This is a genomic window from Weizmannia sp. CD-2023 (assembly GCF_036225245.1).
GTDB lineage: Bacteria > Bacillota > Bacilli > Bacillales > Bacillaceae_C > Weizmannia > Weizmannia faecalis.
Map to the genome: position 1 here is coordinate 1 of NZ_JARTJQ010000096.1, position 56,632 is coordinate 56,632.

The window sequence follows — 56,632 nt, forward strand, 5'->3', positions numbered from 1 at the left end:
AGCGAGCACCACCCCGGACCGGCGCGCCGGATCCCCCGATACGATTACGGGTTTATCCCTGTACGCCGGATGATCGGCTTTTTCCACACTTGCATAAAAAGACTGCATATCGACGAGAAAAATCACACGCTGGCTCATCTTTCAACCCCTCTTACCTTAGAAACTAAGCAAACAACACGAACTATAGTTCTTATTCTATTCCTCATTATAAACGAATATACGTTCTTTCGCCAATTGTTTTTTTAGGCAGAGGGGTTATATTTTTCCAAAACGCGCATCACACCGGCTGCTATTTTTTAAAGAAAGCCTGCCGTCCGAGCCTTTCCACAAGCCCGGGGAAAAGCGCATGGATGGTAGCGGATGCATTCATCCATTTTGGCGCATTGATTTCACGCCGATTTACAAGCATCGTATCCGTTATTTTTTCTGCAAGTTTTTCGGGATCCAGCATCCATTTTTCAATATTTTTCCGGTAGGTGCCGGACCGGTCGGCGATGTCGAAAAAACCGGTTGCAACCGGGCCGGGATGAACGGCTGTCACATAGACGCCAAAGCGCGCCATTTCCATGCGGAGGCTGTCCGTAAAGCCGCGCACTGCAAACTTGCTGGCCGCATAGACGCTTGATTTTGGGGTCGCCATTTTGGCCGCCTGGGAAGCGATATTGATAATATGGCCGGCACGGTTTTTTTGCATATGCGGGACGACCGCTTTGGTGCAGGCAATGAGCCCGATGACATTGACATCAAACATCCCCCTGACATCCTCCATGCGGATATCCTGCACTTCATCAAAAACGCCGAAACCGGCATTGTTCACGAGCACATCAATCTGGCCACAGCGGTTGTAAATCGATTCAAAAACAGCAGGAATTTTGCCGTGCTCCGCTACATCGCAGCGAACGGTCAGACACGAAACCTGGTAAGCTGCTTCGATCTCCGCCTTGATTTTTTCAAGCTTGCCGAGGCTTCTGGCGAGCAGAACAAGGTTAGCCTCGTTTTTGGCGGCGGCAAAGGCGATTTTTTCCCCGAGGCCGCCGGAAGCGCCGGTAATCACGATCGTTTTCTTCCGGATCCGTTTATTTGCCATGTTTCCATCTTCTCCCTCTATCTTGAAAATTTTCATTCCTCCACTGGTGCCATTTGCCGCGGCATGGATGCCTATTCTGAAAAATGGTGCCGGCCGATTTTCATGCTTCCTCCCGTGCCGCGTTCATTGCGGCAGCACGCCTGGTACCATTTTAAAATGGCCGGGCACGGATTTTTTATCTGAAAATTCACGGAATCACTCTTGACAACTCCCCGATTTTTCTTCATAATAAGTAATACCATTTTGATAAGCGACCGGCTGTGACCAGGACCAGTAAGCCGGGCATGATGCAAGAGAGCGGGGTTCTCAGGCTGGAAAACTCCGCCATCCGCTGCCCGGCCGAACCTGCCTGTGAGCTGTTTGGCAAAACCAAACCGGATGAAAACCGTTAACCAAATGAGGTGTAGGATCGAATTCCTGCAATAAAGGTGGTACCGCGGAACATGCCCTTTCGTCCTTTACGGATGAAGGGGTTTTTTACTTTGAAGGGAGGCATTTGCATGAAAATATCATTTATTGGCGCCGGGTCCATGGCTGAAGCGATGATCATTGGCATGCTTGAAAAAAGAATCGTAAAAGCCTGGGACATCCGCGCCCATAACCGCACGAACAAGAAAAGGCTCCGCACATTGGAACAGAAATACGGCATCCGGGCTGCAGACGGCCTCGACCAGCTTTTCGAAGGCCCGGACGCGGTCATCTTAGCCGTAAAACCGAAAGATGCCCCAGATGTGCTCGAATCGGTCCGTCCGCTCATATCTCCGGACACCCTGCTCGTTTCGGTAGCGGCCGGCATCACCATTCCGTTTATCGAAAACAAGATTGGCCGGCATATTCCCGTTGCGCGCGCAATGCCGAACACATCGGCGAAAGTCGGGCTGTCGGCAACCGGCATTGCCTTTAACGCCGCTGCGACAAAACAGCACCGGCACCGGGCGTTTGCCATATTTTCGGCTGTCGGCATGACTACGGCCGTAAAAGAAGAACAGCTCGATGCTGTAACAGGGCTTTCGGGAAGCGGACCGGCGTATATTTATTATATCGCCGAAGCGCTCCAGCAGTCAGCTGCAGAAATCGGGCTCGACGCACAAACGGCAAAACAATTTATCCTCCAGACGATCATCGGCGCAGCAGAAATGCTGAAAACTTCAGCCGAACCGCCGGAAGCGCTCCGGAAAGCTGTCACAAGCCCGAACGGCACCACAGAAGCCGCGATCCGCGTCCTTGACGAACGCGAGGTCAAACAAGCTTTCATTGACTGTGTAAAAGCAGCTGCAAAGCGAGCAAATGAGTTATCGAACGCAGGGAAAGAACCCGCAAGAGAATAACCGGCAATAAAAAAGCGGCAGGCAAGCCGCTTTTTTTGCTTTACAAAACAGGCACTTCCATCAAATCATGGACAAGCAGACTGTCCGGGAATAAAGCTTGCGCTTCCTGCTCAAGCGCCGGCCAGTCTTCTTTTCCGTACCTGGCACTAATATGGGTAAGAAGCAGCCGTTTTGCCCCCGCCTGCTTTGCCGTTTGCGCCGCGTCCGCCGTTGTCGAATGAAAATAATCATGCGCCATTTGCCCGCTCTCCTTGTTAAACGTTGCTTCGTGAACGAGAAGATCGGCATTGGCTGCGAGCCGGATTTCCGCCTCATTCGGCCTTGTATCGCCAAGGATGGCAATGATCTTCCCCTTTTTCGCCGGGCCGAGATAATCTTTTCCGCTGATCACGCGACCGTCTTCCAATGTTACCGTCCGGCCTTCTTTCAGCAGCCGGTAAACCGGGCCCGGGCGGATCCCTTCTTTTTTCAATCGATCCGCATCCAGCGCGCCCGGTTTGTCTTTTTCGGTAATCCGGTAGCCGAAGCTTTCGATCCCATGATCAAGCCGCAGCGCACAAACCGTAAAGCGGTCGTCTTCAAATACCGTTCCTTCTTCAATTTCGATGATCTCCAAAGGATATTTCAGACGGGTTTCGCTCACTTTCAGGGAAACTTCCACAAACGCTTTTATGCCTTTCGGGCCGTAAACGGTAAGCGGGCCATCCCCGCCCTGGAACGACCGGCTCCCAAGAAAGCCGGGAAGCCCGAAAATATGGTCGCCGTGCAAGTGGGTGATAAAAATTTTTTCAACTTTGCGCGGTTTGATCGCAGTGTGCAAAATCTGGTGCTGTGTCGCTTCCCCACAGTCAAAAAGCCAGATGGCATTTCGTTCTTCCAGCAATTTGAGCGCAATGGACGTGACGTTTCTTGCTTTGGCAGGTACGCCCGCGCCAGTTCCCAAAAATAAAATTTCCAAATGATGTTCCCCCCTTTCCTGCCGGATCCCGGCCGCACATATAGAACTATCTTATCATAATTTTACGGAAAGGAAACTATTGCATATCATTTGCGTATTTGCCCGTGAAAGTCTAGAATATAGTGACAATGAAATGGGGCCGGAAAGCGGAAAAAAATGATTTTTCCCTGCTTTTGAAATGAAATGGCTGCAACAAGGCAAACTATAACCGTATCATGAGACAGGCCGGCCTTAAATCGTGATTTTTTGAACAAAGAGAGGTAAGAAAGATGCAGACAACTGAGACACCGAAATCGTTATTTATGCTTTTTGGCGCAACAGGTGATCTGGCGAAGCGTAAGCTGTTTCCTTCCCTGTACAATTTGTACCGGAAAGGCAGGCTGTCAGAGCATTTCGCTGTGATCGGCACGGCAAGAAGGGAATGGACGGACGAAATCTTCCGTGCGCATATAAAAGATTCCGTTCTGAGCGCGAGAGAACATGCGGAACAGCTTGAAGCGTTTGCCGCTCATTTTTACTATCAGCCGCATGATGTGACAGACAGCAACTCGTACATACAGTTGAAGCAATTAGCGGATGAACTGGATGAAAAGTACCAGCTGGAAGGCAACCGGATCTTCTATTTGGCGATGGCCCCGGAATATTTCGGGACGATTTCGGACCATCTGAAAAGTGACGGGCTTACCGCTACAAACGGGTTTAAACGGCTTGTCATCGAAAAACCTTTCGGGCATAGCCTCGAATCAGCGAAACAGCTGAACAGCCAGATCCGGAAATCTTTTTCAGAAGACCAGATTTACCGAATCGACCATTATTTAGGTAAAGCGATGGTACAAAATATCGAGGTCATCCGGTTTGCCAACGCCCTGTTCGAGCCGCTTTGGAACAATCGTTATATTTCCAACATCCAGATTACATCAAGCGAGATGCTTGGCGTGGAAGAACGGGCGCGGTATTACGAAGCGAGCGGGGCGCTCAGGGATATGGTGCAAAACCATATGCTGCAAATGGTGGCGCTCCTTGCAATGGAACCGCCGATCAGCCTGACAACAAACGAAATCCGGAGCGAAAAAGTGCGGGTGCTGCGTGCCTTGCGCACCATTGAAGGAAAAGATGTGCCGGCATACTTCGTGCGCGGCCAGTACGGTCCGGGCGAAATTGGCGGCAAAAAAGTCCAGGGTTACCGGGAAGAGCTGAATGTAGCGCCGGATTCCAGGACCGAAACGTTTGTCGCCGGGAAACTGATGATTGATAATTTCAGATGGGCGGGCGTGCCGTTTTACATCCGCACCGGCAAACGGATGGCGGCGAAATCGACGAAAATTGTCGTGCAGTTTAAAGATATCCCGATGAATTTGTACTACAATACAAATCATGAACTGAACCCGAATCTGCTTGTCATCCATATCCAGCCGGAAGAAGGGATTTCGCTTCATCTGAACGCCAAAAAACCGGGCCAGCATATGGAAACCACCCCTGTGCAGCTCAGCTTTGCAAGCAGCAGCAAAAACGGCATTAATACGCCCGAAGCTTATGAAAAATTGATTCATGACTGTTTGATGGGCGACGCAACCAACTTTACCCATTGGGATGAAGTCGCCTTATCGTGGAGCTTTGTCGATAATATTTCAAAAGTGTGGGAAAACAAGCCGATTACATTCCCAAATTACAAATCCGGTTCGATGGGACCGAAAGCAGCCGATGAACTGCTGGAAAAAGACGGCTTCTTCTGGTGGCCGGTGGAAGATCTGGAAGTTGGGAACTGCTGAACCTGTTAAAAAAGGAACACGCCATCTTTGCGCGTGTTCCTTTTTTATGGGACGTGCCGGAAGCCGGTAATTAACCGCGGGGATCCGGCGGCCGCTTTCCCGCTTCTCTCCCGGTTTGGATAATCTGCTCCCCAAATTTCTTGCGGAGCCGGCTGATTGCCTCATACAGCGGCTCTTTTTTGGCTGCTTCTTCATATGAAAACAGACTCAGCTGTTCTGCTTCCGCCTTCCGGTCCGTTAAACCGGAGGCGGTAATGCCCAAAAGGCGTACGGGCTGCCCGTTCCAGTTCCGGATAAAAAGCGTGCGGGCGGCTTGAAACAACGCATCGCCGCTTTCAACCGGCCCTCCGCTTTTTTTGCTCCTCGTCACCGTTTTCCGGTCCGCGTAACGGATCATGATGCCCACATTGGTTGCCGCAACCTCCTTTTTTCTCATCCGTTCCGCCGTTTCATCCGCAAGCTTTTTCAGCACGGCATCGATCCGGTGTTCATCCTCCGTATCCTCAGATAGCGTCACCATCCGCCCAACGCTTTTGGTGACGTTTACGGATTCGGGATCAACAGGACGCGGGTCTCTTCCATTCGCCCTTTCTTTCAAACGGATGCCACGGATGCCGAGAAGCTGCTTTAAAAGAAAATCATCCGCATGCGCCAGATCGCCGATCGTAAAAAGACCACAGCCGTTAAGCTTTTCCGCCGTTTTGCCGCCTACACCGTGCATCTCGATCAACGGCCGCGGCCATAATAAACGGGGAATATCCCGCTTTCTTAAAATGGTGATGCCCATCGGCTTTTTCATATCCGACGCTGTTTTCGCCAAAAATTTATTCGGGGCGATCCCGATGCTTGACGGCAAATCGAGTTCCGCAAGAATTTGCTGCTGGATCGATTCGGCAATGGCAGGCGGCGTCCCCAGTTCCTCGAGGCCGGTAATGTCCACATAACCTTCATCGATCGAAACCGGTTCGACCAAAGGCGAATACGCGCGGAGGATTGAAAACATTTTGGCGGATGCTTTTTTATATAGATCAAAACGGGGTGGCACGATTAAAAGATCCGGGCAGCGTTTTTTTGCTTCCCAGACCGGCATGGTCGTTTTTACACCGAATTTTCTCGCTTCATAACTGCACGTCACAATGATGCCTTTCCGTTCTTTCGGATTCCCGGCAACGGCCAGCGGCTTCCCTTTAAGCGCAGGGTTTTCCGCCATTTCAACCGAAGCGAAAAAACTGTTCATATCGACATGCAAAATGACACGGCCTTTTTTCGGATAAAATGCTTTCATCTTCACCCACTCCGGCGCTCACGAATTTCCGGCCGCTTCTTTCATATAAGCGGCAATGTCTGCAATCCCTTCAAGCGACGCCGTAAACAAATCGACATCCATAATGGTAATCAGCCTGTCCTTCAAACTGGCGACAGCCGTAAAATAATTTGTCCGCCCGTAGCCGGCAAGGCCGATCTGTTTTTTCTCTTCTTCCTGTATTTCCACAATGTCGTTTGCCTCTTTGACGAGCAGGCCGACCGGAATGGCTTCTGTCCGGACGACGATCATGCGGGCGTCCTCTATGGAGGAAAGCGGTGTCTGGTAAAAACAATGTTCGACGTCAATAATCGGGATCAGTTCATCCCTCACCTTCATGATGCCCCGTACAAATGCAGGCAGTTTTGGGACGGGATTGGCTGCTTGCGCCTTTTCAACAGAAATGACCGATCCAATATGAATGCCGTACTCCTCTTCCCTCGTTTTAAAAATGATATATTTATTGAGCGCTTCCAACTGATCGCTTCCTTTCTTAAAAAGGAAGCGGTTATCCCGCTTCCGCCTCAAATCCTGTTACTCCCCGCCGGCCACTTCCGCAATGGCAACCGCCATCTCAGCCAGTTTGACCAGTTCTTTAACCGGAATTCTTTCTTTTGTCGTATGGATTTCTTCATACCCTGTGCCGAGATTGACCGTCGGGATGTTAAATCCTGCAATGACGTTGGCGTCGCTTCCGCCCCCGCTTTGCTCCAGCTTGCTCTCGCGGCCGATTTTTGCTGCTGCTTTTTTGGCCACTTCCACCACTTGGTCGCCGTCTGAGAATTTAAATCCCGGGTACACGACGTTCACTTCGACTTCCGCTTTTCCGCCCATTTCCAGTGCCGTCTGTTCAAAAGCGGTTTTCATTTTGGCAACCTGTGTTTCCATTTTTTCCGGAACGAGTGAACGGGCTTCCGCCAGAATATCGACGCGGTCGCAAACGATATTGGTTGCCTGACCGCCTTCAAAGCGCCCGATATTCGCGGTCGTTTCACTGTCAATGCGGCCGAGCGGCATTTTTGCGATCGCTTTTGCGGCAATGGTGATCGCGGAGACCCCTTTTTCCGGCGCCACACCGGCATGGGCGGTTTTGCCTAAAATGGTTGCTTTGATTTTGGCCTGCGTCGGGGCAGCCGTCACAATCGTGCCAACCGGGCCGTCGCTGTCAAGGGCAAAGCCGTATTTTGCTTTTAACAGCGACGGATCGAGCGCGCGCGAACCGACCAGACCGGACTCTTCGCCGACAGTAATGACAAACTGGATATCCCCGTGGCGGATCTGGTCTTCTTTCAATACCCGGATCATTTCCAACATCGCGGAGAGCCCGGCTTTGTCGTCAGATCCGAGGATTGTCGTGCCGTCTGATTGGATCCAGCCGTCTTTGATGGACGGTTTGATGCCTTTCCCCGGAACGACGGTATCCATATGGGAAGTAAAATAAATCGGCGTCGCTTCAGGAACATTGCCTTTCAATGTGCAGATCAGATTGCCAAAGCCGTGCCCCGTTTTTGCTTTTGTATCATCCTCATATACTTCAAGGCCAAGGCCTTCAAATTTTTGTTTTAAGACCTTGCCAATTTCTTCTTCATGTCCGGTTTCCGAATCCACCTGAACCAGTTCAAAAAATTCTTTTACTAACCGTTCTTCATTCACCATGGAAAAACCTCCAATATGTATATGTACTTTAATAGTATAACGCGAATGATTTTACTTGTACAACCGGCGGCTTCAGGCTAGAATAAAAATGATTACCGTCCGTTTAAGAGGTGAAGTCTGCTTTGTCGAAAAAAACGCAGAAAATTGTCGTGTACTTAATGCTCATTGCCATGCTGGCAGGAACAGTTCTTTCCGGCCTTTCAATGCTGTTTTAAAAAAGGAACGGGAAAGTCCGCGTTCCTTTTTTAAATGGCGCCTTTTGCTTTTGCCAGTTCGGTCATCGGCCGGGTTGACCGAGTGATGTAAATTTTTGTTCCGACCGGCACTTCATCGTACAGCTTTTCGAGCGCCGCTTTCGGCAGGCGGATGCAACCGTTTGAAATATACCGGCCAATTGAAGAAGGATTGTTTGTGCCGTGCAGGCCGTAAATCCGGCCGTCCGTGCCGCGCGCATCAAAACCGATCCAGCGCGAGCCGAGCGGATTGCGCGGGTCGCCGCCGGGAATATTCTTTTTCCGGTAATAAGGATTTTTCGCCTTGACTTTGACCGTAAAAAAACCTTCCGGCGTCAGGTCATTTGTTTTCCCAGTCGCAACCGGCGTTTCGAGCCGGATTTTCCCGCCGCGGATCCAGGCAAGCCGGTTTGTTGTTTTATTGACAATAATGAGCGGGTCTCCCGGGGCAACGTGCCCGTCCGCCGGCCATACCGATAACCCGAAAACAAGCATCCATGCCACCCATATATGCATAAGCCATTCACCTGCTAGTTGTGTTTTTCTTTAGTATGCATCCCGCATACCGGTTCATGCATACGGAAAGTGCGCTTTACACCCGGGACACCGCCCCTGTTAAAAAAAGCCTTCCCCTTTCCAGAACGGAAGGAGAAGGCTTCCCGCATTACAGTTCTTCACAGTATTCTTCAAACATTGCCTGCAGCTCAGCCACGACAGCCGCTGGGTCATGCCCTTCGATCTGGTGCCGTTCAATCATTTTCACAATTTTGCCGTCTTTTAAAAGTGCGAAAGATGGGGAGGACGGCGGATAACCGGTGAAATAGCTGCGTGCCCTTGCCGTTGCTTCTTTATCCTGGCCAGCAAAGACGGTTACAAGCTGGTCCGGGCGCTTATCATAATGGATGGCGTGCGCCGCAGCCGGCCGTGCAATGCCCCCTGCGCAGCCGCACACAGAGTTGACCAAAACAAGTGTCGTCCCTTTTTTGGAAAACGCTTCGTCCACTTCTTCCGGCGTCCTCAGTTCCTGGTAGCCGGCTTCTACTGCCTCTTCACGGGACATGCGCACGACATCGTTCATATAAAGATTAAAATTGACAGACATGCCACTCATCCTTTCATTCTGCTTTAAAGCTAATCATAGCAGGTTTTCACGCTGCTTTTCAAACATTCTGTTTGCAGCCGCCACTTTTCTCTTATTTTACGCATGAAAACGAAAAAAATAGCCGGAAAGCGTTTATTTTTCCAAAAAACCGGGTAAAATGACAGTACATCTAGATCCATACCCCTAAACTCCCTAGATGCTTTGGATGGCGCCTCATGCGCTGTCCCTTTTTTATGCAAAAAAACCGGGGCATCCCGGTTTCCGTTTTATAAAGATTGGACATGGACCTGTCCGAGAAGCGATTCTGCTTCTTGCTTTGTGCAAAGTTCCATGGAAAATGCCGTCGCAGAACCGCAGGCAACCCCAAGCGCAAACGATTCTTTGTACGATTTCCCTTTTGCCATCCCGCTTATAAACCCGGCCACAACCGAATCGCCGGCGCCGGCAGAATTTTTTACCTTCCCTTTCGGCGCTTGCGCAAAATAGGATACTTCCTTGTTCAAAAAGAGCGCGCCTTTTTCCGCCATCGAAACGATCACATTTTCAACGCCCATGTCAAGCAGGCGGCTGCCGTATTGTTTCGCTTCTTCGGGCGTTTCGACTTTCACGCCGAAAATTTCGCCGATTTCATGATGGTTCGGTTTGATCAAAAACGGGCCCGTTTTGATGACATGGCCGAGCGATTCGCCGGAAACATCTGCAATCACGCGGATTTGCTTTTCACGGCATTTTTGAATGAGGCCGGCATAAATGGATGGCGGGAGGGAACTTGGGATGCTGCCGGAAAACAAAATGGCATCCTCTTTGTCCAGGCTGTCGATTTTGGCAAGCAGCCGGTCCAGCTCAGCTTCCGAAATAGAGGGCCCCATTCCGTTGATTTCCGTTTCCACACCGGATTTTAATTTTATATTGATCCGCGTGTCGCCTGAAACTTGGACAAAATCTGTTAAAATACCTTCCGCTTTAAGAAAATTTTCAATGTAGCTGCCGGTAAAACCGCCGAGAAAACCGAGTGCCGTGGAATCAACGCCCAGCCTTTTCATGACGCGCGAGACGTTGATGCCTTTTCCGCCCGGAAACTTAGTGTCCATCACGGAACGGTTCAATCCGCCAAGCTCAAAATGTTCCACCTGTACGATGTAGTCAACAGACGGATTCAGTGTTACCGTATAAATCATTTTTTACACAACCTTTGCTTTGGAGATCAGTTTTAGTATTCCCCTTTTTGATGGCAATCGTTCCCCGCCTGCACGATTGCAAGCGGTGCATCCGGTCGTTATTTTACCTTCAAAAACAGTAAAAATCAATTAAAATCGTTCAAAAACAATCAGTTTTGATAAATCGCCACATTTTCCAACATAGAAAAACCCGCTTCATCAGCGGGCATTTCATTAATAGAGCGGTGCCGTTTCCGGTGTGACCGCCTCTAAAATCTCTTTGACGCGCTTTAAGAAGCGGCCGGAGACGAGTCCGTCCAAAATGCGGTGGTCAATCGACAGGCAAAGGTTCACGATATCGCGCGCCGCAAACATTCCCTCTTCCATGATGACAGGGCGTTTGACAATCGACTCGACCTGGAGGATGGCAGCCTGCGGATAGTTGATAATCCCCATCGACTGCACCGAACCGAATGACCCGGTATTATTGACGGTAAAGGTGCCGCCTTCCATGTCTTCCGGGGCAAGTTTCCCGGCGCGGGCTTTTTGCGCCAGCACAGCAATTTCATGGGCAATGCCTTTGATCGATTTTTCATCGGCATGCTTTATGACCGGCACGTACAACCTGTCTTCGGCGGCAACGGCGATCGAGATGTTGACATCATGTTTTTGGATAATGGCATCCCCAGCCCATCTGGAATTGAGCGCAGGATACTCTTTCAGCGCCCGGGCAACGGCTTTGACAAAAAAGGCAAAGTATGTCAGGTTAAAGCCTTCGCGCCGCTTAAACTCTTCTTTTACGGCATCCCGGTAGCGGACAAGGTTCGTAACGTCCGCTTCGACCATCATCCACGCATGCGGAATTTCCTGTTTGCTGCGTGCCATATTGTTCGCGATCGCTTTACGCACGCCGGTAACCGGAATCACCATATCTTCTTCTGCAGCTTCCCGTACAGGCTGAGGCCGGGAAGCAGGCGGCGTATGCCGGGCAGGTTCCGGTTTTGAAGGTGCGGGTTTTGCCGGTTCCGGTTTTGAAGGTGCCGGTTCTGCCTCATTCCCCCTGCTTTCAATGATTTTCAACAGGTCTTTGCGCGTAATCCGGCCTTCCCTTCCCGTTCCTTTGACCCGGTTCAAGTCAATGCCGTATTCCTGGGACAGTTTTAAAACGGCCGGGGAATAGCGGACTTTTTTCCCTTTTTCCGCTTCCGGCTCCGGCACCGCAGCATCCGGATCCAGGCCCGGTTCCGCTTCAGGCCGGGCAATTGTTTCACTTGATCCGGTTTTGACCGTGCAAATGACTTCCCCGACAGCAACGGTTTCGTCTTCCGAAGCGATCAGTTCCACGATTTCCCCTTCAAACGAAGAAGGCACTTCGGCATTGACTTTGTCTGTTAATACTTCACAAAGCGGATCGTATTTATGGACATGATCACCCGGGGATACAAGCCACTTGCTGATGGTTCCTTCCGTCACACTTTCCCCGAGCTGCGGCATCGTAATGTTTTCTATCGCCAATTGGCACCCTCCTATCCTGCAATTCTAAAATTCGGCCAGTTCCCGCATTGCTTTTTCGACTTTTTCGGGATTGACCATAAAATATTTTTCCATCGTCGGCGCATACGGCATTGCCGGAACATCCGGCCCGGCCAGGCGCATGATCGGGGCGTCCAGGTCAAACAGGCAGTTTTCCGCAATGATCGCGGCAACTTCGCCGATAATGCTTCCTTCTTTATTGTCTTCCGTGACCAGCAGCACTTTCCCGGTTTTGGCAGCTGCCTCGATGATTGCCTCTTTGTCGAGCGGATAAACGGTGCGCAAATCGAGAATATGTGCTTCGATCCCGTCCTCTCTAAGCTTTTCCGCAGCCTGGAGGGCAAAATGGACGCAAAGCCCGTACGTGATCACCGTAATATCCGTTCCTTCCCTTTTTACTTCGGCCTTGCCGATCGGGAGCACATAATCGTCATCTGGCACTTCGCCTTTAATCAGGCGGTACGCGCGCTTATGTTCGAAAAAGAGAACCGGATCATCGTCCCGGATTGCGGCTTTCAGCAACCCTTTTACATCATAAGGCGTGGACGGCATGACAATTTTCAGCCCCGGCTGGTTTGCAAACACCGATTCAAGCGACTGGGAGTGATACAGTGCCCCGTGGACACCACCTCCGTACGGTGCACGCACGACAAGCGGGCATTGCCAGTCATTATTGGTACGGTAGCGGATTTTCGCCGCTTCCGAAATAATCTGATTGACAGCCGGCAAAATAAAATCGGCAAACTGGATCTCGGCAACCGGCCGCATCCCGTACATCGCAGCCCCTACGCCGACCCCGGCAATCGCCGATTCAGCGAGCGGCGTATCGATGACTCTTTCAGCGCCGAACTGCTCGTATAATCCGGCCGTCGCCTTAAATACCCCGCCTTTTTTTCCAACATCTTCGCCGAGCACAAATACTTTTTCGTCCCGTTCCATTTCTTCCCGCAATGCTTTTGTAATTGCGTCAATATATGAAATGACAGCCATCGTTCTCCTCCTTACTCCCCGTAAACAAACCGGAGCGTATCTTCCGGTTTGGCATACGGCGCTTTTTCGGCGTAATCGGTTGCCTCATTGACGGTTTGCATGACGCGCGCATCGATTTCTTTTTCTTTTTCCCCGTCAAGAAGGCCCGCCTCTTTTAAGTACCGGCTAAATAAAACAACCGGATCTTTTTCTTTTGCCGTCTTCACTTCTTCCTGCGCACGGTAGCGGTCATCATCATCGGAAGAGTGCGGTGTAAAGCGGTAAACAAGCGTTTCGATTAAAGTCGGCCCTTCCCCGCGCCGGGCACGGTCCGCCGCTTCTTTAACCACTTCATAAACAGCGAGCGGATCGTTTCCGTCAACCGTCACACCCGGCATGCCATAACCGATCGCACGGTCGGAAACGCGCGGGTTCCCGAGCTGCTTTTCAATCGGGACACTGATGGCATACAGGTTATTTTCACACATGAAAATGACCGGCAGCTTGTGGACCGCGGCAAAATTCGCCCCTTCATGGAAATCGCCCTGGTTGGATGATCCTTCCCCGAAAGTGACAAACGTAACAAAATCCTTTTTCTCCATTTTGCCTGCGAGCGCAATTCCGGCCGCATGCGGTACCTGTGTCGTTACAGGGGAGGACTGGGTGACGATTCTGTTTTTCTTCTGCCCGTAATGGCCCGGCATTTGCCGGCCGCCCGAATTCGGGTCTTCCGCTTTGGCAAACCCGGAAAGCATAATGTCGCGCGCGGTCATGCCGAAAGCGAGCACAACCCCGAGATCGCGGTAATACGGCAATACATAATCTTTTGTCCTGTCAAGTGCAAAAGCAGCGCCGACCTGGGCTGCTTCCTGTCCCTGGCAGGATACGACAAACGGAATTTTGCCGGACCGGTTTAAAAGCCACATCCGTTCATCCACCTTGCGCGCAAGCAGCATCGTTTCGTACATTTCCAATACTTCCTGGTCGCTTAAACCTAAACTTTTATGCCGATTTTCATTCATTGTCTTCACTCCTTATCCAAAAGCTACGCATGGATTTCAAGCCCGTCTACTGCGAGTGCCGCCTCCCCGATCGCTTCGCTTAGCGTCGGGTGCGGATGGATACTCATTGCCACCTCCCACGGCGCCGCATCCAAAACGCGTGCAAGCCCGGCTTCTGAAATCATGTCTGTTGCATGCGGCCCGATGATATGTACGCCTAACAGATCGTCGGTTTTTGCGTCTGCCACGATTTTGACAAAGCCGTCTGTTTCCCCGTAGACAAGCGCTTTGCCGACTGCCTGGAACGAAAACCGGCCGATTTTTACATCATATCCTTCTTCTTTTGCTTTCTCTTCCGTCAGGCCAACGCTGGCAATTTCAGGATTGGAATACACACATTTCGGCACCATGGTGTCATCGAGCGGATCCACGCTTTTTTCGGCGATGCGGTCCGCCGCAATGATGCCTTCCCTTGCTGCTGCATGGGCAAGCTGCAACCCGCCGATGCAGTCCCCGATCGCATAAATATGGGATTCTTTTGTCTGGTAAACTTCATTGACCTTAATGACGCCGCTTTTGATTTCAATATCCGTATTTTCAAGGCCGATATTTTCCGTGTTGGCCAGCCGGCCGACCGATAATAAAAGCTTATCTGCTTCAAACGTCTTTCCGTCTTCCGTACCGACCCGCACCTTTCCGCCCCCTGTCTGGAGGGAGGATGCGTTGAACGCGGTACCGGTGAAAACGGCAACCCCTTTTTTCTTCAAAAGGCGCGTAATTTCTTTTGAAATGTCGCTGTCCTCTCCCGGCAAAAGGCGCGGGGAAGCTTCAATGACCGTCACCTTTACGCCAAAATCGGCAAGCATCGATGCCCATTCCACACCGATCGCCCCGCCGCCTGCAATCAGGATCGACGCGGGGAGTTCTTCCATTTCAAGCGCTTCGTCAGACGTCATCACATATTCCCCGTCGACGGCAAACCCGGGAAGAACCCGCGGGCGCGAGCCGGTCGCAATGATTAAATTTTTCGGGAGGAGCATCTCATTATCCGCACCCGCGCCCTCTATTGAAACCGTTCCTGCTACCGGCGAAAAAATGGAGGGGCCAAGGATTCTCCCGGTGCCTTCATACACATCAATTTTCCCTTTTTTCATCAAGGATTGGACGCCGCGGTGCAATTGCGCCACAACTGCGTTTTTCCGTTCCCGGATTTTTGCAAAATTCAAGGCGGCATCGCGGACATCCACGCCGAAATCGGCGCTTTTTCGGACCAGCCGGTATACTTCCGCGCTTCTTAACAGGGTTTTTGTCGGAATGCAGCCTTTATGGAGGCAGGTGCCACCAAGTTTTGATTTTTCTACAATTGCTGTTTTCAGCCCGTTTTTTGCTGCGCGGATGGCGGCCACATAGCCGCCTGTTCCGCCGCCCAAAACAACGACATCGTATTCTTTTGCCAATGTTGTTCCTCCTTCACTTGCATTACCGCGGAAGCCTTTTTTCGAGCACGTGTTTATTGTGCGGCAAAAACTGTGAACGTGCGCGGGAAACTTTTGCAATCCGTTCTTCCGCCATCCGGTCTGCCGCCAAATAGGACGGGATCCCGTCGCGTTTTGAAATGTCGATGACTTTCTGTACATTATAGTAGACTTGCTCGACTTTTTTCATCGCTCTTTCCCGGTTGTAACCGTACAGTTCGTCAGCTACATTGATCACCCCGCCGGCATTGATGACATAATCGGGCGCATAAAGAATACCCATTTCATGCAGCCGGTCGCCGTGCTTCGGTTCTTTCAACTGATTATTTGCAGACCCCGCAATCACTTTTGCTTTCAGCTGCGGAAGCGTTTCATCATTCAAAATGGCCCCGAGCGCGCATGGGGCAAAAATATCACAGTCCTGGGCGTAAATGTCAGCCGGGTCCACTGCTTTTGCCCCGAAAGCCTCAACAGCCCGTTTTACCGCCTCCGTTGAAATATCGGTCACAATAAGGCGGGCGCCTTCTTCGTGCAAATAGCGGCACAGTTCAAATGCAACATGGCCGACACCCTGGACGGCTACGGTTTTCCCCTCAAGCGAATCACTTCCGAATGCTTCTTTTGCCGCGGCTTTCATGCCGACATAGCAGCCGTACGCCGTGACAGGCGAAGGATTCCCGGATGAACCGTACGTTTGTGAAACGCCTGTCACAAAATCGGTTTCCTCATGGATGACATCCATATCTTCAACAGTGGTGCCGACATCTTCAGCTGTAATATAGCGTCCCCCGAGCCCCTGGATGAACCGGCCGAACGCCCGGAACATTTCTTCATTTTTGTCTTTGCGCGGATCACCGATGATGACGGCTTTCCCTCCGCCAAGATTGAGCCCGGCGGCAGCGTTTTTATACGTCATCCCCCGTGCAAGCCGCAATGCATCTTCAATGGCGGCTTCTTCCGTTGCGTAAGTCCACATTCTCGTGCCCCCGAGCGCCGGCCCGAGCGTTGTATCGTGTATGGCGATCACCGCTTTTAATCCGGATGCGTCATCATGGCAAAACAGCAGTTGTTCATAATCGTATTTTCGCATATAATCAAAAATTTCCAATGGATTTCCTCCTTTTCCGCAAGCAAAGCTGTCAGAAGGCTGAACCGGCATTTTTGCGGCTGTAAAACGGACATCCCGATGCCTCTTTTTAAAACGGCACACCGCTTTTTCCGGGATCACGGGCCAGCCTTCACTGTTGAAAATGCAAAAAGAATGCCACTTTCGCATTGTTTTCCTGTTTCCGCTTTTCATGCAGAAATGGCGAAAAGAGCGGGGCTTAAAAAAATAAACTTCCGTTTACCAGTTTGCTACTTTTTGCACGAATATGCAAATTATTGCATGCTGATTTTTGCAAGCCGGTATTTTTCCAATTTATAGTACAGGCTTCTCAGTGAAATGCCAAGCTGCTTTGCCGTATTCGTTTTGTTTCCGGCATTTTCTTCGAGCGCTTTTTGGATCAGCTGCTTTTCAAAAGCGGACAGCATTTCATCGAGGCTGCCTTTTTCGGGTATGTCGGCCGCTCCTTGCTTTTCCTCGCGTTTTCCCGGGGATAAACCAAGCCCGTCAAGATGGACTGCATCAATCGATTTTTCATGGAAGCCCATAAAAATGATGGCGCGCCCGAGCACATTTTCCAATTCACGGACGTTTCCCGGCCAGTCGTAGCGGTGCAGGATGGAAAGCGCTCTGCTTGTGATGCCTTCTACATTCCGGCCGTAATCCTGATTGATTTTTTGGATGAGGCGCCTGGCCAGTAACGGAATCTCCTGTTTTCTCGACCTGAGCGGCGGAATCCGGATCGGCATCCGGTCGAGCCGGTAATATAAGTCTTCCCGGAATTTTCCTTCTGCAACAGCTTTTTCAAGATCGGCATGCGTGGCACAAATAATCCGGACATCCACCGGAACCGGCTTTGTGCCGCCGACTTTCACAATCTCTTTTTCCTGCAGGACGCGCAAAAGTTTTGCCTGCATATGGGCGCTCAGTTCGCCGATTTCGTCCAAAAACAGGCTGCCACGGTCGGCTTCTTCAAACAACCCCTTTTTGCCGCCTTTTTTCGCCCCTGAAAAAGCGCCTTCCTCATAGCCGAACAGTTCGCTCTCAAGCAGCGATTCGGCAATGGCCGCACAGTTGACGCGGACAAATTTATGGTTTTTCCGGCTGGATGCCTGGTGGATGGCATGCGCAAACAGCTCTTTGCCGGTGCCGGATTCGCCGCGCAGCAAAATCGTCACAGGCGTCTGTGCCGCCAGTTTGGCCTGTTCCACGGCGATGCTCATTTCATCGGAAGCATGGATAATGTCCTCAAATGTATATTTTGCCGCAGCAGCCTGCATCATTTGCCTTCTCGCACGGCGCAATTCCGTTGTCAATGTCTCAATTTCTGAGACGTCATGGATCACGCCGACGCTTCCCTTTAGCATGCCGTTGACGATGACCGGCGCAACATTGACAATCACTTCTTTTTTTAACGGGCCAACCCGCATTTTCACGCCGCGTACCGGTTTTTTCGTCTGCAGCACTTTAAAATGCATGCTTTCGCCTTCGGAAATATCCGCTGTTGCCGGTTTGCCGATGACTTCCTCTTCGCTCAATCCGGTAATTCTTGTATAAGCCGGATTGATGAGGATGCCGCGCCCTTTTTCATCGACAACGGAAATCGCATCATCGCTTGAATGGATAATGGCCTGCAGCATCATCTTGATTTCTTTTAAATTCGTAATCTCCTCAGCCTGTTTCACAGCTTCCGTAATATCCCGGAAAACGGAAATGGCCCCGGCGACTTCCCCGCCATCAAACATCGGAATGTGGGAGGCGAGTATTTTGACCCCGTTTTGCAGTTCAATTTCCACGTTTGTTTCCCTTTTCTTTGTTTCAAGGACACGGGCAAGCCGGCTTTTCGGGATCACGCTTGAGATCGGCTTGCCGAGCACTTCCCGGGCCGAAACGCCGTTGATCTTTTCCGCGGCCCTGTTCATAAAGATGATCCTGCCGTTTTTGTCAATCACCGTCATGCCTTCTGCCGTCGACTGAAGAATGAGCGCATGTTTTTTTGTTTCGCTTTCCAGCTTTCGGATTAAGGCTTCTTTTTCCTCCAGCAATTTCGCAATCAAATAGGCGACACTGCCGGGAATAACAATCCGGCCCGTGCACGCTGCAACGATTTCATGAAAAACTTGCTCATCCCCGGTTACCTCAATGATAATATCGACATGGGGGCCTGAAAAAACGTGCCAGTTGTTTCCGGTTTGAACGCCCATGTTTTTGGCAAGCCGGATCCCCTCCGCCTGCGGATTGATATCAACGATGCCGGCCACACGGAACCGTGCGCTCTCGGACAATATTTTTAAAATCGCTTTTCCGCCTTTCCCCCCGCCAACGATTAAAACATTTTGCATCGCTGCTCCCCCTTTTCGTGCTGATCTCCGCTATTTTATTTTATTTGAAAGGGCTTACATTTACAATGGGCTGCATTGCCTGCGTCCAATCCCGGGTGTTATAATGGTGGAAACGGTTTAAAGGGGGGCCGGAATGGGCAGGCTGGTGGCACTTTTTGTATTGGCGGTGCCGGTCATCGCCGCCGCTTACGGGATCAAATGGATGCGGGATATGGTTTTCGGGATTCCGGACCGCCCGTTTTCCTCGCTGACGCTCCAGTTTCTGGCCGGGCTTTTGTTCTCTGCCGGCGGCATTGCCTTTACCGCCGGATTTATTCTGCACCGAGACAGAAAGCGCCAAAAGGTACAGAAACGTTTCAGCAAACCATCAAAATAAAGCATCCGGCTATTGCCCGGATGCTTTTTCCCGTTCTGCTTTTCTTTCCTGTACCGCGATTTCCGGGAAATCCGTGATGATTGCCGTGCAACCGATTTTAAACAGCCTTCTCATATCTTTCGCTTTATTCACTGTATACGGCCTGACTGCAATACCGTGGTTCATGGTGGCGCGGATGATCCAGTCGGCCGTTGTCAAAAGACGCGGATGGATCGCTTTTGCCCGGATCGATTTCGCGTAGACCCATGGCATAAACATCACCTCCGAATACAGCGGGGCAATCTCCACTTCAGGTGCCAGACGGTGGCATTGAATGATGGAATAGTGGTTAAAGGAAGAAAAAATGACCCTTTCTTCCAAATGGTATGCCCGGATTAACGAAACAGCTTTTTCCTCGATCAGCGGATAATCCACTTTTGCCGTCTTCAGTTCAATATTGCAGAGAAGCTGGTTTTGGGCGAGCCATTCAAAAACTTCTTCAAGTGCCGGGATGCTTAGCGGCTTGCCGGTTTCGAACCGGTCAATCACATCCAGCGACTGCAGTTCAGCAAACGTTAAATCTTTCACATACCCTTTGCCTTTTGTCGTGCGATTGACCGTTTCATCATGAATGACGACCAGTTCGCCGTCTTTTGACAACTGAATATCCAGTTCAATCCCGTCCGCTCCGGCCTTTTCCGCTTCAAAAAAAGCTTCCATTGTGTTCTCCGGACGTGTGCCTGCCGATCCCCGGTGGGCAAAAATAAACGTCACTCGATACACATCCTTTGTTTATTTCGTTCATCATTATATATTCCCCGAACAAGAAAAGCGTAACCTTTTGCGCACGGGATCCGGCCGGTACAACTCACTGCACCGGCCCCTTTCCCTTTCAGGAAGCTTTGTGTTCGAGGCGGAGTTTATCAGCGACCATGGCAATGAACTCGGAGTTTGTCGGCTTTGCTTTGGTCATGGAAACCGTATAACCGAATAAGGTGGAAATGGATTCGATATTTCCCCTGCTCCATGCCACTTCTATCGCATGGCGGATGGCGCGCTCAACACGGCTGGCAGTGGTATTGTATTTCTTTGCAATTTCGGGGTATAACACTTTTGTAATCGAGCCGAGCAATTCAATATCATTGTACACCATTGCAATCGCTTCGCGTAAATACATATAGCCTTTAATATGGGCCGGCACGCCGATTTCATGGATAATGCTCGTAATGCTTGCATCGAGATTGACAGGCTTTGATTCCGGTTTGGAAGCTGCCATGCCGGGCGATGATTTCAGCACGGAGCCTTTTTTGCTTGTCTGCCGGATTTGCGAAACAAGCATGTCCATATCAAACGGTTTCAGCACAAAATAGGATGCGCCCAGTTCCACCGCTTTTTTCGTCACATCTTCCTGGCCGAAAGCCGTCAGCATGATGACGTTCGGCATCCGGGAATAAGCCGATTCTTTCAGTTTCTCGAGCACGCCGAGCCCGTCCAGATGTGGCATAATAATATCCAAAAGCAAAATATCGGGGTCCGCCTCTTTTAACCGTTCAAGGCATTCCGTCCCGCTGTAGGCCGTTCCGCAAATTTCCATGTCTTCCTGCTGGGATATATAATCTTCTAACAATCGAACAAGTTCACGGTTGTCGTCTACAATAAACACTCTGATTTTTTTCACTGCCACTGTCCTCCTCAAAAAAATAGCCATATCTCTGTACAAGAATAAGTTTCGACAATGGCGGAAAATTTCCTGCTTTTTTATTTATTATTTTTTGTTGAAAACCGGGATGCCGTAAATCGCCCGGACAAAACGTCCTCACGCATTATAATGATAGATAAGTGCATTATTCTTTAAAAGCGGAAGGGGACCTGCCCCCTCCGTAAATGCCTGCCTCATGGAGCATCCATTCGATATGGACGCCGTATCCGGATGTCGGGTCGTTGACAAACACATGCGTTACTGCACCGACAAGCCGCCCGTTCTGGATGATCGGGCTCCCGCTCATTCCCTGGACAATGCCGCCCGTTTTTTTCAGCAATTCCGGGTCGGTAATTTTGATGACCATCCCTTTTGTTGCCGGAAATTTTTGCGGAATGGTGCTGACAATTTTAATCGAATAGGCTTCCACTTTTTTCCCGTCCACAACCGTTAAAATTTTTGCCGGACCTGTCTTTACCTGGTCTGACAGTGCGATCGGCATCGGTTTTGCGTATGTGCTGTCTTTTGCGTCCGGATCCAGCTGTCCAAAAATGCCGAACGGGCTGTTTTTCGTTATATTGCCGATTTGACCTTCTTCGGTAAAACGCGCCAATTTTTCTCCCGGGCTTCCGTTTTTGCCTTTTTCAATCGACGTTACGACTGAATTGACAATCCTGCCTTTTTCGACGACGATCGGTTTTTTTGTATCCATGTCGGATATGACATGTCCGAGGGCGCCATATTTTTTCGTTTTCGGATCGATAAACGTCATCGTGCCGATTCCCGCAGCCGAATCCCGTATATAAAGCCCGAGTTTATACGACTGCCCGTTTTTATCTTTTAACGGCTTTATCGTTTTCCGGATGGTTTGTCCATCCCTTTTAATGACGGCATCCAGCGGGTTTCCTTTTTCCCCTGCCTGCTGGACAATCGGTGCAATATCGGACATATTTTCGATTTTTTTCCCGTTCAATTCAAGGATCATGTCCCCAACTTCGATTCCGGCCTGTTCACCGGGAGAAAACTTCCCTTTGTCCGTCTGCACAAGGTGATGGCCGACGATAAGGACGCCGAGCGTATTCAGCTTTACGCCGATCGACTGGCCGCCGGGAATCATCTTAATATTTGGATGCACTTCTACTTCCGTCTTTTTGACCGGGATGCCTGCCAGTTCAAGAAACATTTCTTCTTTGCCGGCTGACTTCCCTTTTATAGAAACCGTATGTTGATGCGCATGAATTTCCGCGCTGTTTCCGCTTGCCATTACGGCGGCAGCAGCGGATTTAGAAAACTCGATTTGCTGGCCTTCCAGTAAGCGAACTTGCTTCGGAAAGTGAAGATATTGTTGAAAAGGCTGCGAAAAAACGCATAATAAAAGTGAAACAAGGAGAAATCCGCCTGTCAGCTTCCTTATTTTTTCAAAGTTCAAACATTCCACTCTCCTCGCTTCCGGTTCACCCTGTTGTTTAGCCTTTGTTTGTTTTGGCTATGATTTTAATTTAGCCTTGAAGCGTTTTAAATATAACAGCGCCTGCGGGAAAAATGCTGCCCAATCTGGATAGAAAGGGTCCGGCTCCACCATTTTTCCAAATAGGCGGACCGGACCCTTATTTTATCGCTTCGGCCAGTTCGAGAAGCTCTTTCGCATGCTGTCTTGTCAGCTCTGTCATTTCGACGCCTGAAATCATGCGGCCGATTTCTTTAATTTTTTCTTCCTGCCCCAAAGGCTTGACTTTTGTCCGCGTTCTCCCCTTTTCGGTTTCTTTCATGATCAGCAGATGCGTGTCCGCCATGGCGGCAACCTGCGGCAGATGGGTAATGCAAAGGACTTGCGAATGGACCGAGATATGGTAAATTTTTTCCGCAATCGCCTGTGCTACGCGGCCGCTTACGCCGGTATCCACTTCGTCGAAAATGACGGAAGTGATCCCCTGGTGCCGGGAAAAAATCGTTTTTAATGCCAGCATAATCCGCGACAATTCCCCGCCTGAAGCAGTTTTTGCGAGCGGTTTTAGCGGTTCGCCCGGGTTGGTGGAAATGTAAAATTCAACCTGATCGAGCCCGTCGCGCCGGAACGGAATGTCATCCGCCTCATAATAATCATCAGCAGTGGCAAGAAAACGGACTTCAAACTTTGTTTTATCCATATACAGCTGCTTTAATTCGGAATGGATATTTTCAGTCAGCTTTCCCGCCCATTTTTTGCGCAAATCGCTGAGCTGCTTGGCTTCCAAATAAAGATCGCGTTTTACCGTCTGCAGTTCTTTTTGCAAAAGCTCTACATGATGGTCGCGGTTTACGATCGATTCAATTTCTTCTTCAATTTTGGACCCGTATTCCAGAATTTCTTCGATCGTGCTGCCGTATTTTCGTTTTAACTGGTTAATCTCATTCAGCCGCGCTTCAATCACGTTAAGCCGTTCCGGGTCAAATTCAAGCCCGTCAAGCCGGGAACGGATCGAGCGGGACATGTCTTCGAGCGTATAAAAACAACTTTGGACGGATTCCAAAATGTCAGAGAGCCCGCCATCCACTTCGGCCGCGGTTTCAAGATGGCTCATGGCAAGGCTGAGCCAGTCGAGGCCGTGCTGTTCCCCGGCAAGCGCTTCATACCCCGTGTTCAATGATTCAAACAGCCGTTCAAAATTGACGAGTTTTCGTTTTTCTTCCGCTAATTCCTCGTCTTCATGCAGCCTCAGCCCTGCGTTTTGGATTTCCTCATGCTGGAACTGGATGAGGTCAAGGCGCTGGGCAAGCTGCTGGTCGTTTTCATTCATTCTTTTTAACCGCCCGTAAACGGCTTCGTATTTTTTATATAATTTTTCGTAATCAAGGAGGGCCGTTTCGATCTCGCTTTGCCCGTACTGGTCAAGCAGCGGCAGATGGTACGTTTCGTTCAGCAGTTCCTGCGTTTCGTGCTGGCTGTGGATATCAATTAAAGTCGACCCGATTTCGCGCAGCACCGAAATCGTCACAAGTTTTCCGTTGATGCGGCAGACGCTTTTCCCTGTTTTCGATATATCGCGCCGCAAAATCACCATGCCTTCCTCAATCTCAATGCCGAATTCGCGGGCGCGCTCCATACACGGATGGCCGTCTTCGACCAGAAATAAACCCTCAATCTCAGCACGGTTTTCCCCGTGCCGGACAAACTCCGATGACCCTCTCCCGCCTGTTAAAAGCTGGATCGCATCGATAATAATCGATTTGCCGGCACCGGTCTCCCCTGTCAGGACAGTCAGCCCGGCTTCAAATGAGAGGGTTAGCGCATCAATAATGGCAAAATTTTTAATCGATAATTCCTGCAGCAATCAAACATCACCACTTTCTACAGCAAGTCCAAAAAACGTTGCGAAACCGTTTCGGTCTCATCGTGATTTTTGCAAATGATCAAACATGTATCATCCCCGCACAAGGTGCCGATAATTTCTTCCCAATCCAGAATATCAATCAAAGCGCCGATTGCATGCGCGTTGCCGGGCAACGTTTTCAACACGATCAGGTGCCCGGCTGTATCAATGCTGACGAACGCATCCGTCAGCGCCCGTTTCAGTTTCTGCATCGGGTTAAAGCGCTGGTCGGCAGGCAGGCTGTATTTGTACCTGCCGTTATTGAGCGGCACTTTGACAAGATGAAGTTCTTTTATATCCCTTGAAATGGTGGCCTGTGTCACATTAAAGCCGGCATTCCGCAAATGCTCGACAAGCTCGTCCTGTGTTTCGATATCATAATTGGTAATCATTTCCCTGATTTTGATCAAGCGCTGTCCTTTATTCATATCCTCACCTCAAGGATGCTCTTTTGTAAATATGCATCTACTTGTATGTTAGCGCATTTACGGTCAAATGTACAAGCAGCTTTTATCCGTAAACGGGCTTTTTTCCGGGTGCGAAACGCCTTTATTATAAAACAGCCTACCGGTTATCCAATAGGCTGCCAAATCTTTGTCTATCCCTTCCTGAGCGTGGCATGGGCTTCTTCCACCACGTCATTTACGGTTACGCGCAACCGGTTGGCGCCGCCTTCTGTTTCGCTGGCGGGCTTTACGAGGTGGATTAAAAATTCAATATTTCCTTCCCCGCCTGTAATCGGCGAGAAGGAGAGGTTTTCCACCGAAAAGTTTTCACGCAAGGCAAGCTGGATGATTTTTTCGATCACTTCGCGATGGACATTTTTATCTTTTACAATCCCCTTTTTGCCCACCTGCTCGCGCCCCGCTTCAAACTGCGGCTTAATCAGGGCGACCACATCGCTTAAAGGTGCAAGGAGCGTTTTTAATACCGGGAGGATCAAGGACAGGGAAATAAAGGACACGTCAATCGAGGCAAATTCCGGAATGCCCTTTGTGAAATCCTGCGGGGTAACATAGCGGAAATTTGTCCTTTCCATAACAACAACCCGCTCGTCCTGGCGCAGCTTCCATGCAAGCTGGTTATAACCGACATCGAGGGCATAAGACATTTTGGCACCGTGCTGGAGGGCACAGTCGGTAAATCCACCGGTCGAAGCGCCAATATCGAGAACAATTTTGTCTTTTACATTAAGTCCAAATACTTTCAACGCTTTTTCCAGTTTCAGTCCGCCCCGGGAAACGTACGGAAGGGGATCCCCTTTTACGATGAGCGGGGCATCAGCAGCAATTTTTTCACCCGGTTTATCAAGGCGGGTCTCATTTGAAAAGACAAGCCCCGCCATGACCGCCCTTTTTGCTTTTTCTCTTGTTTCGATTAATCCGCGTTCTACGAGGAGAACGTCCACCCGTTCTTTTTTCATTTAAAATGAAGCCTTTCTTTGCTGTTTTTGAGGCAATATCTGCCGGACTTCCCGGATCAGCCGGTCCTTTGTCAGCCCGATTTCCTGCCATAATTCTTTTACGCTGCCGTGCTCGACAAAGCGGTCGGGAATGCCAATACGGCGAATGATCCGATCAGAGAAGCCACGATCACCCGCAAATTCCAACACTGCGCTGCCAAACCCGCCTGCAAGCACGGCCTCTTCCACGGTTAATACCGGCATTCCGGTGCGGAAAACGGCTTCGAGCATTGCTTCATCAAGCGGTTTGATAAAGCGCGCATTGACCACTTTAACCGATATCCCTTGCTTTTGCAAAAATTTCGCTGCTTCCATGGCCATCGGAATCGTCGTCCCAAAGGTAAGGATGCACACGTCATTTCCTTCTTTCAAGACTTCCCAGGTGCCAAGCGGGATTTCTTTTAATTCTTCATCAAGCGCTACGCCGAGGCCATTGCCGCGCGGAAACCGCATCGCGATCGGCCCGCCGTCATATTTTAAAGCCGTGTATACCATATGCTGGCCTTCATTTTCGTCTTTTGGCATCATTAACACCATATTGGGCAGGCTGCGTAAAAAAGCAATATCAAATACGCCCTGATGGGTTTCGCCGTCCGCGCCGACAAGGCCCGCCCTGTCGATCCCGATGAAAACATTTAAGTTTTGCCGGCAAATGTCGTGGACAACCTGGTCATACGCCCGCTGCAGGAATGTCGAATAAATGGCCAAAAACGGTTTCATGCCCTGGGTGGCAAGCCCTGCAGCAAAAGTGGCGGCATGCTGCTCGGCAATCCCGACATCATATACCCTTTCCGGAAGCTCCTGCTGGAACCGTTCCAGCTTCGAACCAACTGTCATTGCCGGCGTAATCGCGACAATGCGCGCATCTTCCTTTGCAAGGCTGAGGACGGTATCGCTAACAAGTTTGCTCCAGGCAGGAGGGGCATCCGCCGGTTTGATAAAATCGCCGGTTTCAATTTTATACTGCCCGGTGCCGTGCCAGGCGCCTTTCGTATCGTTTTCGGCCGGTTCATATCCTTTTCCTTTTTTGGTAACGACATGCAAAAGAACCGGGCCTTTCGTCTTTTTGGCATACTGAATATTTTCGAGCAATGCATCAAAATGATGGCCGTCAACAGGGCCTAAATAAGTGAAACCGAGTTCTTCAAAAAAAATCCCGGAGACAAGCAAATATTTCAATGAGTCTTTCAGCCGTTCTGCAGTGGCCGCAAGCTTTCCGCCGACAGCCGGAATTTTTTTCAGCAGGAATTCCAGTTCATCTTTTGCGCGCCGGTATTTATTCGCCGTTCGCAGTTTGCCGAGCACCTGGTGAAGCGCGCCGACGTTCGGGGCAATCGACATCTCATTGTCATTCAGCACAACGATGATATCCCGTTTTTCATGGCCGATATGGTTGAGCGCTTCAAATGCCATGCCGCCGGTCAGCGCGCCGTCTCCGATCACCGGGACAATATACGATTTTTCTCCTTTTAAATCGCGGGCGACCGCCATGCCCATCGCGGCGGACAAGGAAGTGGAACTGTGCCCGGTTTCCCAGACATCATGAATGCTTTCATTCCGTTTCGGAAACCCTGAAAGCCCGTGGTATTGGCGCAGTGAGCCGAACTCTCCAGCCCGGCCGGTTAAAATTTTATGCACATATGACTGGTGTCCCACGTCCCAAAGAATTTTATCATTCGGGCTGTCAAAGCATTTATGCAGGGCAAGCGTCAATTCCACGACACCAAGATTCGGCCCGATATGCCCGCCGGTCTTCGACAATGTTTCAATCAAAAAGCGGCGGATTTCCGCGCTCAGTTGTTTCAAAGCGGGGATGTCCATTTGTTTCAAAAAGGACGGGTCCTTGATCGATTCAAGATCCAATGCGGATCACTCGCTTTCCTCATCAATATACGGCATCACTTACATCTATTATAAACAATCAACGCGTTTAGACAAGAAATACCTCATTTAAACAAACGCCGCCGGTTTTGCTGTTCCGGCCGTTCGGTTTGCGCCAAATGAACGGCCGTTAATGGTCCCGCGTTTCGATCATCCCCGTCAGTTCCATTAAGGCGCCGGTTTCAGCGCCGGTTTCAGCGAGGCACTGCTTTGCAAGGCGAGTATGGCGCCTGAGTTCTTGTTTGGCACCCTCAAGCGTTAAAAGAGCCGGATATGTACTTTTATGGCGGGATTCATCGCTGCCGACCCGCTTGCCGATTTTTTCCTGTTCCCCCTCGATATCCAATATGTCATCCCGGATTTGAAAAGCGAGGCCGAGATGATCGGCAAATTGCCCGAATTTTTCCAGCTGCTCTGTTGACGCGCCGCCAATCATCGCGCCGGCAAGCACGCTGAAACGAAGCAGTTTGCCGGTTTTGTGGGCATGGATATATTGTAGTTCCTCGAGGGTCAGTGTTTTATTTTCGCCTTCCATATCCGCCACCTGCCCGGCGACCATGCCTTCCGGACCCGCAGATTTTGCAAGGAGCGCAATCAGTTTTACCTTCAAAGCGTCATCCAACCCCGGATCTTCGGCAATCAGTCCGAAACTGTGCGTCAAAAGGCCGTCGCCGGCAAGAATCGCCACCGCTTCGCCAAATACTTTATGGTTGGTCGGCTTTCCTCTCCGCAAATCATCATCGTCCATTGCCGGGAGGTCATCATGGATCAAAGAATAAGTGTGGAGCATCTCGACTGCACACGCGGTCTGCATGCCCCGACCAGCCGGTTTACCGAGCGCGGATACGGTTGACAACAAAAGAAGGGGGCGGATCCTTTTCCCCCCGGCCTGGAGGGAATAATGCATCGCGTCTTTTAATACAGCAGGCGCACGAAGATCCGCGATATATTGTGCCAGGTGTTTTTCAATTTCTTTCACATCATACGCAGGCTTCTGCACGGTTATTCCTCCTCCCGGATCTCAAAATCCTGCTCTTCGCCATCCTCCGACATGATTTTTGCCAGCTGTTCCTCTACATTTTTCAGTTTTCCGTGGAGTAATTTGGACAGCTCCATTCCCTGTTTGTAAATGGAAATGGCTTCTTCGAGGGGCACATCCCCTTCTTCCAGTTTCCGCACAATGTCTTCCAGTTGCACCATCGCTTCTTCAAAAGTTAATGAATCGGCCATCTTTTTTCCCCCTTTCAATTTTATCTACCGTGCACAAAAGGCCGCCGTCCGTCAACCGGACCCGGATCGTTTCACCCGTTTTGGCCTGGCTTGTTTTTTTCAGGATCGTTCCGTCTTCCGCCATAGCCAGACTGTAGCCCCTTTCCATTACTTTCAACGGGCTCAGCGCTTCAAGGGCGGAAATATTTTTGGCAAAACGATGCTGCTTCTCCCGCAAGACCGCTTGCATTTGCTTCACGAGGTTTGCTTCAAGGCTCGTGAAATTCCGCCGCGCCTGCAGCAGTTTCTGTTCAGGACGGTTGCGCAAAAGCCGGCCGTGCAGATTGCGGGTTTGTTCCTCCGCTGTACCGATTAAGCGCCCCGCTTCCCTGTGCAGGCGATCTGTAAGGCGATCAGCCTGCTCGATTTGCTGGCGGATGAGCCGGTAAGGATTTGTCAAAACGGGCGACCGTTCAAGGTAAGCAAGCCGGCTTTTTTCATAGCGTACTTTCTCCCGCATGTTTCGTATAAGCCGCGTCTTTAAATGCAAGATTTTTTCCCGTACGTCATCAATATGGGGAACAGCAAGTTCAGCTGCAGCAGTCGGCGTCGGTGCCCGTAAGTCTGCCGCAAAATCGGCGATCGTAAAATCCGTCTCATGGCCGACAGCAGAAATCACCGGAATATTTGACGCAAAGATCGCCCGGGCCGTTATTTCTTCATTAAAAGCCCACAGCTCTTCGATGGAACCGCCGCCCCTTCCGACGATCAGCACATCCGCTTTGCCGATCCGGTTTGCCTGTTCAATTGCCTTTACAATCGAAGGGGCTGCATTTTCCCCTTGGACAAGGGCCGGATGTAAAATGATTTCAGCAACCGGATATCTTCTCCTGATGGTGGTGATGATATCGCGGACAGCAGCCCCTGTCGGCGATGTGATCACCCCGATCACTTTCGGATAAGCCGGGATGGGCCGGCGGTTTTGAAACAGGCCCTCTTTCTCCAGTTTTTCTTTTAGCTGTTCAAAAGCAAGATAAAGTGCGCCGATTCCGTCAGGCTGCATGCTTTTCACATACAGCTGGTAACTGCCGCCTGCTTCATAAACAGATACGGAACCCGTAACGAGCACTTTCATACCGTTTTCCGGCATAAACTTCAACGTCCGGTTTGCAGAAGCAAACATGACCGAAAGCAGTCTCGCTTTTTCATCTTTTAATGTAAAGTACATATGGCCGCTTGAATGCCGTTTGAAATTGGAAATTTCCCCTTTTACATGGATATCGTTTAAATAAGGGTCCGCGTCAAATTTCCGTTTGATATATTTTGTCAGCGTGTGTACGGATAAATATTGCATCGCTTTCCACCACCTTTCTCATGCATGAAGAAAGCTGCCTTCCCGCCGGAAGTCAGCTTTCTTTTAATGCCGCCCGCTCCCAGCACAAATGTCTCCCGGCACACTTCCGGACGAAAAGCGGTTTTCCAGAAAAAATGCCATAGCGGCAGGGCAGCCTGTTTAACGGCGCAAGCGTTTTGCGGCTTTTACTGTATTGGAAAGCAGCATGGTAATCGTCATTGGCCCTACGCCGCCCGGGACAGGGGTAATATAGGAAGCTTTTTCCTTTACTTCATCAAAGTCCACATCCCCGCACAGCTTCCCGGACTCGTCACGGTTCATCCCGACATCAATAACGACAGCACCCGCTTTGACAAAATCCGCTTTGATGAATTTCGCTTTGCCGACAGCGCTGACCAAAATATCCGCCTGGCGGGTGAAAGATTTTAAATCCGCCGTTTTGGAATGGCAGTATGTGACGGTCGCATTTTCATTGAGGAACAGCTGGCCGCATGGTTTGCCGACAATATTGCTGCGGCCGATCACGACAACATGTTTCCCTTCGATCCGGATGTCCTTTGACTTCACCATCTTTAAAATCCCGTGGGGGGTGCAAGGCAAAAAAGCGTCCTGGCCCGTCATCATCCTTCCGATATTTACCGGATGGAAACCGTCCACATCTTTCTCTGGGCTGATCGCTTCCACGATCTTTTGCGCATTGATATGGGGCGGCAAAGGAAGCTGGACGAGAATGCCGTGAATGTCAGGATCTTCATTTAAGGTTGCAATATGTCCGAGCAATGCCTGTTCCGGCACGTCCCCGGGAAGCTCGATTAAAACGGATTTCATCCCGAGCGCGCGGCACGCTTTTTCTTTGTTTTTGACGTATGTACGTGAAGCCGGATCGTTCCCGACTAATATGACGGCAAGCCCCGGGGTAATCCCCTGTTGCGTTAGCTGCTCCACTTCCGCCTTTATCTCTTTTCTGAGTGCTTCGGCCAGTTGTTTTCCGTCAATGATTTCCGCTCCCATTATCCATCCCCCGTTATTCAGATTCAATCGAGTCTTTCATTTGGTTCAAAACGCCGTTAATAAATTTGGCGGATTTTTCATCTGCAAACCGTTTGGCAATCTCGAGCGCTTCGTTGATCGCCACATTGGCGGGCACATCCTCCGCGTACATCAGTTCGTAAGCGGCAAGGCGCAAAATATTGAGGTCCACTTTTGCAAGCCTGTCAAGCGTCCAATTTTCAAGATGCCGGCTGATTACGGCGTCGATTTCCGCGAGGTGTGTAGCCGTTCCGTTTACCAATTTCTCCAGATAATCATCACTTTCCTGCCCGTCCAGCGCATTCCGGATCGCATCCTCCGGGCTCGCTTCATTCATATCCATCTGGAATAAAGCCTGAAGCGCTTTTTCGCGGGCGGTTCTTCTTTTCATCATTCGGCAGTAACTCCTTTAAAAAGCTCAAATTCGCATGCTTTTATTGTAACAGAAAGGCAGGACCAAAAAAAGGCCAGGACGCTTTGCCCGGACCCTTTTTCTCTTACTCTTCCGCCTGAAATTCAGGCTCCGCTTTCTGCGTATCAAATTGAATGCCGACAATATGGATATTCACTTCCGACGCTTCCAGGGCGGTCATATTGAGCAAAGCCTGACGGATATTATCCTGGACTTCCTGGGCAACCGCCGGAATCGAAACGCCAAAATTCATGGTGCAATAGACATCGACTTTAATGCCGTCATCATTCAGTTCCACTTTTACGCCTTTCCCGTGGTTTTTCCTGCCGAGGCGTTCCACGACGCCGCTTGCGAAATTGCCGCGCATTTGGGCAACCCCTTCGACTTCGGAAGCGGCAATGCCCGCAATGACTTCAATCACTTCAGGGGCAATTTCCACTTTGCCCAGGCCGTCTTCATCATGATGCATCTCCAACATTTGGTTGTCTTCTGCCATCTTCAACACCTCCTCTATTTACACGTTATTTCATTACATCATATTTTTCAAGAAATTTCGTGTTGAAATCCCCTTCGACAAAAACTTCATGTTCGAGGAGGCGCTGATGGAACGGAATCGTTGTGTGGACACCTTCCACGGCAAATTCGCTGAGCGCGCGCCTCATGCGGGCAATCGCCTCATCGCGCGTCGCCCCGTAGGCAATGAGCTTGGCAATCATGGAATCATAATACGGCGGAATGCTGTAACCCGGGTATACGGCCGATTCCACGCGGATGCCGATCCCGCCCGGCGGCAGATAAAAATTAATTTTGCCCGCAGACGGCATAAAATTCTTTTCAGGATTTTCGGCATTGATTCGGCATTCGATTGCCCAGCCGTTCCATGTGACCTCATCCTGCTTTAAGGATAACGGTTCACCGGATGCCACAAGGATCTGTTCTTTGACGAGATCCACGCCGGTGACCATTTCTGTAACCGGGTGTTCCACCTGGATGCGGGTATTCATTTCCATAAAGTAAAACTTCTGGTTGCGGTGGTCGAAAATAAACTCGATTGTGCCGGCCCCCGTATAGTCAACAGCTTTTGCCGCTTTCACGGCAGCCTGCCCCATTTCTTCGCGCATTTCGCTCGATAGCGCCGGGGACGGGGATTCTTCAAGCAGTTTTTGCAGCCGCCGCTGGATGGTGCAATCCCGTTCGCCCAGGTGGATCACATTGCCGAATTTGTCAGCCATGACCTGGATTTCAACATGGCGGAAGTCTTCAATATATTTTTCAAGGTAAACACCCGGGTTGCCGAAAGCAGTCGCGGCTTCCTGCTGGGTGATGTGGATGCCTTTTACAAGCTCTTCTTCATTCAAGGCCACGCGGATCCCTTTGCCGCCGCCGCCGGCCGTTGCCTTAATAATCACCGGATAGCCGATTCTTTGTGCGACTACTTTTGCTTCTTCTGCATCTTTTACAAGCCCGTCCGAACCCGGGACAATCGGCACGCCCGCTTTTTTCATGGTTTCGCGTGCCACATCTTTCGCGCCCATTTTCGCAATGGCTTCCGGGCTTGGCCCGATAAACTCAATATTGCATTCGCGGCAAAGCTCGGCAAAATCGGCATTTTCGGCAAGGAATCCGTAACCGGGATGGATCGCGTCACAGCCTGTCAAAGTTGCTGCGCTGATGATGTTGGCAAAATTTAAATAACTGTCTTTCGATGCTTTCGGGCCGATGCAGTACGCTTCATCGGCAAGCTGGACATGCAGCGCATTTTTGTCCGCTTCCGAATAAACGGCAACGGCTTCGATCCCGAGGTCGCGGCAGGCACGGATAATCCGGACCGCAATTTCGCCCCGGTTTGCAATCAAAACTTTTTTAATCATGAAAGTCCGCTCCTTACTTTGTCTTTACCAAAAATAACGGCTGGCCAAATTCAACAAGCTGCCCGTCTTTGACGAGGATATCTACAATTTTCCCTTCCACTTCCGCTTCGATTTCGTTAAACAGCTTCATCGCTTCAATCATGCATACAACCGTATTCGGGCTGACTTTGGAGCCGATTTGCACATACGGTTCTTCTTCCGGGGAACCCGCCTGGTAAAAGGTGCCGACCATCGGCGACACGATTTTATGCAGATTTTCGTCGGCTGCTTGCGCCGGAGCTTCAGGCTGCGGGTTTTCTGCAAGCTGGCGGGGCTGCGCAGGCATTTGCGGGGGTGCGGAAACCTGAGCCACTTCACGCACCGGGCGTTCAATGACTTGGACGCCGGTGTTTTTCTTCATTTTGATGACGGTCCCGTCGTTTTCAAATTCAAATTCATCGAGGTTTGAACGGTCCACAAGCTCGATCAAAGCCTGGATTTCCTCTACTTTCAGCATATATGACACTCCTTCGTTTTTTCAGCTTCTAAAATTGTTAACAATTTATGAATAAATAACTATCCATATCATACGATAACCGGAGGCGAAAATTCAATCATTTGTATAAAAAACGGATTCCCGGCACATTGCAAAAATGCCCTTCCCCGCTTGGCGCAAAAAGGAGGAAGCGTTTTACGGAAATTTAAAATCACGCGCAAATCTATTTTTCAATCATTTTTCAATCATTTTTTAAATATAGAAAAAAAGCCCGGCAAAAAAGCAATCTCCCTTGTTTTCCGCACAGAAAAAAGGGCTGTAACCGCCCCCTATTCTGGCTTTCCTTAATTTGTCTGGAATTCCACGGCCAGTTTTGGCGTATTGCCCAATTCCTGGTTCACAAGCTTGACGATTTCATTTGCAGCCGCTTTATCGTGCTTTTTCGATTTGACGGTCACGACCACTTCATCGCCGTCTGCCTGAACGAGCGCATCCTCATATCCTTTTGCTTTGATCAGGCTTTCTAAAACCTGTTCTTTATTCGCCGTCTCCGTTAATTTTTTCATTTCATCCATTGCCTTGCTTTTTTCATCCGGCGTCAGGTCGGTCGATGCGAGTTTATTGGTCAGTTCTTCCTGCTTTTTGCTCATTTCATCCTGCCGCTCAAGGCGGAGCGTCTCAAACACTTCATCACTGGCAGACTTTGTTGTCAATTTGATTTTTTGCGAACCGGAAGCCTTTTCCTTCGTTGCCGCAGATTCCTTTTCTTTTTCTTGCCGGGTAACCTGATTCGTCGTTTTTGGTTCCGCCGTCACATAGTACACGGACAAAACCACAACAAGGCTTAACATGGTCAACAGCCAGACCGTTTGTTTTTTCAAAAGCATACCCATTCCTCCTCATTCTTTTTTTGGCATGACGGAAACACGGTAACTTGCGATATCAAGGGCGCTTGCAACAGCTTCTTTTACCGATTTTTGGATGGAGACGTCGCCGCCACCCTCGCAAACGACTAACACCCCTGTGATCTCCGGCTTCCTGGTTTCCGTTACAAGCGGCACTTCCTTGTCCCCGTTTTGGACGATGACGACTTTATCATCTTTTGAAATGCTGTCAATTTTCCGTTCCCCGCCGTTTTTATCTGTTTCGGTTGTCGTTTCATTCCGGATGGTGGCGTTTTTTTCGTACACTTTGCTTTCTGATGTGGCCACATTCACTTGGACGTTTACGGAACCGACGCCCTTGATTTGTTCCAGAATGCTTTTCAGTTCTTTCTCATATTGGTTTTCGTACGTGGAGATCGATTTTGATTTTTTGGAAGTGCCTGCACCGAATGCGGCTGTCCCTTTTCCGCCTGCCGTTTTTACGGGTGAAGATGCAGTCAGCGCTTCGTTTTTTTCGCTTGAAGTCCCGAAAAGGTCGTTGATAAACATCATCCCGAGACCGGAGATCAATAGTACGGTTAACAACACAAGCTTTTTCTTTTTATCCGGCGGGCCGGATGGCAGCCATTTTTCTTTCAGTTTTTTGAACGGTCCCTGGTTACGATCCATTTTCGTTTTCAAGCCCCCCTTCGAAACGGAGATCAATTTTTTCTTTATTGATTTTCCAGCGATTTGACAACATGGCAATGATCGATTGCTGCTCCCGTGTGCTTTGTTTTTCTGTTTGTTTATCCGTCCCGATTTCAACCGGTTTAATGGCAGCAACAGTCTCTTTTTCGTTTTGCGCTTCCAGATAGACGTGGATTTTTTTTACGTTTGACGCTTTTAAAGCGGTAAGATCCCCGCTTTTGGCCCCGTCTTTCCACTCGACCGTGATTTTTGAAATCGATTTTCCAAACGCTTCCTCTACCTCCCCTTCCACATCCTGCTTCAGTTGGACAGCCATTTGTTGTAATGTATATTCCTGCTGCATGTCATTTATTTCTTTTTTCTTCGTTTCAAGCGCATTTTCTTCCGCAGACGGGCTTGAAGTACTGGAATCCCCGAATTTTTCTATCCATATGGCAGGATCTGTGGAAAAGAGCCGGAATACGGGTGTGACGATGATGGCAATGAGCAAAAGCCCGGTCACAAGCTTTGTATATTTCCGCATCCCGGAGTCAGGCAGAAGCATGTCCGTTATGGTCGCCAAAAGGATAAAAATGATGATATTCAGCACCCATTTTGTCAAAACGTCCACAGGTCTCCCCCCTTAACGCATCATCATCGTAAGATTGCCCGCCGTAACGATGATCGTAATGCTGAGAAAAAACATGATGGTCACAATCGCGAGGGCGGCAAATACGTACAGCATGTTTTTGCTGATGATATCAAGACAGCTGATGACCGGCCCCCCGCCGAGCGGCTGCAAAAGGGCGGAAGCGAGCTTGAACATGAACGACATGGCGAAAATTTTGATAGCCGGAAACGCCGCAATGAGCAGCACAATGGCGACACCTGCAATGCCGAGCGTATTTTTCAAAAGGACGGAAGCGCTGATCACCGTATCGGCGGCATCCGTCAGCATCCGCCCGACAACCGGGACAAAATTGCCGGTCACAAATTTTGCGGTCCTGACCGCAAGCCCATCCATCACCGCCGTTGCCGTCCCCTGAACGGACAAGACGCCTAAAAACACAGCCATAAAAGCGCCGAGTATGCCGATCCCGAGATTGCGCAACAGACCGGCCATCTGTGTTGCTTTGTGCTGTTCCGAGAGGGTGCTGACGACACCTAAGAGCGTTGAAAGCAGCAGAAGCGGCAGCACGATGATCTCGACCAGCATGCCGCTTGTGCCGGAGAGAAAAATAATGACCGGGTGAAAAAAGGCTGCCGATCCGGCACCGCCCGATGTGGAAAGCAGCGCCAGCAAGAGCGGCATCAGCGCCAGGATAAAACCTTTCATTGTCCGGATCGCCTCAAGCGCATATTGAAGGGCGACATGAAAACTGTTCAGGGCAATAATGACGAGCACCATGAAAACAACCGCATACGCAATTTTGCTGATCGTCCCTTGCTGGAACGAATGATGCAGGTTTTCCAGCAGGATGCTCAGAATCGTAAGAATGATGAGGGAGCCTAATAGTTTTGCATTGATCAGCAGCTCCTGAAAAATATACGAAAGCAGCCCTTTCAGCCAGGCTTGCAAAGAAAAATGCTTTTCGCCTTTCATAAAATCCATAAGGCTCCCTTTCTGGCTTTCCGGCAAGTATCCGCCGTATTTGCTGACAATTTCATCCCAGTAGTTTTTCAGTTCTGATAAGTCCAATTGATTCAGTTGTTCATCGACCATTTTTTCCGGAATGTTCTCCTGTTTATCCGTATTTTCCGAAGCGGCGGATGCCGGCTGTGCGAAGAAACAGAAGGCAAACAGAATGAAAAGCGCGATGCACATTTTTTTACGCCCCATATTCTCAACTCCCTGCACGCGGAACGAGATTGACAATCGTTTCAATCAGCACGGTAAGAATGGGGATGGCCATTGTTAAAATTATGATTTTGCCGGCCAGCTCCACCTTTGCCGCAAGTGCCCCCTGCCCGGCATCTTTTGTAATATTGGATGCAAAATCGGCGATATAAGCGACGCCGATAATTTTCAGGATCGTTTCGATATACATCGTGTCGACATTCCCTTTTTGGGCAATTTTTTGCAGCAGGCGGATGATCTCATATATCTTGTCCACCAGAAATAGAAAGATAAAACAGCCGGCAAAAAGCGTCAGCAAAAAGGCAAAATTCGGTTTCTGCTCTTTTAATATGAGCGCAAGGAAAGTCGTGATGAGCGCCACACCCGCAATTTGCAAAATTTCAATGGGAAATCCCCCCTTTTTTCCCGGCTTACTGAAAAAGAAAGACCGTTTTGATTTTGGAAAACAAATCCCCTACGATGGATGCCACTAAAAACAAAATGTAAAGAAAACCGAGAAGCGTAACCCATTGCGCATATTCTTTTTTGCCAACCTGGTCAAGAATCGTGTGGAGAAATGCGACGACAATCCCGACCCCGGCAATTTTAAAAATGATATCCACATCAATGCCCATTGCTTTTCCCCCAATATGATCCGTGCATCTCTCAGATCAGTAAAATAGCGATCAGTAAACCCGTGAGGACGCCAAGGCTTTTTGCCATTTTTTCATAGCGGAGCTGCCTTTCGTGCGCTTCTTTTTCTTCCCGTTCCAAATGTGAAAGGGCCAGGAGCAGCTGCTTTTGCTCGGTATAGCGGTCATGTTTGCCCAGGTTTTCCCCGAGTTGCCGCAATACTTCATACTCATTTTCTTTCAGGGCCGTCATTTCCCAAATCCCGTCAAGGCTTTTTTCCCATGCTTCTTTTACCGTTGTTTCCAATGTTGTCAACTGGCCGGCAAAGGAACGGAAGAAGGCGGCAGCCGGATCCGGAAGCTGGTCTGACAGTTTTCTTGCCGCTTCATGCAGCGGGGTATGCCCGTACATGATTTCCACCTCCAGTGCTTGAAGCGCGCTTTGAAAAATTCTTAGCTGGCGGGGGCGTTCGCTTAACCGTTTCGCTGCCTCAAAGCCGATGAAACTGGTGGCGAACACAATCAGTGCTGCTCCAAAAAGTTTAAGCACGGGAAACACCTTCACCGGTACGAATGATGTTCCCTTCCGCATCCCGGACTGCTGTTACCCTTCCCGGCCGGCTCCCCCGCGACAGTTCGAGAAAACGGTCAAACGCATACAATTCGAGGATTTTCTTTAAAATCGGGCGCTTATTTATATCCCGGAAGTTTTCCCCGTGCGTTGTCATGACGAGCGAAATGCCCGCATTTACCGCCTCCATAATTGCCGCCGCATCTTCTTCGCGGCCGATCTCATCCACGATGATGACATCCGGGCTCATCGACCGGATCAGCATCATCATCCCTTCCGCTTTCGGGCAGGCATCCAGCACATCGACCCTTGGCCCGAAATGGAGTTGCGGGATGCCGTGGACGCAGCCGGCAATTTCAGACCGTTCGTCGACAATTCCCACTTTGGCGGGCGAAATGCCGCGTTCCGGGATCCCGGTTGAAATCAGCCGTGCGATATCCCTTAAAAATGTCGTTTTCCCGGTCTGTGGCGCCCCGATGATCATCGCGGACAACCAGTGCCCGTTGTGAAGGGCAGAAAGATAAGGATCTGCAGTTCCGATTTTTTCCCGGGCAATCCGGATATTAAAAGATGAAAAATAGCGGATCGCCTTTACTTGTCCATTTTCAAGAATGACTTTCCCCGCGAATCCGACACGGTGCCCGCCGCTGATCGTGACATATCCCTTTTTCAGCTCTTCTTCAAGGGCGTAAAAGGAGAAATTCGCAAGCCGGCTGATCAGCTGCTCGGCATCGCTCTCCGTTGGCATGTAGCGCAAAAAATGCGGGATTCCTTTTGAAGTAATTTCAAGCGGGCGGTTTACGCGGATGCGGATTTCTTCCACATCTTCGAGTATATCCCCCAACTTTTCCAGCTGGTTGGATAAGGATTTCGGCAAAATGCCCAGCAAATCTTCCATTCTTCATCCCTGCTTTCAAAACATACAGTTTGGTTCATGGATAGTACAATCTATTCGCCAGGTTTGAAAACTATGACAAGGAAGCAGTGGCAGGCTCCGAAAGTTTAAGTTGTTTATAATATGATTATGTAAACTTATTTTTTCCTATCTTGCCGGAAAAGCAAAAAAGCTTGACGCCGTTTGGGACGCCAAGCTTATTTCAAAGCAATCAGGCACGGGACACGTATGAACCGTCCGTTGTATTGATGATCAATTTATCGCCTTCATTTACAAAGAAAGGCACCTGTACCGTCAGGCCGGTTTCAAGCGTGGCCGGTTTGGACCCGCCTGTTGCCGTATCGCCCTTTACCCCCGGTTCCGTATGGGTAACTGTCAGCGTGACCGTATTCGGGAGTTCAATGCCGAGCGTTTCTCCTTGGTACATGATCATTTGCACTTCCATGTTTTCCAGCAAGTATTGCAGCTCGTCTTTAATTTGGGCGCTGCTCAGCTCGATTTGTTCATACGTTTCCGTATCCATAAATACGTGCTGGTCGCCGTTTGCATATAAATACTGCATTCTCCGGTTGTCGATCTGTGCCCTTTCGACTTTTTCGCCGGCACGGAACGTTTTTTCCTGGATGGCGCCGGTACGCAAATTGCGAAGCTTCGAGCGCACAAAAGCGGCGCCCTTTCCCGGTTTAACATGCTGGAAATCGAGGACGCGCCAGATGCCGCCATCCACTTCAATCGTTAAGCCGGTGCGAAAATCGTTTACTGAAATCATATTTTTCCTCCTACATGTTCATTCGATCCCCTGTTAAGGGCTGTAACTATTATAATATAATCAGTTCTTTTGCGGAATGCGTCAGCAATTCATTCGAATTTTCGGTCATCACCGTATCGTCTTCAATCCGGACGCCGCCGACACCCGGCACATAAATACCCGGTTCGATGGTGACAACCATGCCCGGTTCCAAAGTATAAGCCGAGCGCATGGAAAGATTCGGGCCTTCGTGGATTTCAAGGCCGATCCCGTGCCCGAGGGAGTGGCCGAACGCTTCACCATAACCTTTCTGAGCAATATAATCGCGGGAAATGGCGTCTGCTTCAACACCGGACATGCCCGGTTTAATGTTTTCGACGGCAAGCAGCTGCGATTCCAGCACAATATTGTAAATTTCCTTCAATTGCTCGGAAGGCTCCCCGACGGCAACCGTCCTTGTTATATCCGAACAATAGCCTTTATAGAGCGCACCGTAATCCATCGTGACCAAATCGCCTTTTTCGATCACTTTGTCCGTCGCCACCCCGTGCGGCATGGCAGAGCGGAGGCCGGATGCGACGATGGTATCAAATGAAGAAGCGGTCGCGCCGCATTTCCTCATGAAAAATTCGAGTTCATTGGAAACTTCCAATTCCGTGACGCCCGGTTTTAAGAAGTCAAGGATATGTTTAAAAGCAGCATCTGCAATATCCGCAGCTTCTTTTAATATCTTAATTTCCGCATCTGTTTTGATCAAGCGCAAATTTTCAACAAGTCCGGAAACCGGGACCAGTTCTGCATCGAGTAGCCCTTCATACGTTTTAAAAAGCGCATAGCTCATATGGTCCTGCTCAAACCCAAGCCGTTTGATTCCCATTGCTTCTACCTGTTTGGCCACTTCCTGTTCCACCGGTCCCTGATGCTGGACGATCTCGTAGCCTTCGCACTCTTTTGATGCCTGCTCGACATAACGGAAATCCGTAATAAATTTTGCCGCTTCCCCGGATATAAGGACAATCCCGGTCGTTCCCGTAAAATTGGACATATAGCGGCGGTTATACGGACTTGTAATGAGCAAGCCGTCAATAGCGGCCTGCGGAAATGTTTCTCTTAATTTCTCCAGTTTTAACATCTTTCTTCCTCTCCCTTTTCTGCCTCAAGCAAAGCCATGAGGGCAAGCTCATAGCCGTACAGCCCAAGGCCCGCAATTTGCCCGCGCGCAACAGCCGCCGTTACAGAATGGTGGCGGAATTCCTCGCGAGCATGGATATTCGAAATATGTACTTCAATCACCGGTAGACGGATGGCACTGATCGCGTCCCGCAAAGCATAGCTGTAATGCGTGAACGCGCCTGGATTGAAAATAATCCCGGCAAAGCCTTCATCCCCGGCAGCATGGAGCTTGTCAATCAGGGCGCCTTCATGGTTGGATTGGAAAAAACCGATGGCAACGCCGTACTTTCGGGCCGCCGCTTCCATGTGCGCCATCAAGGTTTTTAGCGAATCTTTCCCGTAAATGCCGGGTTCCCTTTGCCCGAGCAAATTCAGATTTGGGCCGTTTAATACGAGGTATTTTTTCATTTCAAGCACCTTTTTCCCATATTTAACGTGCCCATTTTACCACAAATTGAAGAAAATTTCTATTTTTTACTTTCCGCCTGCTTGTATCTGCCTGAATCCTGGGCGTTCCTCCCGCCCGGATCGATTTACGGGAGCGGGTTCGACTGTCTCTCCAGTTTTCTCTTAAAAACCCGGCTTCTTTCATACTCAAACGAAATCGAATAACCGATAAACACCCCATAGAGAATGTAAATGCAACAGCAAGTGATAATCGTATTGGCATCGAGTTTTAAAAAAGGCTTCATGCCGGGAAAAATCGGATTCAGCACAATCAGGACGACCGCGCACAGGCAAAGCCCGTAGATCGCGCCCACCCACATCGATTTCAATTTTTTAAAGAAAAGATAATAGACAAGGGCACAGCCGGTAGAGAACAATCCGTATACCAGTATGGAAATGGTTTTTCCGATCCACATTTTGCGCCAGGATCCTACCGTAAATGGTTCAAGCAGGACATTCGGTTCAATCGCCGTAAAATGAAAAGAAAAGCATAAATAGGCAACCAGGCTCCAAATGATCCCGCCCGCAAATCCGGTCACAAGCACCATTTGAAAAAAGGTCATGGAATGCTCCTGGTTTTTCATTGCTTTGCTGTTATTTTCCATATTTTCCACCCCTTCACATGGACGGCGCGCATCTTTTCTTTCTTATCTTTCCCATAAGTCTTTCCCCTAGTCGTATTTAAAATGATTTAGTAAAATAAGCGTAAGTAACGTTTCGGAAATCCATTCCGTCTTAAACGGGAAAGAAACATTCGAAGTTTAGGTTTGGGGGAGAAGAAATTGACAAAACCAGCTTATGGCGGCCAGGCAGTCGTGGAAGGGGTCATGTTCGGCGGAAAGCGGCATTCGGTCACTGCCATCCGCCGCAAAAACAACCGGATCGACTTCTTTTATCTGCCGAAAGAGACGCGCCCGTTCATTCAAAAATTAAAAAAAATCCCGTTTTTGCGCGGGATCATTGCCATCATTGAATCATCCGCAAACGGGGCAAAGCATTTGAATTTTGCAAGCGAGCGGTATGATGTTGACCCGGAAGAAGACGAAAAAAGGAAGGAAGCAGCCCCGGCAAAAACAACGGTGGTGCTCGGCGTGGCTGCTGCCGGCGTCTTGTCCTTTTTGTTTGCCAAATTTTTCATGACGCTGATTCCCGTTTTTCTGGCAGAACTGACAAGGCCGTTTTTTTCCGGAGATACCGCGCAAATTCTCATTGAAGGCGCGTTTAAACTGCTGCTCGTGCTTTCGTATATTTATTTGATTTCTTTAACGCCGTTTATCAAGCGGGTATTCCAATACCACGGGGCTGAACATAAAGTCATCAATACATTTGAAAACGGGCTTGCCCTGACCGTTGAAAACGTCCGCTCGCAATCGAGGCTGCATTACCGGTGCGGCAGCAGTTTTATTCTGTTTACCGTGATTGTGAGCGTCCTGATTTATACGCTTGTCCCGACAGATCCGCTCTGGCTTCGCATCATCGACCGGATTTTGCTGATTCCGGTCGTGCTCGGCACGTCGTTTGAAGTTCTTCAGCTGACCAATAAAGTCCGCCATATTCCGGTTCTGAAATATCTTGGCTATCCGGGCCTGTGGCTTCAGCTGTTAACGACAAAAGAGCCGGATGACAAGCAAATTGAAGTTGCGATTTCCTCCTTTCAGGCGCTGCTTGAACTGGAATCGGGTGATATGGCTTCTGCCGCCCGTTAAAAACGGCGTTTGAAGTTTCCAGTGCATGGGAATACATTTACTATCACAAGCTTGTTTGTGCGACGGGGTACCAACCTCAAAATAAAAACGGCCGGAACCGTATAAACTGATAGAATGATGGAAAAAATGGTTAGGAAAACATGAGGAGGTGGCTTTTGTTGAAGACGCGTCAATGGATCATCGCCGGCATTTTTCTTTTGGCCCTGCTTGGCCTGGGTTCCTCTTTGTTTCATGAGCCGGTTGTATTCTTAAAAAGGGTTTTGATAGCCTTCATTTTTGCGGCAGTGCTTTTGGCTGGCATGCGTTTCTTACTCAAGAGAAGCACAAATGTTTCCAACCAGGAACAAAAAGCATTTTTAAAAGCCGCCCGCAAATCCAGAAAAAGAATGAAAAAACGGAATATGAAGGTCCATACTGTCCACACGGTTAAATTTTCAAAACGGCCGCTGCGCAAAAAATCCAATGTCCAGTTAACCGTGATTGAAGGCAAAAAGGGCAAAAAGAAAAATCGAGCTGTCTACTAAGCTCGATTCTTTTTTAATTAATAGGACCACGTTTTCAGAAACGTTTCTGTTTTTTTCCGGCCCGCCTCGATTAAGGCTGCTTTTTGTTCGGCGGAAAGCTGAAAATCTGTGGCAGGTACGCCATCTGCAGCGATAAAAATAATGTCCTTTTCCAGTTTTCTTGAAATATAGCGGGCATCATGGGCGTCTTTCATCGTCTTGAACAAGGCATCGAACAGCTGGATCGCATTTTTTATCTCCGCATTTGGCTCTTCTGATTGTTTTGGGCTAAGCGTGATGCCGAGCACCGGCCGCGCCTTTTTTTCTTCCGGTTTGACAAACAGCCACATCGGAAAATTGCTTAAAACGCCACCGTCTGCAATAAGGCTCGTGCCTTCCAGCGAGCGCAGCCGTACCGGTTCGAAAAAATACGGGATGCTCGCGCTCATCCGGATGGCCTTTGCCACCGGAAAGGTTTGCCATGGCACCCCGTAACGCTCTAGGTCATCTGGCAATACAACAAGCCGGTTATGGGTAAGATCGGATGCCGTGAAATAAAGGGAGCCTTTTGGAACATCTTTGAACGTGTACACGCCTTTAGATGCGAGTTTTTCCCCGATCCATTCCTCAAACGCGGCGCCTCTGTACAGCCCGAGCCGCCAATACAGCAGCAGCCATTTCGCAAACGGCACCGGCAGCAGCGTTTTCCGCTCGTCAAGGAACGCGGCCGTGTCTGTTTCCGCAAGCATTTGCTTCATTTCGCCGCTTGTATACCCTGCAGCCAACAGCCCTGCAAAAACGGAACCGACGCTTGTGCCGGCCAGCCGTTTAAACGTAAATCCCCTTTTTTCCAATACTTCCAATGCCCCGATGAGCGCAAGGCCTTTTATGCCTCCACCGGAAAAAACCGCATCAATTTCCATGGAAACCCACCCTTGGATTCGCATCGGGCGTTTCGGTTTGTTGGTCAGAAAAGATACGGAATGTTGGCAGGATGCCCTGCTTAAGCGAAAGATGAAAAATGCTTTTTTATTATTTTAGCGCACAAGGAGAGGAATTAGAACAAAGCGTTCATACGGGACTATAACCGTGCCATGCTCCTGGTTAGCACAGCCTGCGCTTCCTTTACCATTTCTTCTAATAATTGGGCAACAGACGGGCAGTCCTCAATAAGGCCGGCAATTTGGCCCCCGTTTATAAAACCGTGCTCCATATCGCCTTGAAGCGCTCCCCTTTCATGATGGACTTCGCTTGTCAGCGCTTTAAAGCGGCCCGGATCCGCGCCGCTTTCTTCCAGTTCGCGGAGATAGACCGCGTACGCATTTTTGAACACTCTGCGCACCATTTGGTATCGTCTGCCGATGATCATCGTCGCTTCATCTGTTGCTTCCATTACAGCCTTCTTATATACAGGGTGAAACTGCGCTTCTTTTGTTGCGATGAATCTCGTCCCCATTTGCACGCCGTATGCCCCGAGCGAAAGCGCCGCCGCCAAACCTTTGCCGTCCGCAATCCCTCCCGCTGCGACAACCGGAATGTTGACCGCTTTTACAATCTGCGGAACGAGCACCATTGTCGTGCTTTCATTGGCAGCATTGATTCCTGCTGCTTCGTATCCTTCGCATACAAGGATATCAGCCCCCGCTGCTTCCGCTTTTTTCGCCTGGCGGACAGTGGAGGAGACACAAATCACTTTTATGCCGTTTTGATGCAGAACCGGGATATATTTCGAAGGGTTGCCGGCAGATAGGGAAACAACCGGAATCTTTTTTTCAATGGCTAACCGGATGACTTCGTCCGCGTTTGGATGAACCGAAATGGCAATATTGACGCAGCAGGGGGAAGCGGCCAGGCTGCGCATTTTATCCATTCTTTTTTCGATTTCCGCTACGGGCAGCGTCCCGGCGCCAATCGTTCCCAGCCCGCCGGCGTTGGAAACACTTGCAGCAAGGGCAGGATCACTGATATTTCCCATCCCGCCTTGAAAAACCGGAAATTTGATGCCCAACATTTCAGTTACCGGATTTGCCACTTGATCGCTCCTTTCTGCGCTCGGATCTCGTCATGCTTTTTCAGTTATAAGCGGATGGTCAAACACATCATAATGTTTGCTTTTCTGAAAAGTGTCGTATCCTTCAGAAAAAATGTCTTCGAAAAAATCATTTGCCGGTTTGGCAAGGATTCGGTAATAGTCCCGGAAAAGCGCGGCTGCTTCCTCCCCCTTCCATTTTTCCGGCAGCAGTTCTTCCGGCAAACCGGGATCCACAAACAATAGTTTCCGGTAATTATGGACAAGCATCGTCCGTTCGACAAAGCAGTCCTGATTCGTCATTTCCCCTCTTTTCATCTTTTCTTTGACGCTTTCATATTTTTCCCGGTAATGGGCCATAAAATCTTCATACCGGTCGTTCATATAATCAATATCCCATAATTCCTGTACAAGTTCTTTATCGGATTTGCCCCATACATTTTCGGCAGTGAAGATTTTGACATATTCATTGATCCCGTACTTGTCGATGATTCCTTTCATTTCATCCAGCAAATCATTCGGCGTAAGCCAGACACTGTTTAACAGGAGGCCGAAGCCGCTCCACATCAGTTCTTTTCTCAGTTCATCCCTGATGTTCCGCTTTTTTTCGGGTATCGTATACAGAAAAAACCGCCATTTGCCGTCCCATTTGCCCGGGTTCAGTTTAAAAATCCGCCCGGCAGCCTCATTCATCCGTTTTACACCGCGTTCAGTCAAAGAATAGTAACTGTTGTTTCCTTCTTTGCGGCTTTCCACCCAGCCTTGTTTGCTCATGCGGGAAATGGCAGCACGGACAGATTGCTCATGGTGGCCGAACGCTTCCAGCAATTTGATTAAACTGCCAATCCAAATTTCGCTTCCGTAATGGCGGATGTAATCGCCATAAAGCGTAAAAATCATCGAACGCGTATTTAACGTTTTTTCCATTTATAAACTCCTTGTCTCTGCCAAAGATCTCTTTCCCCCATTTTAAATTTTTTCGATAACGGTTGCAATCCCCTGGCCCACCCCGATGCACATCGTAGCGAGCCCCCGTTTTGCCTTTCGCTTTTGCATCTCGTGGACGAGCGTTGTTAAAATTCTCGCGCCGCTTGCTCCCAATGGATGTCCGAAAGCAATCGCCCCTCCGTTTACATTGACAATCTCACTGTCCAGTTCCAGCTGCCGGATGCATGCAATAGACTGGGAAGCAAAGGCTTCGTTTAACTCGACAAGATCAATATCCGAAATAGTAAATCCGGCGCGCTTTAATGCTTTTCTCGTTGCGTACACCGGGCCGAGCCCCATGATCCTTGGTTCCAATCCTGCCGTTGCGCTGGCGACAAACCGGGCCATCGGTTTGACCCCCAATTGGACAGCTTTTTCAGCGCTCATCAATAGCACGGCAGACGCCCCGTCATTGATGCCCGATGAATTTCCGGCCGTCACCGTGCCTCCTGCAAAAAGCGGTTTCAGCCTTGCTAGTTTTTCCGGCGTAGTATCGGGGCGGGGATGTTCATCCTGGGTGACAGACACGGATTCCCCCTTTTGATTCGTATACACGACAGGCACGATTTCATCTTGAAAGCGGTTTGCTTCCATGGCCGCTTTCGCCCTCATTTGGCTCGTAAAAGCAAAGGCATCCTGCGCTTTCCGGCTGATATGAAATTGCTTTGCGACATTTTCCGCCGTTTCCGGCATGCTGTCTGTCCCGTACATTTTCTTTAATTTTTCATTGACAAATCTCCATCCGATCGTTGTATCAAACATTTCCAAATTGCCCCTCGGGTAGCCGTTTTCCGGCTTTGCCATGACAAACGGCGCCCTTGTCATGCTCTCCGTTCCGCCGGCAATATAAATATCCCCGTCACCAACCATGATCGCTTTGGCTGCGATATTGACAGCATCGAGGCCCGATCCGCATAAGCGGTTAACGGTTGTGCCGGCGGTTTCGACCGGAAGCCCGGCGAGCAATGCAGCCATTCTTGCGACATTCCGGTTTTCTTCGCCCGCGCCGTTCGCATTTCCGAGAATGACCTCTTCGATTTCGTTCCAGGGAACTTCGGGATGGCGGCCGAGCAACGCCTTGATGGCGGTTGCCGCCAGATCGTCCGGCCTTACTGATTTTAACGCTCCTTTATATCGCCCAATCGGTGTTCTGACCGCATCAACGATGACGACGTCTCTCATCTTCATTCTCCTTCAACCGTTGTGTAATCATATACGCCCTTGCCTGTTTTCCGCCCAAGCCTGCCCGCTTTCACATACTTTTCCAGTAAAGGCGCCGGCCGGTACTTTTCGCCAAGCTTTTCATGCAAGTAGCACAAATTGTTTAGCCTTGCATCCAAACCGACCAAATCCGCCAATTCAAACGGCCCCATCGGAAAATTCAAGCCGAGCTTGACGGCTTTATCGATTTCTTCCGCTGTCCCTACCCCTTCCTGCAGCATGTAGAACGCTTCATTTCCAACTAAACAGCTGATTCTGCTTGTAACAAAGCCGGGAAATTCATTCACGATCACCGTTTCTTTCCCCATTTTTTCAGCTGTTTTTTCAGCCCGTTGAACCGTTTCATCGCTTGTTTCAAGCCCCCTGATGATCTCGACAAGCGGCATTTTATGCACCGGATTGAAAAAATGCATGGCAATAACAGATGCGGGACGGGTAGTAAAAGAACCGATTTCAGTCGGGCTCATCGTTGATGTATTGGTCGCAAGGATGCAACCGGCAGGCGCAAACCTGTCCATTTTTTCAAACACTTCTTTTTTTATTTCCGTTTTTTCCGGCACTGCCTCGATGATCACATCTGCACAACCGGCTGCAGCCGGCAAATCAACGGTATATTCGATATTTGCCTTTATCCTTTCAGCATCTGCCCCGTTGATTTTCCCCCTCGAAAGCCCTTTTTCCATGACGGATTCAATCCTGTTTTCCGCTTGATGCAAGATGTCAGGCCGGACATCTACCAGTCTGACTTTGAAACCGCCGAGTGCGCCCGCATAAGCAATGCCGCACCCCATTACCCCTGAACCAATGACAACCAATGTTTCCGCCATCATACCACTTCCTCTTTACATTTTCTATCTTTTTAGACGATTTTTAAAAGAAGCGAACCCATCCCGAAAGAATGCGTTCGCTTCTTATTTGTCCATCTTGCCCTGCCGGATACCCGTTTCACTGCCAGTGCAGCAATGAGTGCCTTTATTCGACCGGAAGCTTATAACTGAAACGGGTTTAAAGGTTTTGCCCCTGCATAAGTGAGTACACTCTTGGTTTCACTGTATAAATCGAGGCATTCGAAGCTTAATTCGCGCCCGAAGCCGGATTGTTTATATCCGCCGAACGGTGTCCCCGGGAATGCGGAGAACGGGCTGTTGACCATGACAATGCCTGCCTGGATGCCGTCTGTGACCCGCTTAATTAGGCCCTGGTCCTTTGCCCAAATGCTTGAAGCCAGGCCGTACTTCGTCGCATTTGCAAGTTTTACGGCTTCCTTCTCCTCTTTAAAAGGCATCACCACCACGACCGGCCCAAAAATTTCTTCCTGTGCAATTTTGCTGTCATTGGTGACGTTTGTGATAATGGTCGGTTCATACCAGTAACCATTTTCAAACCCTTCCACTTTAGCCGGTTTTCCGCCTGTCACGATGGTTGCGCCGGCCTGCTTTGCTTCTTCGACATAGCGGTGGATGGTTTCCAGCTGCTCTTTGCTGATGATCGCCCCGATATGCGAGGCAGGTGAAAACGGATCACCGAGCACCAGTTTTTTCGTTTTGGCCACAAATTTTTCCATAAACGCATCGTAAATGTCTTCCTGCAGGAAAATACGGGATCTCGCTTCGCACGATTGCCCGGTATTATAGAAGATGCCGTACAGGGCACCATTGACGGCGGCATCGAGATCCGCATCCTGAAATACGAGATTCGGAGATTTTCCGCCAAGTTCCAGCGTGACTCTTTTCAATGTTTCCGAGGCGTTTGCCATGATCTCTTTTCCGGTGGAAGTTTCTCCGGTAAAGGCGATTTTATCGACCCCTTCATGCTTCGCCAAATAAGACCCGATTTTCGCCCCCGGCCCGGTAATCACGTTCACAACGCCTGCCGGAACACCGGCCTCATGGCAGATTTCAGCTAGTAAAATGGCTGTAATCGGCGTAAGGCTTGCCGGCTTTACCACAACAGAACATCCTGCTGCGATCGCCGGGGCAATTTTCCATGCAGCCATCATGAGCGGGTAATTCCATGGAATGATCTGGGCAGCGACCCCAACCGGTTCTTTTTGGGTATAGTTAAAGAACTGGCCGGGAACATGGTTCACAGCGCCGCGATGCCCGACAATTGCCCCCGCGAAAAACTCGAAATCTTCAATGGCCTGCATCACTTGCCCCTTAGCCGTTTCAATCGTCTTTCCGGTATTTAATATTTCCATTTCAACAAGCGCATCAAAACGGCTGCGCATAATGGAGGCAATTTTGTTCAGGACGCGCGCCCGTTTTCCAACCGGATAGCGCCTCCATTTTCCGTGTTCAAAAGCATGGCGCGCCGCCTCAACGGCCCGGTCGACATCCGCGTAATCCGCTTTCGGCACCGTGGCGATTGCTTCGCCGGTTGCAGGATTATAGACGTGAAACGTTTCGCCGCCGGCAGCATCCACCGGTTCTCCGTTGATGACCATTTTATACGCGCTCCGTTTCATTTCAGCAGGAAATACTGCTACTTCTTTTGTTATCGGCATGCATGTTCATCCTTTCTGTTTAATTGCCTTTGTATTCCGGTTTTCTTTTTTCAAAAAATGCCCGGACCCCTTCCTTGTGGTCGGCTGTTTGCCCTGCAATCCGCTGGGCGTATGCTTCATTTTCGAGCATTTCATCCAATGTGCTTTCAAAGCTTTTTTGCATATACCGCTTCACGAGGCCGATTGCTTTTGTCGGCATCGCAGCAAGCCTTTCAGCAAAATGCTGCGTTTCCTGTTCCAGGTGGCAGGCTGGAACCACTTTCGTTAAAAGTCCGTATTCCATCGCTTCTGGTGCACTGATTTTCTCCCCTAAGCAAGAAAGCTCCAACGCCTTGGCATAGCCTGCAATCCTCGGCAGGAAATAGAGATTCCCGGAATCCGGCACAAGCCCAATATGAATAAACGCGTTAACAAAAGTGGCCTGTTCGGATGCGATCCGGAAATCACACGCCAGGCAGAGGCTGAAGCCTGCACCCGCAGCCGGCCCATTCACGGCAGCAATGAGCGGTTTTTCAAAAGCCGCGATTTTCTTCACCATCGGGATGTAACGTTTCCGGATGATTTCACCGTGATCGGCCTGTTCGTTTAAACTGCCCAAATCCTCCCCGGAACAGAAGGCCCGGCCTGCACCGGTAAGGACCAGTGCGCGTATGTGCGGATCTTGTTCAGCTGATGTTAAAACGTCTATGATTTCCCGGTTCATCGTTTCATTAAAAGCATTGAGTTTGTCAGGACGGTTCAACGTCAGCCAGCCGACATGGTTTTTTACTGTAAAATCAACGGTTTGCATGTCCCCCCTCCTTATCTGCCCCGGAAATTGGCAGGCCGCTTCTCGGCGAATGCCTGCATGCCTTCTTTTTGGTCATCGGATGCAAAAAGAAGATAAAAATTCTTTCTTTCATATTGCATGGCGTCATAGACGGACAAATCCTGCGCTCTGATGACGGTATCTTTGATGAGCCGGATGGAAAGGGCCGGCATGTTCGCTATTCTTTTCGCGAACGAGAGCGCTTCTTCATACAGAGCTTCAACAGGAACAACCCGTGTAACCAGGCCGTATGCACAGGCCTGCCTCGCGCTCATGTGCTTCCCTGTCCAAAGCCATTCCAACGACTGCCATTTGCCCAATTGTTTTGCGAGTTTGACCGTGCCCCCTGCGCCGGGCATCACTCCGATTTTGACTTCCGGAAAACCGAATGTTGCATTTTCAGCAACAAATACGATATCCGTACTCAATACGAGTTCAAAGCCGCCGCCAAGCGCATATCCCTGAACAGCCGAAATAATGGGCTTTTTGATCAAGGCAATTTGGTCCCAGACCGCAAACTGGTTATACAGTTCCAATGAAACCGGGTTGTCTTCCTTCATTTCTTCTATATCTGCCCCCGCAGCAAAAGATGGCCCGTTTCCTGTTATCAAAATGGCCTTCACTTCCGGCTTGTGATCCAGTTCAGCAAGGGCATGCACTATTTCGCTAACCATCGGGCGGGAAAGGGCGTTTAAAACATCCGGGCGATTGAGTGCGATCCTTCCAACACCGTCTTCTATCCATTGTTCAATATACGCATGCTCAGCCATTGACTTCCTCACCAATCATCATCGTCACAAGATCACCGGCAAAGGACATCAAATCTCTGGCAGAGGCTTTCGACTCTTCTGTTTTCATTGCTTTTTTTAATGCGTCCATGTCGTCGTAGTACATTTCGCATAACAAATAATACGGGCTTTCCCCCGTTGGTGCGCCCACGATTTTTGTCACTTCCATTTTGCGCAGGCCCGGGATTTTTTTGGTTACCGGCGTATGCACATTTTGATAATGGTCATCGAAAGCTTCCTTGTTTTCTGGCTGATTATATAAAGCGATTAATTTTACCATGCATTCCCCACTCCTTTATAAAGTCGCGACCGGTTTCATCGCTTCAAATGGATTTTTGCAATTTTTGCAGTATAGAATGCTCCTGCATGCGGACGGGCCGAATATATTTTCCATCGTGACATAGGTTGACCCGCAGTAGGGGCAGTCGATTTCCCACGGATCTCCCCGTTTATGGTGGGCAGGCGGCGGTGCAATCCCAAATTGTTTTAACTTTTCCCGCGTTTGTGGGGCTATTCTTTCTGTCGTCCACGGAGGCGTTTTCAAAAAAACAACTTGGACAAGAAACTCAGGATTGAGCTTTCTTACAGCGTTTTTCACTTCTTTTTCAATGAGAGGAAGCGCCGGGCATCCGCTGAATGTTGGAAGCAGCTTGACAACAATGGTGTTGCCGTTTATCCCGGCATCTTCAAACATGCCGAGCTCGACAATATTGATAGCCGGCATTTCCGGGTCTTTTACTTGTTCGAGCGCCTGCCGTATTTTTTCTTTCCACATCGCTCATGCCTCCTTTTTCCGGCAAGGATGCTTACCAATAGGCCGCTTGTTGGTCAGATATATATACTTCCTGCAAGATCGACAACGCTTCTTTCAGGTCTTCCGTATGTTCGCCACTCCTGCCGTCCCCGTGCAACATTTGCGGCTTTCCTGCTTGCTGGAATCCGACCTGACGGAAAATGGCTGTCACCTCATCTAGCCAGGACGCTTCCAGTTTTGCTTCGGAATCAATAAGTCCGCAACCCGCCATGTCATTTCCGAACGGTCCCAAAGTAATGACGCCGAAAAACTCATTCCATACCCGGCGGATGGCGTTTTCCATCCTCATTCTTGCTTCTTTCGTGCTCGACATTAATTGGTTGAACCATGTTTTCCAATGGAGAAGATGGTAATATTGCTCCGTCAGTATTTTTCCGGCTGTTTGCGCAAGCGGTTCGTAGCTGGACCGGCTGAGTGACTCAAGACGGATTTGGTTGAAGACGGCATAAAACAAATGGCGAACGACCGTAAACGCCCAGTCATAGTTTGGCTTGTGCAAATAAGTCCCTGTCCCGTTTGCCATTTCCAAAAGAACGGCATTCCTAAATTCCCCGGGTTTTCGCAAATGGGAAAGATCATCCATTTTTCCTTCCCCTAATTCTTCCAGCAACTGGTAGTACATTTTTGCATGGCCCATCGTATCCTGGTTAATGGAAGAAAATGCGACATCCTCTTCAATATGGGGTGCCAGACCGAGCCATTCTGATCCCCTGTATGCATGAATCAGGTTGTCATCGGCCAGCAAATACAAAAGTTCCTTTAAGGCTTTCTGCTCTAACTCCATTCCCGTCACCTCATATCTGCTCTGTCTTGATCCCCTCATCGAGCTTTCTCCATTTGGAAGGCAAATCGGCATAGCCTTTTGTTTCCCTGTAGGCTTTGTCAAGCGGGCGGAAAGCTTCCCTTTCTTCCTGCCGCATCATGCGGATGTCGGAACGCTTCACGACCCATAATTGTTCGACAGGTTCTCTTCTGAAAAAGTTTTCTTTTGCCAGAATAAAGGCCATTTCCCGGTTTGGCGCAAGCAAACTGAAGCGGTGTTCAAGCGGCAGTCCATCCTTCTTTCTGCTGAATACCTCGTATTCTTCGTAAAACGTATGATTCGGCATATGAACCCTCTCCTGAATAAAAATCGATTTTATCCCGGCAGCAAAGCGGGAGATGCTGTATAAGCGCTGAGTGCGTCCCTTACCCATTGGCTGTCCATGTACGATTCTCTTCTGAGGGAAAGCCGTTCATCTGTTTTCGGCCCATTCCCTTTTATAATCTGTTTAAACGCTTCCCAATCCGGTTCTTTGTAGGCCCATTGCTGTGTATCCTCTTCGAAATGCAGGGTGTCATCCGGGATGGTGAGCCCCATTTTTTTGATTTTCGGCACGTATTTCGTTAAAAATTCCTGGCGTAGTTCTTCATTTGTTTTTGTCCGGAGTTTATATTTGATATTGATATCCACACTTGACCTCCCTGTTTCTTTTGCCGATTTCGGCCCGAAAAAAGCGAGGAGCGGTTCCCACCAGCGCGTTAAAGCCTCTTGCAGCATTTGCTTTTGTGCTTTTGTGCCCGTGGCCAGTGCAAGGCAAAGGCTTTCCCCGTGTTTTGCATGGAACGACTCTTCCTGGCATATTCTTTTAAGCGCTCTTCCATACGGGCCGTAAGACGTTTTTAACATCATCGTCTGGGTTAAAATCGCCGCCCCGTCCACAAGCCACGCGATAATCGCTGCATCTGCCCATGTCGGGGACGGCATATGGAACACATTATGGAATTTCAACCGTTTGGCAAAAAGGTCGTTGAACAGGTCATCGCGCGTTTTTCCGAGCGGTTTGATTAAATCTTCGACTACGCGCAATAACAGCTGTCCGTGACCCATTTCATCCTGGACTTTCGCCATGATGGCCAGTTTTCTGTGCAGCGTCGGCGCTTTTGGCACCCACTCTTTTTCAGGAAAAGCTCCCATTATTTCGCTGATCCCGTGCATCGAAATCAGCCGGATCAGCTGGTGTCGGTATTCATCCGGCATCCAATCATCGGCCTCAATTTTTTCATCGTTTTCGATCCGATGCATAAAATGCTCGTATTTTTCTTCTTCACTTAATTTTGAAAACGCTTTCTCCCTAAACAATCTTAAAGCACCCCTTTTCCCTGTTAAATGGGCATAGAAGCAGATTTCCTTATAATCCGGATGGCTTTGCCCTCGGAACGCGGAATGGCCATCGGCGGTACGAGGTTGACATCCATATGCACGAAACATTTGCTTTTGATCTGGCGGGAAATCTCGTTCTTGAGTTGCCGTGCATACTCATGTTGCAAATCTTCGCCGATTGACCTGAAAACGGGCTCCCGGATTTCAACATGGAGCAAAACTTTATCCAGCGCACCATCATTTGCGATTTCAAGCTGATAGTGCGGTACAAGTTCCTTTATGTCCAGAAGGGCGCTTTCAATTTCCGACGGGAAAACATTCACGCCCCGGATGATGAGCATGTCATCAATCCGCCCTTTTATTCTTGAGATTCTGAGCGTTGTTCTGCCGCAGCGGCATTTTTCCCGGTTGATGGACGCGATGTCGCCGGTGCGGTAACGGATAACCGGCAAAGCTTCTTTGGTCAGGCTCGTAAACACCAATTCCCCATCCCGGCCATCCGGCACAGGCTCCAACGTTTCAGGATCAATTACTTCCACGTAAAAATGATCTTCCGGCACATGCAGGCCGTCCTGCGCTTCCTTGCACTCCACGGCGACACCCGGCCCCATCACTTCGCTCAAGCCGTATATATCCATTGCTTTGATATCCAATCTTTCTTCAAGTGTCTTCCGCAATTCATTTGACCATGGCTCAGCGCCGAAAATCCCGTATTTCAGGCTTGTTTTTCGCGGATCCAGCCCCATTTTTTCCATTTTGTCCGCAATATTTAAAACATAAGACGGGGTGCCGCAAATGACGGTTGGTTTTAAATCTTCAATCAATGTAATCTGCCTTTCTGTATTCCCACCGGAAACCGGCACAGTCGCCATTCCTAATTTTTCCGATCCCCCGTGCAGGCCCAGCCCTCCGGTAAACAGGCCGTAACCATAGGCATTATGCAAAACGCCGCCCGGTTTTCCGCCACAGGCAGCAATGGCCCGTGCGACAATGTCAGCCCAGTTGTCGATATCCTTTTTTGTGTAGGCAACGACTGTCGGTTTTCCGCTTGTGCCGCTCGAAGCATGGAGACGAACAATCCGATCCATCGACGCTGCAAAAAGGCCGTACGGATAATGGTCACGCAAATCTTTTTTTACGGTAAACGGCAATTTGC

62 protein-coding genes (1 of these 62 cut by a window edge) are annotated in these 56,632 nt (G+C 49.6%); 6 read left to right on the forward strand and 56 right to left on the reverse strand.

The window, feature by feature from the left end; all coding sequences use genetic code 11:
* Together P9687_RS14120 and P9687_RS14125 are read right to left on the reverse strand one after the other, a co-directional pair.
* Positions 1-138, reverse strand: a 138-nt coding sequence (locus P9687_RS14120) for a Y-family DNA polymerase (protein ID WP_443089693.1), incomplete at its 3' end; no start/stop codon positions are given.
* 151 nt (positions 139-289) lie between these two features.
* Complete coding sequence (locus tag P9687_RS14125) at positions 290-1,087, reverse strand: SDR family NAD(P)-dependent oxidoreductase (protein ID WP_014098091.1); 798 nt, start codon at positions 1,085-1,087, stop codon at positions 290-292.
* Positions 1,088-1,587: 500 nt separating this feature from the next.
* On the opposite strand from P9687_RS14125, the gene proC reads away from it, so the two are divergent.
* The gene (proC, locus tag P9687_RS14130) at positions 1,588-2,415 is read left to right on the forward strand and encodes a pyrroline-5-carboxylate reductase (protein WP_061565212.1); all 828 of its coding nucleotides are present in this window, start codon (positions 1,588-1,590) and stop codon (positions 2,413-2,415) included.
* A 40-nt stretch (positions 2,416-2,455) separates the two neighbouring features.
* On the opposite strand, the gene rnz is transcribed toward proC, so the two are convergent.
* Positions 2,456-3,373 carry a ribonuclease Z gene (rnz, locus tag P9687_RS14135; RefSeq protein WP_014098089.1) on the reverse strand — a complete coding sequence of 306 codons (918 nt, stop codon included), beginning with the start codon at positions 3,371-3,373 and terminating at the stop codon, positions 2,456-2,458.
* Positions 3,374-3,642: 269 nt separating this feature from the next.
* Between rnz and zwf the strand changes: the two genes are divergently transcribed.
* Entirely contained in the window at positions 3,643-5,142 is a 1,500-nt protein-coding gene (gene zwf, locus P9687_RS14140; protein ID WP_035188026.1) for a glucose-6-phosphate dehydrogenase, read from the forward strand.
* A gap of 70 nt (positions 5,143-5,212) precedes the next feature.
* On the opposite strand, the gene P9687_RS14145 is transcribed toward zwf, so the two are convergent.
* Genes P9687_RS14145 through P9687_RS14155 form a run of 3 tightly spaced genes read right to left on the reverse strand, consistent with a single transcriptional unit; the run spans position 5,213 to position 8,101 of the window.
* On the reverse strand, positions 5,213-6,427 hold the full coding sequence (locus tag P9687_RS14145; RefSeq protein WP_061565213.1) for a DNA polymerase IV: 1,215 nt from the start codon (positions 6,425-6,427) through the stop codon (positions 5,213-5,215).
* Positions 6,428-6,445: 18 nt separating this feature from the next.
* On the reverse strand, positions 6,446-6,973 hold the full coding sequence (locus P9687_RS14150; protein WP_081106226.1) for a chemotaxis protein CheW: 528 nt from the start codon (positions 6,971-6,973) through the stop codon (positions 6,446-6,448).
* Positions 6,974-6,979: 6 nt separating this feature from the next.
* Positions 6,980-8,101, reverse strand: coding sequence for a M20/M25/M40 family metallo-hydrolase (locus P9687_RS14155; protein ID WP_035184634.1), 1,122 nt, complete (start codon positions 8,099-8,101; stop codon positions 6,980-6,982).
* A gap of 122 nt (positions 8,102-8,223) precedes the next feature.
* Between P9687_RS14155 and prli42 the strand changes: the two genes are divergently transcribed.
* The gene (gene prli42 / locus P9687_RS14160) at positions 8,224-8,316 is read left to right on the forward strand and encodes a stressosome-associated protein Prli42 (protein WP_017550500.1); all 93 of its coding nucleotides are present in this window, start codon (positions 8,224-8,226) and stop codon (positions 8,314-8,316) included.
* Positions 8,317-8,346: 30 nt separating this feature from the next.
* Here prli42 and P9687_RS14165 read toward each other — a convergent pair whose 3' ends face one another.
* From P9687_RS14165 to P9687_RS14205, 9 genes are all read right to left on the reverse strand, one after another.
* Positions 8,347-8,850, reverse strand: a complete 504-nt coding sequence (locus P9687_RS14165) for a L,D-transpeptidase (RefSeq protein ID WP_061565214.1) — start codon at positions 8,848-8,850, stop codon at positions 8,347-8,349.
* Between the two features lie 148 nt (positions 8,851-8,998).
* Positions 8,999-9,436, reverse strand: coding sequence for a BrxA/BrxB family bacilliredoxin (locus P9687_RS14170; protein ID WP_013859587.1), 438 nt, complete (start codon positions 9,434-9,436; stop codon positions 8,999-9,001).
* A gap of 266 nt (positions 9,437-9,702) precedes the next feature.
* On the reverse strand, positions 9,703-10,614 hold the full coding sequence (gene pfkB / locus P9687_RS14175) for a 1-phosphofructokinase (protein WP_013859588.1): 912 nt from the start codon (positions 10,612-10,614) through the stop codon (positions 9,703-9,705).
* 213 nt (positions 10,615-10,827) lie between these two features.
* Positions 10,828-12,108 carry a dihydrolipoamide acetyltransferase family protein gene (locus tag P9687_RS14180; protein ID WP_061565215.1) on the reverse strand — a complete coding sequence of 427 codons (1,281 nt, stop codon included), beginning with the start codon at positions 12,106-12,108 and terminating at the stop codon, positions 10,828-10,830.
* 24 nt (positions 12,109-12,132) lie between these two features.
* A complete protein-coding gene (locus tag P9687_RS14185) occupies positions 12,133-13,116 on the reverse strand; it encodes an alpha-ketoacid dehydrogenase subunit beta (protein ID WP_046720752.1) in 984 nt (327 codons plus the stop codon).
* Positions 13,117-13,127: 11 nt separating this feature from the next.
* A complete protein-coding gene (locus tag P9687_RS14190) occupies positions 13,128-14,117 on the reverse strand; it encodes a thiamine pyrophosphate-dependent dehydrogenase E1 component subunit alpha (protein WP_061565216.1) in 990 nt (329 codons plus the stop codon).
* A 23-nt stretch (positions 14,118-14,140) separates the two neighbouring features.
* The gene (gene lpdA, locus P9687_RS14195) at positions 14,141-15,553 is read right to left on the reverse strand and encodes a dihydrolipoyl dehydrogenase (RefSeq protein WP_061565217.1); all 1,413 of its coding nucleotides are present in this window, start codon (positions 15,551-15,553) and stop codon (positions 14,141-14,143) included.
* 22 nt (positions 15,554-15,575) lie between these two features.
* Positions 15,576-16,679, reverse strand: coding sequence for a Leu/Phe/Val dehydrogenase (locus P9687_RS14200; protein WP_029142209.1), 1,104 nt, complete (start codon positions 16,677-16,679; stop codon positions 15,576-15,578).
* A gap of 272 nt (positions 16,680-16,951) precedes the next feature.
* Positions 16,952-19,018, reverse strand: coding sequence for a sigma-54 interaction domain-containing protein (locus tag P9687_RS14205; RefSeq protein ID WP_061565218.1), 2,067 nt, complete (start codon positions 19,016-19,018; stop codon positions 16,952-16,954).
* Positions 19,019-19,151: 133 nt separating this feature from the next.
* On the opposite strand from P9687_RS14205, the gene P9687_RS14210 reads away from it, so the two are divergent.
* Positions 19,152-19,394 carry a DUF2627 domain-containing protein gene (locus P9687_RS14210; RefSeq protein WP_061565219.1) on the forward strand — a complete coding sequence of 81 codons (243 nt, stop codon included), beginning with the start codon at positions 19,152-19,154 and terminating at the stop codon, positions 19,392-19,394.
* A 9-nt stretch (positions 19,395-19,403) separates the two neighbouring features.
* Here P9687_RS14210 and P9687_RS14215 read toward each other — a convergent pair whose 3' ends face one another.
* From P9687_RS14215 to P9687_RS14345, 27 genes are all read right to left on the reverse strand, one after another.
* The gene (locus P9687_RS14215) at positions 19,404-20,147 is read right to left on the reverse strand and encodes a glycerophosphodiester phosphodiesterase (RefSeq protein WP_061565220.1); all 744 of its coding nucleotides are present in this window, start codon (positions 20,145-20,147) and stop codon (positions 19,404-19,406) included.
* A 118-nt stretch (positions 20,148-20,265) separates the two neighbouring features.
* Complete coding sequence (gene spo0A, locus P9687_RS14220; protein WP_061565221.1) at positions 20,266-21,051, reverse strand: sporulation transcription factor Spo0A; 786 nt, start codon at positions 21,049-21,051, stop codon at positions 20,266-20,268.
* Between the two features lie 166 nt (positions 21,052-21,217).
* Positions 21,218-22,501, reverse strand: a complete 1,284-nt coding sequence (gene spoIVB / locus P9687_RS14225; protein ID WP_061565222.1) for a SpoIVB peptidase — start codon at positions 22,499-22,501, stop codon at positions 21,218-21,220.
* A 178-nt stretch (positions 22,502-22,679) separates the two neighbouring features.
* Positions 22,680-24,383 carry a DNA repair protein RecN gene (gene recN, locus P9687_RS14230; RefSeq protein ID WP_035187999.1) on the reverse strand — a complete coding sequence of 568 codons (1,704 nt, stop codon included), beginning with the start codon at positions 24,381-24,383 and terminating at the stop codon, positions 22,680-22,682.
* A 17-nt stretch (positions 24,384-24,400) separates the two neighbouring features.
* On the reverse strand, positions 24,401-24,850 hold the full coding sequence (gene ahrC / locus P9687_RS14235; RefSeq protein ID WP_035187997.1) for a transcriptional regulator AhrC/ArgR: 450 nt from the start codon (positions 24,848-24,850) through the stop codon (positions 24,401-24,403).
* Between the two features lie 170 nt (positions 24,851-25,020).
* Complete coding sequence (locus P9687_RS14240; protein WP_014098067.1) at positions 25,021-25,845, reverse strand: TlyA family RNA methyltransferase; 825 nt, start codon at positions 25,843-25,845, stop codon at positions 25,021-25,023.
* A complete protein-coding gene (dxs, locus tag P9687_RS14245; protein ID WP_014098066.1) occupies positions 25,846-27,747 on the reverse strand; it encodes a 1-deoxy-D-xylulose-5-phosphate synthase in 1,902 nt (633 codons plus the stop codon). It lies immediately after the preceding gene.
* A 148-nt stretch (positions 27,748-27,895) separates the two neighbouring features.
* Complete coding sequence (locus P9687_RS14250; RefSeq protein ID WP_017550507.1) at positions 27,896-28,765, reverse strand: polyprenyl synthetase family protein; 870 nt, start codon at positions 28,763-28,765, stop codon at positions 27,896-27,898.
* 2 nt (positions 28,766-28,767) lie between these two features.
* Positions 28,768-28,995, reverse strand: coding sequence for an exodeoxyribonuclease VII small subunit (locus tag P9687_RS14255; protein WP_013859605.1), 228 nt, complete (start codon positions 28,993-28,995; stop codon positions 28,768-28,770).
* On the reverse strand, positions 28,973-30,328 hold the full coding sequence (gene xseA / locus P9687_RS14260; RefSeq protein WP_017550508.1) for an exodeoxyribonuclease VII large subunit: 1,356 nt from the start codon (positions 30,326-30,328) through the stop codon (positions 28,973-28,975). The genes P9687_RS14255 and xseA overlap by 23 nt, the downstream gene beginning before the upstream one ends.
* Before the next feature lie 159 nt (positions 30,329-30,487).
* Positions 30,488-31,339, reverse strand: a complete 852-nt coding sequence (gene folD, locus P9687_RS14265; protein WP_035187994.1) for a bifunctional methylenetetrahydrofolate dehydrogenase/methenyltetrahydrofolate cyclohydrolase FolD — start codon at positions 31,337-31,339, stop codon at positions 30,488-30,490.
* Between the two features lie 13 nt (positions 31,340-31,352).
* Positions 31,353-31,748 carry a transcription antitermination factor NusB gene (nusB, locus tag P9687_RS14270; RefSeq protein ID WP_035188155.1) on the reverse strand — a complete coding sequence of 132 codons (396 nt, stop codon included), beginning with the start codon at positions 31,746-31,748 and terminating at the stop codon, positions 31,353-31,355.
* Between the two features lie 106 nt (positions 31,749-31,854).
* The gene (locus P9687_RS14275) at positions 31,855-32,265 is read right to left on the reverse strand and encodes an Asp23/Gls24 family envelope stress response protein (RefSeq protein WP_013859610.1); all 411 of its coding nucleotides are present in this window, start codon (positions 32,263-32,265) and stop codon (positions 31,855-31,857) included.
* 25 nt (positions 32,266-32,290) lie between these two features.
* On the reverse strand, positions 32,291-33,640 hold the full coding sequence (accC, locus tag P9687_RS14280) for an acetyl-CoA carboxylase biotin carboxylase subunit (protein ID WP_035187991.1): 1,350 nt from the start codon (positions 33,638-33,640) through the stop codon (positions 32,291-32,293).
* Positions 33,641-33,653: 13 nt separating this feature from the next.
* A complete protein-coding gene (accB, locus tag P9687_RS14285) occupies positions 33,654-34,136 on the reverse strand; it encodes an acetyl-CoA carboxylase biotin carboxyl carrier protein (protein ID WP_061565223.1) in 483 nt (160 codons plus the stop codon).
* Positions 34,137-34,459: 323 nt separating this feature from the next.
* On the reverse strand, positions 34,460-35,002 hold the full coding sequence (locus tag P9687_RS14290) for a SpoIIIAH-like family protein (RefSeq protein WP_013859613.1): 543 nt from the start codon (positions 35,000-35,002) through the stop codon (positions 34,460-34,462).
* Positions 35,003-35,014: 12 nt separating this feature from the next.
* Complete coding sequence (gene spoIIIAG / locus P9687_RS14295) at positions 35,015-35,668, reverse strand: stage III sporulation protein AG (RefSeq protein ID WP_014098058.1); 654 nt, start codon at positions 35,666-35,668, stop codon at positions 35,015-35,017.
* Positions 35,658-36,299 (reverse strand): stage III sporulation protein AF, encoded by a 642-nt coding sequence (gene spoIIIAF / locus P9687_RS14300; protein WP_014098057.1) that lies wholly within the window; start codon positions 36,297-36,299, stop codon positions 35,658-35,660. Before spoIIIAF ends, spoIIIAG begins: the two co-directional genes overlap by 11 nt.
* 12 nt (positions 36,300-36,311) lie before the next feature.
* Complete coding sequence (spoIIIAE, locus tag P9687_RS14305) at positions 36,312-37,508, reverse strand: stage III sporulation protein AE (RefSeq protein WP_061565224.1); 1,197 nt, start codon at positions 37,506-37,508, stop codon at positions 36,312-36,314.
* Positions 37,509-37,512: 4 nt separating this feature from the next.
* Positions 37,513-37,902 carry a stage III sporulation protein AD gene (spoIIIAD, locus tag P9687_RS14310; protein ID WP_014098055.1) on the reverse strand — a complete coding sequence of 130 codons (390 nt, stop codon included), beginning with the start codon at positions 37,900-37,902 and terminating at the stop codon, positions 37,513-37,515.
* A 34-nt stretch (positions 37,903-37,936) separates the two neighbouring features.
* Positions 37,937-38,140: a stage III sporulation protein AC gene (spoIIIAC, locus tag P9687_RS14315; RefSeq protein WP_013859618.1), complete on the reverse strand. Its 204-nt coding sequence runs from the start codon at positions 38,138-38,140 to the stop codon at positions 37,937-37,939.
* A 31-nt stretch (positions 38,141-38,171) separates the two neighbouring features.
* Positions 38,172-38,687 carry a stage III sporulation protein SpoIIIAB gene (gene spoIIIAB / locus P9687_RS14320; RefSeq protein ID WP_061565225.1) on the reverse strand — a complete coding sequence of 172 codons (516 nt, stop codon included), beginning with the start codon at positions 38,685-38,687 and terminating at the stop codon, positions 38,172-38,174.
* Positions 38,680-39,606: a stage III sporulation protein AA gene (gene spoIIIAA / locus P9687_RS14325; protein WP_061565226.1), complete on the reverse strand. Its 927-nt coding sequence runs from the start codon at positions 39,604-39,606 to the stop codon at positions 38,680-38,682. Before spoIIIAA ends, spoIIIAB begins: the two co-directional genes overlap by 8 nt.
* Positions 39,607-39,814: 208 nt before the next feature.
* Entirely contained in the window at positions 39,815-40,372 is a 558-nt protein-coding gene (efp, locus tag P9687_RS14330) for an elongation factor P (RefSeq protein WP_017550512.1), read from the reverse strand.
* 49 nt (positions 40,373-40,421) lie between these two features.
* Positions 40,422-41,483 (reverse strand): M24 family metallopeptidase, encoded by a 1,062-nt coding sequence (locus tag P9687_RS14335; protein ID WP_014098051.1) that lies wholly within the window; start codon positions 41,481-41,483, stop codon positions 40,422-40,424.
* A complete protein-coding gene (aroQ, locus tag P9687_RS14340; protein WP_014098050.1) occupies positions 41,477-41,932 on the reverse strand; it encodes a type II 3-dehydroquinate dehydratase in 456 nt (151 codons plus the stop codon). The genes P9687_RS14335 and aroQ overlap by 7 nt, the downstream gene beginning before the upstream one ends.
* Positions 41,933-42,057: 125 nt before the next feature.
* Entirely contained in the window at positions 42,058-42,576 is a 519-nt protein-coding gene (locus P9687_RS14345; protein ID WP_035184604.1) for a YqhR family membrane protein, read from the reverse strand.
* A gap of 177 nt (positions 42,577-42,753) precedes the next feature.
* On the opposite strand from P9687_RS14345, the gene P9687_RS14350 reads away from it, so the two are divergent.
* Both P9687_RS14350 and P9687_RS14355 read left to right on the forward strand, forming a co-directional pair.
* Complete coding sequence (locus tag P9687_RS14350) at positions 42,754-43,677, forward strand: DUF1385 domain-containing protein (RefSeq protein WP_017550516.1); 924 nt, start codon at positions 42,754-42,756, stop codon at positions 43,675-43,677.
* Positions 43,678-43,835: 158 nt separating this feature from the next.
* The gene (locus P9687_RS14355; protein WP_014098047.1) at positions 43,836-44,201 is read left to right on the forward strand and encodes an SA1362 family protein; all 366 of its coding nucleotides are present in this window, start codon (positions 43,836-43,838) and stop codon (positions 44,199-44,201) included.
* Positions 44,202-44,218: 17 nt separating this feature from the next.
* On the opposite strand, the gene P9687_RS14360 is transcribed toward P9687_RS14355, so the two are convergent.
* The 14 genes from P9687_RS14360 to P9687_RS14425 form a co-directional block, all read right to left on the reverse strand.
* On the reverse strand, positions 44,219-45,103 hold the full coding sequence (locus tag P9687_RS14360) for a patatin-like phospholipase family protein (protein ID WP_017550518.1): 885 nt from the start codon (positions 45,101-45,103) through the stop codon (positions 44,219-44,221).
* 158 nt (positions 45,104-45,261) lie between these two features.
* Complete coding sequence (locus P9687_RS14365) at positions 45,262-46,212, reverse strand: NAD(P)H-dependent flavin oxidoreductase (protein WP_017550520.1); 951 nt, start codon at positions 46,210-46,212, stop codon at positions 45,262-45,264.
* Positions 46,213-46,242: 30 nt separating this feature from the next.
* Positions 46,243-47,136, reverse strand: coding sequence for a phenylacetic acid degradation operon negative regulatory protein PaaX (gene paaX, locus P9687_RS14370; RefSeq protein ID WP_017550521.1), 894 nt, complete (start codon positions 47,134-47,136; stop codon positions 46,243-46,245).
* Positions 47,137-47,178: 42 nt separating this feature from the next.
* Positions 47,179-48,378 (reverse strand): acetyl-CoA C-acyltransferase, encoded by a 1,200-nt coding sequence (locus tag P9687_RS14375; RefSeq protein ID WP_035187985.1) that lies wholly within the window; start codon positions 48,376-48,378, stop codon positions 47,179-47,181.
* Between the two features lie 2 nt (positions 48,379-48,380).
* A complete protein-coding gene (locus tag P9687_RS14380; protein ID WP_168986038.1) occupies positions 48,381-49,244 on the reverse strand; it encodes a 3-hydroxyacyl-CoA dehydrogenase in 864 nt (287 codons plus the stop codon).
* A gap of 161 nt (positions 49,245-49,405) precedes the next feature.
* Positions 49,406-50,923, reverse strand: a complete 1,518-nt coding sequence (locus P9687_RS14385) for an aldehyde dehydrogenase family protein (protein ID WP_035184602.1) — start codon at positions 50,921-50,923, stop codon at positions 49,406-49,408.
* 19 nt (positions 50,924-50,942) lie between these two features.
* Positions 50,943-51,713, reverse strand: coding sequence for an enoyl-CoA hydratase-related protein (locus tag P9687_RS14390; RefSeq protein WP_104851446.1), 771 nt, complete (start codon positions 51,711-51,713; stop codon positions 50,943-50,945).
* Between the two features lie 11 nt (positions 51,714-51,724).
* Positions 51,725-52,501, reverse strand: coding sequence for an enoyl-CoA hydratase/isomerase family protein (locus P9687_RS14395; RefSeq protein ID WP_035187979.1), 777 nt, complete (start codon positions 52,499-52,501; stop codon positions 51,725-51,727).
* On the reverse strand, positions 52,494-52,799 hold the full coding sequence (locus P9687_RS14400) for an EthD family reductase (RefSeq protein WP_035187976.1): 306 nt from the start codon (positions 52,797-52,799) through the stop codon (positions 52,494-52,496). The genes P9687_RS14395 and P9687_RS14400 overlap by 8 nt, the downstream gene beginning before the upstream one ends.
* 15 nt (positions 52,800-52,814) lie before the next feature.
* The gene (paaD, locus tag P9687_RS14405; protein WP_035187973.1) at positions 52,815-53,294 is read right to left on the reverse strand and encodes a 1,2-phenylacetyl-CoA epoxidase subunit PaaD; all 480 of its coding nucleotides are present in this window, start codon (positions 53,292-53,294) and stop codon (positions 52,815-52,817) included.
* Positions 53,295-53,325: 31 nt separating this feature from the next.
* Positions 53,326-54,117 (reverse strand): 1,2-phenylacetyl-CoA epoxidase subunit PaaC, encoded by a 792-nt coding sequence (gene paaC, locus P9687_RS14410; protein WP_035187970.1) that lies wholly within the window; start codon positions 54,115-54,117, stop codon positions 53,326-53,328.
* 10 nt (positions 54,118-54,127) lie between these two features.
* Entirely contained in the window at positions 54,128-54,442 is a 315-nt protein-coding gene (paaB, locus tag P9687_RS14415; RefSeq protein ID WP_026683255.1) for a 1,2-phenylacetyl-CoA epoxidase subunit PaaB, read from the reverse strand.
* A 29-nt stretch (positions 54,443-54,471) separates the two neighbouring features.
* Positions 54,472-55,398: a 1,2-phenylacetyl-CoA epoxidase subunit PaaA gene (paaA, locus tag P9687_RS14420; protein WP_328221013.1), complete on the reverse strand. Its 927-nt coding sequence runs from the start codon at positions 55,396-55,398 to the stop codon at positions 54,472-54,474.
* 80 nt (positions 55,399-55,478) lie between these two features.
* A protein-coding gene (locus P9687_RS14425) for a phenylacetate--CoA ligase family protein (RefSeq protein ID WP_035187965.1) crosses the window boundary here: on the reverse strand, positions 55,479-56,632 show its 3' portion. 172 nt of this gene lie beyond the right edge of the window; the window shows 1,154 of its 1,326 coding nt (coding positions 173-1,326); its start codon lies off the right edge, out of view; it ends in the stop codon at positions 55,479-55,481.

Excerpts from the sequence above, each read along its gene's own strand:
- P9687_RS14125 (WP_014098091.1), bottom strand. The coding sequence starts at position 1,087 with ATGGCAAATAAACGGATCCGGAAGAAAACGATCGTGATTACCGGCGCT.
- proC (WP_061565212.1), top strand. The coding sequence starts at position 1,588 with ATGAAAATATCATTTATTGGCGCCGGGTCCATGGCTGAAGCGATGATC.
- zwf (WP_035188026.1), top strand. The coding sequence starts at position 3,643 with ATGCAGACAACTGAGACACCGAAATCGTTATTTATGCTTTTTGGCGCA.
- P9687_RS14145 (WP_061565213.1), bottom strand. The coding sequence starts at position 6,427 with ATGAAAGCATTTTATCCGAAAAAAGGCCGTGTCATTTTGCATGTCGAT.
- P9687_RS14155 (WP_035184634.1), bottom strand. The coding sequence starts at position 8,101 with ATGGTGAATGAAGAACGGTTAGTAAAAGAATTTTTTGAACTGGTTCAG.
- P9687_RS14165 (WP_061565214.1), bottom strand. The coding sequence starts at position 8,850 with ATGCATATATGGGTGGCATGGATGCTTGTTTTCGGGTTATCGGTATGG.
- P9687_RS14170 (WP_013859587.1), bottom strand. The coding sequence starts at position 9,436 with ATGTCTGTCAATTTTAATCTTTATATGAACGATGTCGTGCGCATGTCC.
- pfkB (WP_013859588.1), bottom strand. The coding sequence starts at position 10,614 with ATGATTTATACGGTAACACTGAATCCGTCTGTTGACTACATCGTACAG.
- P9687_RS14185 (WP_046720752.1), bottom strand. The coding sequence starts at position 13,116 with ATGGCTGTCATTTCATATATTGACGCAATTACAAAAGCATTGCGGGAA.
- P9687_RS14190 (WP_061565216.1), bottom strand. The coding sequence starts at position 14,117 with ATGAATGAAAATCGGCATAAAAGTTTAGGTTTAAGCGACCAGGAAGTA.
- P9687_RS14205 (WP_061565218.1), bottom strand. The coding sequence starts at position 19,018 with ATGCAAAATGTTTTAATCGTTGGCGGGGGGAAAGGCGGAAAAGCGATT.
- P9687_RS14210 (WP_061565219.1), top strand. The coding sequence starts at position 19,152 with ATGGGCAGGCTGGTGGCACTTTTTGTATTGGCGGTGCCGGTCATCGCC.
- ahrC (WP_035187997.1), bottom strand. The coding sequence starts at position 24,850 with ATGAATAAAGGACAGCGCTTGATCAAAATCAGGGAAATGATTACCAAT.
- P9687_RS14240 (WP_014098067.1), bottom strand. The coding sequence starts at position 25,845 with ATGAAAAAAGAACGGGTGGACGTTCTCCTCGTAGAACGCGGATTAATC.
- P9687_RS14255 (WP_013859605.1), bottom strand. The coding sequence starts at position 28,995 with ATGGCCGATTCATTAACTTTTGAAGAAGCGATGGTGCAACTGGAAGAC.
- xseA (WP_017550508.1), bottom strand. The coding sequence starts at position 30,328 with ATGCAATATTTATCCGTACACACGCTGACAAAATATATCAAACGGAAA.
- folD (WP_035187994.1), bottom strand. The coding sequence starts at position 31,339 with ATGGGAGCGGAAATCATTGACGGAAAACAACTGGCCGAAGCACTCAGA.
- nusB (WP_035188155.1), bottom strand. The coding sequence starts at position 31,748 with ATGAAAAGAAGAACCGCCCGCGAAAAAGCGCTTCAGGCTTTATTCCAG.
- P9687_RS14275 (WP_013859610.1), bottom strand. The coding sequence starts at position 32,265 with ATGGCAGAAGACAACCAAATGTTGGAGATGCATCATGATGAAGACGGC.
- accC (WP_035187991.1), bottom strand. The coding sequence starts at position 33,640 with ATGATTAAAAAAGTTTTGATTGCAAACCGGGGCGAAATTGCGGTCCGG.
- accB (WP_061565223.1), bottom strand. The coding sequence starts at position 34,136 with ATGCTGAAAGTAGAGGAAATCCAGGCTTTGATCGAGCTTGTGGACCGT.
- P9687_RS14290 (WP_013859613.1), bottom strand. The coding sequence starts at position 35,002 with ATGCTTTTGAAAAAACAAACGGTCTGGCTGTTGACCATGTTAAGCCTT.
- spoIIIAG (WP_014098058.1), bottom strand. The coding sequence starts at position 35,668 with ATGGATCGTAACCAGGGACCGTTCAAAAAACTGAAAGAAAAATGGCTG.
- spoIIIAE (WP_061565224.1), bottom strand. The coding sequence starts at position 37,508 with ATGGGGCGTAAAAAAATGTGCATCGCGCTTTTCATTCTGTTTGCCTTC.
- spoIIIAC (WP_013859618.1), bottom strand. The coding sequence starts at position 38,140 with ATGGGCATTGATGTGGATATCATTTTTAAAATTGCCGGGGTCGGGATT.
- spoIIIAA (WP_061565226.1), bottom strand. The coding sequence starts at position 39,606 with ATGGAAGATTTGCTGGGCATTTTGCCGAAATCCTTATCCAACCAGCTG.
- efp (WP_017550512.1), bottom strand. The coding sequence starts at position 40,372 with ATGATTTCAGTAAACGATTTTCGCACCGGCTTAACGATTGAAGTGGAT.
- P9687_RS14335 (WP_014098051.1), bottom strand. The coding sequence starts at position 41,483 with ATGTTAAAACTGGAGAAATTAAGAGAAACATTTCCGCAGGCCGCTATT.
- aroQ (WP_014098050.1), bottom strand. The coding sequence starts at position 41,932 with ATGAAAAAATACCTCGTATTAAACGGCCCAAATCTGAATTTGCTCGGG.
- P9687_RS14345 (WP_035184604.1), bottom strand. The coding sequence starts at position 42,576 with ATGGAAAATAACAGCAAAGCAATGAAAAACCAGGAGCATTCCATGACC.
- P9687_RS14360 (WP_017550518.1), bottom strand. The coding sequence starts at position 45,103 with ATGGAAATTGATGCGGTTTTTTCCGGTGGAGGCATAAAAGGCCTTGCG.
- paaX (WP_017550521.1), bottom strand. The coding sequence starts at position 47,136 with ATGGAAAAAACGTTAAATACGCGTTCGATGATTTTTACGCTTTATGGC.
- P9687_RS14375 (WP_035187985.1), bottom strand. The coding sequence starts at position 48,378 with ATGAGAGACGTCGTCATCGTTGATGCGGTCAGAACACCGATTGGGCGA.
- P9687_RS14380 (WP_168986038.1), bottom strand. The coding sequence starts at position 49,244 with ATGGCGGAAACATTGGTTGTCATTGGTTCAGGGGTAATGGGGTGCGGC.
- P9687_RS14385 (WP_035184602.1), bottom strand. The coding sequence starts at position 50,923 with ATGCCGATAACAAAAGAAGTAGCAGTATTTCCTGCTGAAATGAAACGG.
- P9687_RS14390 (WP_104851446.1), bottom strand. The coding sequence starts at position 51,713 with ATGCAAACCGTTGATTTTACAGTAAAAAACCATGTCGGCTGGCTGACG.
- P9687_RS14395 (WP_035187979.1), bottom strand. The coding sequence starts at position 52,501 with ATGGCTGAGCATGCGTATATTGAACAATGGATAGAAGACGGTGTTGGA.
- P9687_RS14400 (WP_035187976.1), bottom strand. The coding sequence starts at position 52,799 with ATGGTAAAATTAATCGCTTTATATAATCAGCCAGAAAACAAGGAAGCT.
- paaD (WP_035187973.1), bottom strand. The coding sequence starts at position 53,294 with ATGTGGAAAGAAAAAATACGGCAGGCGCTCGAACAAGTAAAAGACCCG.
- paaC (WP_035187970.1), bottom strand. The coding sequence starts at position 54,117 with ATGGAGTTAGAGCAGAAAGCCTTAAAGGAACTTTTGTATTTGCTGGCC.
- paaB (WP_026683255.1), bottom strand. The coding sequence starts at position 54,442 with ATGCCGAATCATACGTTTTACGAAGAATACGAGGTATTCAGCAGAAAG.
- paaA (WP_328221013.1), bottom strand. The coding sequence starts at position 55,398 with ATGCATCGGATCGAAAACGATGAAAAAATTGAGGCCGATGATTGGATG.